Source organism: Achromobacter sp. 1012554356, assembly GCF_059760815.1.
In genome coordinates, this window is the sequence record NZ_JCBANC010000005.1 from 112173 (window position 1) to 159561 (window position 47389).

Consider the following 47389-nt stretch of genomic DNA (forward strand, 5'->3'; position numbering starts at 1 on the left):
CGGTCAGCGTATAGCCGTCGGTGGAGAACTGCAGGCCCTGGAAGCCCTGCGTGCCGGCCAGCGTAACGGTGCCCGCCGTGCCTTCAAACACGCCGAAGCGGCTGCCCCACGTGGCGGCTGTGCCGGTGGCGTCGGCCCAATTCTGCGTGGTGGCGTCCCAGGTGCCCGTGCCGCCTTGCCAGAACTGGATCTCGCCAGCCTGGGACTCGTTCAGCACGTTGACCTGGCCCGCCACATTGGTCTGCAGCGTGATGAAGCCCGGCGGCAGGGTCCCCAGCGCCAGGTTCAGGGAGGTGGCCGCGCCCGAGTAGGCGATGATGCGGTACACACCCACGCCAAAGTCGGGCGTGCCGTCGATGTTCAGCGTGCCGTTCAGGTCCACGTCGCCGTGCACGTTGATGAGGCTGCCGGCATTGGGCGCGCCCAATTGCGCGTCGATGAAGGACGCGTTGTCCAACGTCAGCGAGCCCAGGATCAGCGCGCCGGGTGCGGCGGAACTCACCGCAATCCGGCCGCCGTTGTTCACGTTCACGTTGCCGTTGGCCGTGCCGGTGCCGGTCAGGGTGGCGGCCGGGCCGTTGACGTTGACCGTGTTGCTGGCCAGCGTGCCGCCCAGGTTCACCGTGCCGCTGTTGATGTCGAAGACGCCGGTGTGGGTGCTGGCGCCGTTCAGCGCCAGCGTGCCCGCGCCGGTCTTGGTGATGTTGCCCGCGCCGGCCAGCTCGCCACCGAAGACGCTGTCGGCCGCGCCGCCCAGGCCGAGGCTGCCATCCACCTGCAGCTTGCCCGCGCCGGAAAGCGCGGCGATGAATTCGGCGCCGGTCAGTTGCAGCGTGGCGCCGCCATCGACGCGCACGCCGGAGGCCGATTCCAAGAGGTTGTTGCCCTGCGTGACCAGCGTGCCTTGGGCGACGCCGACGCCGCCCGTCAGCGAATTGCTGCCACCGAGCGTCAAAGTGCCCAAGCCCGCCTTTTCCAAATTACCCGCGCCGGACAGCGCGCCGACGTAAGTGCCCGTCGCGGCTTGATCGAAGGTGAGGGTGGTGCCCGCGCTGGCGACGACTGGACCGGTGATGCTGTCCGTGTCGCCCGTGATGGCGCCGGCCTGCAGCTGCGTGCCGCCGGCGTAGGAGTTGCTGCCGGCCAGCGTCAGCGTGCCCGATCCGGTTTTGACCAACGCGCCGTTGCCGGTGATGTCGCCGCCGAGGGTCCAATTGCCCGCGCCGTCCGCCGTCAGGGAGTTGGTCAGCGACACCGCATTGGCCAGTGTCACGCCATCGGCCGCCGACAGCGTTGCGTTGCCGGTGACATCCAGCGCGCCCGTGCCAAGCGCGGTATCGCTGCCGGCGATCAGCGTGCCGGCCGACAGCGTCGTGCCGCCGGTGTAGCCGTTGTTGCCGGACAGCATGAGCGTCGCGCCGCCGTTCTTGATCAAGGCGTTGCCGCCGGTGATGTCGCCCGTCAGCGTCAGATTCTGGCCGCCGTTCACGGTCAGGTCGCCGCCCGCCAGCGCAATCTGGTTGTTCAGCGTCGTGGCCATTGCCGCGTCAAGCGCCGCATCGCCCGAGACAGTGAGGGCGCCCGTGCCCAGCGCCTGGTCCGAACCGGCCACGATCAGGCCTTGTGCCAGCGTGGTTCCGCCCTGATAGGTGTTCTCGCCCGTCAGCGTCAGCGTGTTGGCGCCCAGTTTGGCCAGGCCGCCCGCGCCGGATACGTCGCCCGTCAGCGTCACGTTCTGCGCGCCCGACACTTCGAGCGGCCCGCCGTTCAGCGCGACGGCGTTGGCCAGTATCACCGGCGTGTTCAGCGCCTGCAGGCCCGCCGCCCCGTCAACCTTCAGCGCGCCGCTGCCCAGCGACGTATCGCCGCCAACCCGTAACGTGCCACCGTCGATCCGCGTGCCGCCCGCGTAGGTGTTGGCGCCAGCAAGCGTCAACGCGCCCGCGCCCGTGGCGGCAAGGCCGCCGGCCCCGGAGATCTCGCCGTCAAAGCGCAATCCGTTCGTCGTGTCCAGGTTCAGCGCCTGACCCAAGACGACGTTGTTGGCCAGCGTCACCGCCTGGGTCGAGCCCAGCGTTGCCGCGCCATTGACCGTGAGATTCCCGGTGCCCAGCGCGGAATCGTCGCCCACGCGCAAGACGCCCGCTGTCAGCGTGGTGCCGCCGGCATAGGTGTTTGCGCCGGCCAGCGTCAGCGTCGATGCGCCGCTCTTGGTCAGCGATCCCGTGCCGTCGACCACGCCGCTCAGCGTGATGTCGCGGTCGCCGGTCACGTTCAATGCTGCATTCAGCGTCGTGTCGTTGATCAGCGTCAGCGCCGGCCCGCCCGTCACACCCGACAGGCTGGCGCCGGCGTTGACGAGGAGGGCGCCCGTGCCGAGCGAACCGCTCTGGCCCAGCCGCAGGTTGCCGCCGTTCAGTTGCGTGCCGCCCGTGTACGTGTTGGCGCCGTTAAGCGTCAGCGTCGTGCCCGTGCCGCCAGCGATCAGGCCACCGTCGCCGCTGACGGTGCCCAGCAGCGTGGCGTCCTGCGATTGCGCCAGAGTCAGATCGGCGCCGGCCGCCACGTTGATCGCGTTGCCCAGCGACAGGGCGGAGGCGCTGTCCACCGCGGCGTCGGCCGTGACGGTCAACGGCCCGGCGCCGATCGCGCCGTCGTTGCCCAGCACCAGACGGCCACCGTCCAGCCGGGTTCCGGCGTACGTGTTCACGCCGTTCAGCGTGAGCGAGCCAGCACCCGACTTGATGAGCGTCCCGCCGCCCGTGATCGTGTTGTTCAGCGTCAGATCGCCGGCCCCGCCCGTCGTCAGGGCAGCGCCCAGCACGATGGCGTTGTTCAGTGCATGCGTGCCGTCGGACAGCAGGCTGGACGCCCCGGCAACGTTCAGCGCGCCAGTGCCCAGCGCAGAGTCGCTGCCCACGCGGATGGCGCCGCCGATCAGCGCCGTGCCGCCGCCATAGGTGTTGTTGCCGGCGAGCGTCAGCGTGCCGCTACCCGCCTTCGCGAGCGAGCCGGTCGCGCCCGACACCGCGCCGTTCAGCGTCAAGTCGTTCGTGCCGGCATTGGTCAACGTCGCGCCCGCGCCGATGGCCACGTCGTTGGCCAGCGTCACGGCGGTTGTCGCGTTGAGCCCGGCACCACCCGTGACATTCAGCACGCCCGAACCCAGCGCCGTGTTGCTGCCCGCGGCAATCGTGCCGTCGGCCAGGGTCACGCCACCGATGCTGCTGTTGTCGCCGCCCAGCGCCAGAGTGCCGGCGCCCAGTTTGGTGATGCGGCCCGCGCCGGACAGGGATTGGTTCAGCGTAAAGACGTTGCCCGCATCGGCAATGTCGAAGCCCGCGCCCGCGCCGATATCGATGGCGCGCGAGGTGCCGGTGTAGCCGGTGCCGGCCACGCGCAGCGTGCCGCCGGCAAAGGTCAGGCCGGTGCCGGCCGCGCCCAGGTTGTTGTCGGCGCTGACCTGCAGCACGCCTTCGCTGATCTGCGTGCCGCCCGTGTATTCGTTCGCGCCGCCTAGCACCAGCGTGCCTTGGTCGCGCTTGTTCAGTCCCCCGGCCCCCCGGATCACGCTGTTCACCGTGCCGGTCAGCGTCGGATCCACGCGGAAATTGTTGGGCCCGGCCGCCAGCCGGATCGCGCCGCCTTGCAGCGTGTACCCATTGGTGAAGAACTGCATGCCGGTCACGGCCTGTTCACCGGCCACGGTGACGGCGCCGCCCGACGTGCCGCCGAACACGGCAAAGTTGCCGGTCCAGCTTTGCGTCAGCGCGCCCGCCTGATTGGTCCAGTTGGTCGAACCCGCCTGCCAGGTGCCCGCGCCGCCCGCCAACGTGCCATCGGCAAGCTGCTTGGCGCCGTTCCAGAACTGCACGCTGCTGCCCGTGGTCTGCACCACCAGGTTCACCTGCTGGTTCACGGCGGTCTGGATCTGCAGATTCGACGGCACGGTGCCCGGGGGCAGGGAGCCCAGCGCCAGCCCGTTGTCCGTAAGCTGTCCGGTGTAAGTGATCAGCCGGTACACGCCTTCGCCAAAGCCGCCCTTATCGGTGACGTTCAGGTCGCCGTCCAGCGTCAGGTTGCCGTTGACCTGCACCAGCGTCTGCGGCGTGGCTTGCGGCGCGCCCAGCGCCACGTTGAACTGCGATCCCTGGTTGAGCGTCAGTCCGCCCAGCGTCAGGGTCTGGCCGGATGTTGCCGACAGCGCACCGCCCGAGGCAATCGTCGTCAGGCCGCTCAGCACGCCCGAACCGGCCAGCGTCGCGCCCGCGCCCACATTGACCTGCGCACTGGCCAGGCTGCCGTTCACGTTCAGCCCACCCGACGCCACATCGAACGTGCCGCTTTGCGTGCTGTTGCCCGCGAGCGTCAGCGTGCCGGTGCCGTTCTTGACGACATTGCCCGCGCCCGTCAGCGCGCCGCCGAAGATCGAGTTGGCGTTGTCCTGTCCCATCTGCACCGTGGCGGCAGCGCCCAGGTCCAGCCGTCCGGTGCCCGCGAGCGAGCCGAACGTTTCGCTGTCCGCCAGCCGCAGCACCGTACCGGCGCCCAGGTTGACGGCAAGGCTGTCCGCCAGCGCCTGCCCGCCACGCGTTTCCACCGTGCCGGACAGCAGGTTCAGTCCGCCCGTGAACGTGTTGGCGCCGCTCAGCACCAACGTCTGCGCATTGGCCGCCACATCCACGCTGCCCGAACCGCTGATCGCGCCGGCGTAGGTCGCGTCCGCGTTCTGACCGATCACCAGCTTTGAATTGTTCAGCACGCTTGCGCCCAGGCTGCCCGCGCCCGCCAGCACCGTGCCGCTGCTGATCGTCGTGCCAGCATGCGTGTTGGCGCCTGACAGCGTCAACGTGCCCGCGCCGTTCATCACCACACGGCCCGGTCCTGCAATGGCGCCGGCCAATCCGATATCGTTTGCGCCGCCCACGGTCAGGTTGCCGTTCAGCGCAACGTTGTTGACGAAGTTGCGCGACGCCGTGCTCTGCAACGTGGCGTCGCCGCCGACGGCAAGCGTGCCGCTACCCAGCGCCGTATCGCTCGCGGCGATCAGCGTGCCCGCGTTCAGCGCGACACCGCCGCCATGCGTGTTGTTGCCCGACAGCGTCAAGGTGCCGGCGTCGTTCAAGGCGATGGCGCCGCCGCCGGACAGGTTGCCCGACAGGTTCAGCGCCTGTCCGCCGGTGGCGATGCCCAGCGTGTTGCCCAGGCGGATGTTGTTGCCAACGGTCAGATTGCCCGCGGCCAGCGTCGCCGGCCCTTGGACGTCGAGCAGGCCGGTGCCCAGCCCTTGCGCGTTCGTCAGCGTCAACTGGCCCGCGTTGAGCAGTACGCCACCGGTGTGCGTGTTGGCGGCCGACAAGGTGAGGTTGGCGTTGCCGTTCTTGACCAGCGTGCCGCCGCCCGACAGCGTGCCGGCCAGCGACAGCGCCTGGCTGCCGCCGACAGTAAGCCGGTCACCCAGCACGAACTGGTTGCCCAGGCTGACGGGCGCGGCGCTATCCACCGTGGCCGCGCCGGTCACGTTGATCACGCCGGTTCCCAGCGCGTTGTTCGCGCCGGCGACGATCGTGCCCGCTGCAAGCGTGCCGCCGCCGAAACTGTTGGTGCCGTTGAGCGTCAAGGCCCCGGTGCCTGTCTTCACCAGCGTGCCGCCGGCTCCCGACAACGTGCCATTGAGCGTGAGGTTGTTGGCGCCGGCCACGGTCAGCGCGTTGTTCAGCGCAAAGTTGTTGCCCAGCGCCACGCCCGAACCGGCGAGGGTGGTGGCGCCGCTGACGGTGACCGCGCCGGTGCCGAGCGCGCCGGACGCGCCCACGTTCACCGTGCCGCCAGCCAGCGTGGTGCCACCCGCATAGGTGTTGGCGCCGTTCAGGTTCAACACCCCCGAACCGGTCTTCACCAGCGATCCGGCGGCACTGATCGGACCATTCAGCGTCAGCGTTTCCGTGCCGTTCAGCGTCAGCGCATTGTTCAGCACGATCGCGTTCTGCAGCGCGACGCTGGTGGAAGAGGCCAGCGTCGCCGCGCCGTTGACCGTAAGCGGTCCCGCGCCCAATGCGGTGTTGTTGCCAACCACCAGTCCGCCGGCACTGATGCGCGTCGCGCCATGCGAATTCGCCCCTGTCAGCGTCAGGACGCCGGCGCCGCTCTTGACCAGCGCGGAGCCGCCCGACAGCGCGCCGGAAAGGGTGAGGGCCGACGCATTGGCCAGCGCAAGATCGGCATTGAGCACGATGTTGTTGGAGAGGCTGGTGGCGCTGCCGGGTTGCAGCGACGACGCGCCGTACACGACCAGATCGCCCAGTCCCAGCGCGCTGTTGCCGCCAAGCGCCAGGCTGCCGCCGCCCAGCCGCACGCCGCCCAGATGCGCATTCGCGCCATTGAGCGTCAGGACGCCCGCGCCGGATTTGTCCAGCGCGCCGGGGCCGGAGATGACGCCCGCCAGCGTCAGATTGTTCGCGCCCTGGACGCCCAGACCGCCCGCATTGAGCTGGATGGCGTTTGCCAGCGACAACCCCGGCGTGGCCGGCGAGATGGCGCCGCCGTTGCCGATCAGGGTCCCGGTGCCGAACGCGGTGTTGCTGTCGAAGTTGACCAGGCCGCCGTTCAACGTGGACTGGCCGCTGACGAGCGGCCCGTTGAGCGTCCAGGTGCCGCCATTCACGCGCAGGTTGTTGAAGTTGCGGTACACCGACGCGCTTGCTGTGCCGGTGCCGGTGGTGCCGGATGCGCCCGGATTCTGCAGCACGAGCGTGTTGTTGCCGTTCGCCCCGCCGTCCACCGTGCCGCCCTGGGCAAAGCCCAGCGCGATGCTGACGTCCAGGCCCGCCACGGCCAGATCGACGCCGACATCCGCGCCGCCCGTGGATATTGTCGATCCCGTCACGGCGGTGAACGTGTTGGTGCTGTTCTGCCCCATGCTCACGCTGCCGTTGATTGCACCCGCGTTGACGAAGCTGTTGCCGGTGGCGGAACGGCCAAGCCCGACGCGCCCGTTGATGACCCCGCCCGCCGCATTGTTCACGGTGACCGGCGCGCCGCCATAGGCGGCAATCACCGGGCTGGCATTGAGGAGCGACAGGGAGAGCAGTCCCGGCTTCAAGCCGATCGTTCCCGAGTTGTCGATGTTGATGCTGCCCGTGGCGTTGCTGCGCAAGGAGAGGGCAGTGCCGTCCAGCGTGCTGAGAACCTGCAGGCCAAGCACCGACAGGCCCGCGCCGTACAGGGTGCCGCTGTTGTTGACACGCACTGCACCGGCATTTGACGCGTTGCCCATGATCGCGCCCGACGTGCCAAGCGCCACCAGGGACAGCGTGGGATCGATGAGTCCCTGGTTGGTGAGCGTGGTATTGCGGCCCGTCAGCTTGACGGCGGCCGAACCCGGCAATCCCAGCAGGGGGCCCGCGGACTGGCCCGTCGGCGTCACCAGCACCGAGACGTCGTTGGCGCTACTGGTGACCGTGTTCCAGTTCAGCACCGACGCCGCGTCATTGCAGATGATGCTGGTGCCGGTTGTCGTGCACGCCAGCGCTGCTGGCATGGGCAACAACAGCATCGCGAGGACGCGCCAGACATAGTTCAGGTGAAGGGGGACGGGGAAATAGCCATGCCGGTGGCCAGGTGTCATTGTCAGCTCCAGGGACAGAAGGAGCCTTACCCGTTTTCGCACGCGTACCATCCGCAAACGGACAAGGCGATGCTGCAACTTCAGGTATCCAATCGGCGGTTGCTGTTGTTGTCCCGTCCGCTGAATAGGGGTCAGTGTTGGGGGCAAACTGGGGCGGGGCTGTAAATAATCTGCGTTAAACGTAACGGATAAATTCGAGAAAACAACGGATCGTCTCTAGTTGAAACGTACGACTAGTTACTACAGTTTCAAATAGAAATTACGGTTGTAGATAATGCTGCAGCGCACTTGTTCGGATTGTTCTTATTCTTGCGGGCAGATTATAAAATTCGACACAATTCATAAATGTATTAAGAAAAGCGTCGTAAGTACTTGATGAAAAATGAACTTTTGTGGCATTTAAAACGATGGTTTGAGATGTTCTTAGCGTATCAAGGACCGGCCGATGGTTTTGGGCGACATGCGTAGCGCTGATAGACAGATTTTCAGCCGCGCCGCACTTGATTATTTCCGGTCAGCGGGCGGCAACAATTCCAAGGTCAAAGCCCCGCGATCCTGGCTGGATCCGGGGCCCGTTTTGCCCGCTGCTCGCGTCAAAACGCAAGCAACCGTAAACGCCATCAGCCGGCCATTTCCTCAGCCACAGCGGCATACGAAATTGCACCGAGCGCGGCGTGTGCGCGCGCCCGCGCCGCCGCCAGCAGCTCAGGGCCACGAGCGGTCCCTTCAACCGCCACGAACGTCACCTGCTTCAACCCGATCGTCGCCAGCACATGCCGCAGGTACGGCGTCAGGAAGTCCGGCTGCCCTGCGTCCTCGCCGCTGAACGTGCCGCCCGACGAAATCGCGACAAACACCGGACGGTCCGCGAGCACACCGACCTTGCCTTGCGCAGTGATGTGGAACGTGTGGCGCACCCGGACCACGTGGTCCAGCCATGCCTTCAGCGCGGACGGCACCGTGAAGTTGTGCATCGGCGTGGCCAGCACGATGTGGCTGGCATCGTCCAGCATTCGGATCAGTCCGCCCGACGCGAGCAGCGAGCCGTTTTCCGATCCGTCGGCCGCGGGCTCCTCTCGCGCCGCCAGGACGGCCGCATAGTCGCCATCCGCATGGGTGAGGGTGGTGGCGTCGAACTCCACGACCTCCAGTCCGCCCGCCGGGCCCGTCTGCGCCAGCCGGTCGATGATCTGCTGCGACAGGCGATAGCTTTCCGATTCGAGCCCCCGCGGGCTGCAGCGGATTCGAAGAATGCTCATTGGGAACTTCCTTTCAAGGGCTTGCTGAACCGGATGGCGCTGGTCAACAGGCCCTGCCGGAAGTAGAAGCGTTGCGCCAGCGCGTTGCCCAGGCCGGTATCGAGCACAAGCTTGTCGCAGTCGGCGCCGCGCGCGAGTTGGTCCAGTTCGGCAATCAGCCGGGCTCCCCAACGGCTGCCGCGCGCCGATGGATCCACCACCAGGTCGTCCACGTACATGAAGCGGCCGTAGATCAGGTTTTCCTGATACCGATATCCGGCCAGCGCGACCGCCTGGCCGTCGCGCATGACGGCGAGCAGCCGGTAGTTTTCCTGGTGCATCCGGGCCAGGCGCTCAGTAAAGTCGTCGGCATGGGCCAGATGGGGACGCAGTTCGCGCATCAGCGGCAGGCAGGCCCGCCATTCTTCAGGCGTCTCCAGATGGCGCAACGCGGGTTCCGTGGAGGATGTGTGCATGGATAAGTACCTCAGAGGTCAGGGCGCTGAACGTACGCCCACCGTGAGTACGAATCTTAAAAACCACATGACATAATTCAAAGGGCCATAAATGCGCTTAAGGACTATGCCATGATTCCCGCAACACCTCACGGGCTGCAAACCGTCACCGACGCCGACGCCAACCCGCTGTATCGGCAGGTCTACGAGCGCTTTCGAAGCGCCATCGCCGAAGGCACCCTTAAACCCGGCGACCGAATCCCCTCAGCGCGCGCGCTCGCCAAGGAAATAGGCGTGGCGCGCGGCACCGTTGAAGTCGCGTACTCGCTGCTGGCCTCGGAAGGGTATATCCAGGCACGCGGGCAGGCCGGCACGGTGGTCGCGCCAAATCTGCAACCCCTCGCGCGCTCGGCGCCGGCGGTGCGGACACCGCCGACCGAGGTGATGGAAGATCGCTGGCCGCGACCTGGCACGCCGCTGCCATTCCAGATGGGGCTGCCTGCGCTTGACGCCTTTCCGCGCAAGATCTGGGCGCGCCTGGGCGCGCGCCATCTGCGCGGCATGCAGCCGCCGGACCTCGGCTATCCCGATCCCGCGGGATTGCTCGGGCTGCGAACCGCCACGGCGGCCTACCTGCAGGTGGCGCGCGGCATTCAGTGCACGCCCAGCCAGGTGTTCATCACGTCCGGCTACAACAACACCCTGCAACTCATCATGCAGGCGCTCTTCAAGCCCGGCGATTCGGTCTGGGTGGAAGATCCCGGCTATCCGCCCACGCGGACGCTGCTTGCGCAGGCCGGCATGCAGGCCGTGCCGGTGCGCGTGGATGCCGAAGGTCTCGTGGTGGAGGCGGGCATTGCGCAAGAGCCGCGGGCCCGGGCCGCCGTCGTGACGCCCGCGCACCATAGTCCGCTCTGCCTGTCGCTGTCGCTGCCCAGGCGCCAGGCCTTGCTGGACTGGGCAGAACGCAGCAGCGCCTGGATCGTGGAAGACGACTACGACGGCGAATACCGCTACGTAGGTCGTCCGCTCCCGGCCCTGAAAAGCCTGGATCAGCAGGGGCGGGTGCTGTATTCGGGCACGTTCAGCAAGGTGCTGTTCCCCGGCATGCGGCTCGCCTATCTGGTCGTGCCCGAAGCGCAGGCGCCGCGCTTCGAGCGCCTGTGCAGCCTGCTGGCGGGCGGCTCGCCGGCGCTGACGCAAGCCGTTCTGACCTCGTTCATCAACGAAGGCCATTTCGCACGCCATATCCAGCGCATGCGCCGCCTGTACAGCGAACGGCGCAACGCCACGGCGGCAGCGTTATCCGATGTGTTGGGTTCTCGCATGCGCATCGATTTGCAGCCGGGCGGCATGCACCTGGTGGCGCACCTGGAAGGCCATCAGACCGACCGCGAGCTGGCGGCGCGCATGCTGCAGCATGGCCTGTATGCGCAGGCCTTGTCGCACTGGTCGGCGGCGCCCGATGCGCGCTCCGGCCTGCTGATGAGCTTCACCAACATCGTGTCGGCCGAGCAGGCGGAGCAACTGGCCCGCCGGCTCCTGCAGCTCATGTGAACCGCGCAAGGGCGAGGCCGTCATTGGCCTGATACTGCGTGTCAGCCACCCGGTTTCCATATGGGCCATGATCCGCGCCGGGACGGGCGCGGCAAGCGCCAATTCCTGACATTTATCCGATTGAATCTCGGCCGTGGCCCGGCTATAAGCTTGAAACCGGGGCCCGAAAAAATCGACGCCCTGACTCCCAAGAAGCCCGAGCCGATGCCGCATCCATCCCCCCACGATGAACACGTCGACAGCAAGCCGGCCACCGGCGCGCGCGCCCAGACCGGCCGCGGATCCTTCCTTGAAGTGTTTCTGGTGTTCCTGCGCCTGGGCCTGACGTCCTTTGGCGGACCGGTGGCGCACCTGGGCTACTTCCGCACCGAATTCGTAGACCGGCGGAGATGGCTCGACGACTACGCCTTTTCCGATCTGGTCGCGTTGTGCCAGTTTCTGCCGGGCCCCGCCAGCAGCCAGGTCGGCATGGCGATCGGCCTGCGCCGGGCCGGCTGGGCCGGCATGCTGGCCGCGTGGATTGCGTTCACGCTGCCGTCGGCGCTTGCCCTGATCGGCTTCGCGCTGGGGCTTGCCCACTATGGCTGGCTGTCTGAGTCGGCGGCCATTCATGGCCTGAAGGTGGCGGCGGTCGCCATTGTGGCCCAGGCGGTCTGGGGCATGGGACGCTCGCTCTGTCCGGACCGGCCACGCGCCGCGCTGGCCGTTGCCGCGGCATTGCTCACCGTCGTGCTGCCCACCGCGCTGGCGCAGATCGGGGCCGTCGTGCTGGGCGCGGTCATCGGCGCTGCCTTCCTGCAACTGCCGCCCCGGCCCGTCCTGTCCAACGCCTCATCGGGCGTGCCTCGCGCGGCGGGTCTGGCGTCACTGGCGCTGTTTGCCGCTTTGATGGCGGGGCTGCCGCTCTGGGCGATGTTCTCGGACGGCGCGCTAGCCAGCCAGATAGCCGGTTTCTACCGTGCCGGGGCGTTGGTGTTTGGCGGCGGGCACGTGGTGTTGCCGCTGCTGGAGACCGCGTCGGTCTCTTCCGGAATGGTGTCCAACGCGGACTTTCTCGCTGGCTATGGCGCGGCGCAGGCGATGCCCGGCCCGTTGTTCACGTTCGCGGCCTTCCTGGGCGCCATGTCGTCCGGCCCCTTGTCCGGCTGGGCGGGCGGGCTGACCCTGCTGTGCGTCATCTTCGTGCCGGGCGCCTTGCTGCTCGCTGCTGCGCTGCCATTCTGGGACACGCTGCGCCGCCGGCCCGGCGTGCGCAACATGGTGGCCGGCGTCAATGCCAGCGTCGTCGGCATCCTGCTCGGCGCGCTGTACGACCCCGTCTGGACCAGTGCGATTCTCGGCAAGGCCGACTTCGGCCTCGCCTTGCTGCTGTTCGCACTGCTGGTCTATGCCCGCTGGTCGCCGGTATGGGTGGTGCTGCTGGCGGCCGTCAGCGGCTGGTCGCTGGGCTGGCTGGTCTAGCCAATGAGCGCGCCCGATCTGATGCGAGGTGTCTGACACCCGCTGAGACGCTGCCACGCGCTGACGGTCGACTGCCCAGGGTGTCAAACACCGGCCCGAATGCGCGTGCGCTCAGGAACCCGGTCCAAGGCGCCGGCCCAGTGCCGGCGACAACAGCAGCAACGGCGCCACAATCACCGCCCCAATCAACGCCATGGCCGCTTGCGGCGCCATTCCGCTATCCAGCAGCACGGTCGCGATCACCGCCGACCCGCTCATCTGGAACAACCCGTAGACTGCCGCGGCGGTGCCCGCCCGGTCCGCAAAAGGCTCCAGCGCCAGACTTAACCCTGACCCCAAAGCCAGCGAGAATCCCACGGTCAGCACCGCCACGGGCAGCATGAAAATCCATGCCGACAGCGGCGCCCACAGCCACGCGCCCAGATGCAGGGCCGACGCAATCAACAGGGCCACCATGCCGACACGCACCATGGTGTAGCGGCCGTACCGCGCGATGAACGCAGGCGCCAGGAAGAACGCCGCGATGTTGATCGCCGCATTGCCACCGAACCAGGCCGAAAACCCCAGCTCCGAATAGCCGAGCTGCTGCACCAGCACGACCGGCGCGGCCGACACGAACACCAGGATCATGGCCATGCCCGCCATGCCGAAGCACGCAAAGTACAGAAACCGGCCGCTCGCAACGATGGGCGCATAGCGGGGCAGGCTGTACAACGCGCCCGGCCGGTGCGCCGGCTTGGCCCGCGTCTCCTCGAAGCGCAGCGCAAGCAGCGCCGCCAACGCCAGCGCAAACACCGCCATGAACACGAACGTGCTGCGCCAGCCGGCATGCAGCGCCAGCACGCCGCCCACCATCGGCGCCAGCGCCGGCACCGTGCACAGCGCGCCGTTCAGATAGCTGTAGACCCGCGCGCCGACGGCCGGACTGAAGCAATCGCGCACGGCGGCAAACGCCACCAGCGACGCCGAACACGCGCCCAAGCCCTGCACGATGCGCGCCGCATAGAACACCTCGAGCGACGTTGCCGCCGCGCCCAGCGCGGAGCCCGCCAGATACGCCATCGCCCCGCACAGCGCCACGGGCCGCCTGCCATAGCGGTCGGCCAGCGGTCCGATCACCACCTGGCCCAGGCCCACCGCGAAGATGAACAGGGTGATGCTGGCCTGCAGCGCGCCAATGGACTCGCCAAGTGCGTGCGCCATGGCGGGCAGGGAGGGCAGGTAGATATCGATGGCCATCGGCGTGAGCGTGACCAGTCCCATCAAAAGACCGATCAGCCAGCGCTGGCCTCGGGGCGTCAAGGCAGACTTCATTGCAGGCTCTGGGCCCATTGCAGACCCGGGAAAACCCGAGATTATCCATGATCGTGCGCGGCCGGGCTGGCGTAGAATGCCTTTCCCATGAATCCGCCCGCCTTGCGCCCTCGCATCGTCATCCTGTACTGCACACAGTGCCAGTGGCTGCTGCGCGCCGGCTGGATGGCGCAGGAACTGCTCTCCACTTTTTCGACCGATCTGGGCGAAGTGGCGCTGCAGCCCGGCACCGGCGGCATCTTCCAGATTACCTACAACGGCGACCTGATCTGGGACCGCAAGCGCGACGGCGGTTTTCCCGAAGCCAAGGTCCTGAAGCAGCGCGTGCGCGACCGGCTGGATCCGGGCCGCCCGCTCGGGCACATCGACGGCCACACCGGCGCCCCGACCGGCCCCGTCTCCACGCCCGATCGCTGACTCCACCCGCGTGCCATGAAGGGCTTTACCCATCTGCAGGCACGGTCGCGGCAATTGCCATCTTGGTCCAGTCAATACGCCAATTCTTGGATCTGTTGCGTGGGCATCCGCAAGGGTAACGTTGCGGTTCTCAACCACAGCAGCAAGGAACTGGAATGACCCGCTTGAACTGGCAAGAAGCCGCACCCGAAGGCGCGAAAGCCCTCTTTGGCATCCACCACTACGTCACGCAGCGCACGGCGCTTCCGGCGGAACTCGTGCATCTCGTGTTTTTGCGCGTCTCGCAGATCAATGGCTGCGCGCACTGCATCGACCTGCACAGCCGTGACCTGCGCAAAACCATGTCGGTCGAGAAGATCACGCTGGTACCCGTGTGGGACGAGGTGCACCACCTGTTCTCCGACCAGGAACGCGCCGCGCTGGCGTGGGCAGAGGAAGTGACCCGCGTCAGCGAAACCCACGCGTCGGACGAAGCCTATGCCGCCGCCTCGGCCGCGTTCGCACCCAAAGATCTGGTCGATCTCACGATCGCGATCGCTGCCATGAATGCCTTCAATCGGCTGGGCGTCCCATTCCGGGTTCCCGTTGCCGCCAAGGCATGACGATCTGAAGCGCGCCAGCCACACCTGAGCAGCGTTCCAATTAAGCCCGCGATAAGCAAAAAAAGGCCGGTCCTTGCGAGACCGGCCAAAGCAGCACTACCCCGAAACTTGCCTTGCGGCTACGCGGAGGACTCCGCGTGCTTGAGCGCTTCGCGCGCCTTGCGCTGGCGCAAGGCCGACACCCCGAGCAACGCGATCAGTCCCACGCATGCCAGGATGAAGCCCAGGCTGATGGGCCGCGTCACAAAGATCGACAGCTCGCCGCGCGACAGCAGCAGGGCGCGGCGGAAGTTCTCTTCCACCATGGGCCCGAGCACGAAGCCCAGCAGCAATGGCGCCGGTTCAAACCGCAGCCGGATCAGCGCATAACCCGCCGCGCCAAACAAGGTCACCATCCCCACATCGAACAGGTTGTTGTTCGTGCTGTAGACCCCCACGCAGACAAAGAACAGCGCGGCAGGGAACAGATAGCGGAAGGGAACGGTCAGCAGGCGCACCCACATGCCGATGAGCGGCAGGTTCAAGAGCAGCAGCAGCACGTTGCCGACCCAGAAGCTGGCGATCAGCCCCCAGAACATGTCGGCGTGCTCGATCATCATCTGCGGACCCGGCTGGATGCCGTGGATGATGAGCGCGCCCAACATCAGCGCCATGACCGGGTCGCCCGGAATGCCCAGGCTCATCGTCGGAATGAAGCTGGTCTGCGTCGAGGCGCTGGTGGCCGCTTCCGGACCGGCGATGCCTTCAATGGCGCCGCGGCCGAAACGGCGCGGTTCCTTTGCAACCTTCTTTTCCGTCGCGTACGAAATGAACGACGCAATGGTCGGACCCGTGCCCGGCAGGATGCCGAATGCCGCGCCGATGGCCGTGCCGCGCACCAGCGCGCCGCGCGACTGCTTGATGTCGCCGGCCTCGGGGCGCATGGACTTCATGCTGATCTTTGCCGACGTGACCTTGCTGTCGCTGCCGATACGGTTGATGTTCTTCAGGAAGTCCGCCACACCGAACAGACCCATGGCCAGCGCCACGATCTGCAGGCCGTCGGACAGTTCCAGGATGCCGAAGTGAAAACGCATCGTGCCCGTGTTGACGTCCGTGCCCACCACGCCCAGCAGCAGGCCGACCACCACCATCGCCACGCCCTTGATCGCCGATCCCTTGGCCAGCGTGGCGCCGGCCAGCAGACCCAGCATCATCATCGAGAAGTATTCGGCCGGACCGAACTTGAACGCGACGTCGACCAGCATTGGCGAGAACAGGATCATGGCCAGGATGCCGACGGACGCGCCGCAGAACGACGAGAACATCAGCATGAAGAGCGCAGAGCCGGCCTTGCCGTTGCGTGCCAGCGGATTGCCGTCCAGACACGCTACCGCATGCGACGCGGTGCCCGGCAGATTCAGCATGATCGACGTGATCCCGCCGCCGTATTGCGAGCCGTAGTAGATGCCGGACAGCATCACCAGCGCCGCGGTCGGCGTCATCGTGTATGTCAGCGGCAGCAGGATAGAAATAGCGGCTAGCACACCCATGCCCGGCAGCACGCCGATCAGGTTGCCCATGAACACGCCAAAGATCGCCCACATCAGGTTGTCCAGCGCGAACGCGACAGAGAACCCGTGCATCAGGTTAGTGAGGATTTCCATGGATCAACCCCAGCGGAACAACGGAAACTGGAGCTGCAACGCCCAGGAGAAAACCGCCACGCCGAGCACCGTGACACCGGCGGCAAGGATGGCTGCGCTGCGCCAGGTGTGCTGGCGATCGCCCATGGCAGAAATGAAGACCAGCACGAAGGTCGCCGGCACCAGGCCGCCGAACTTGCCGACCAGGATGAAGGACAGCAACCCGCCGATGATGCAACCCCAGCCGCGCCATTCGGGCGGCGCCACTTCTTCGGCATCTTCCTCGGCGGCCACGGGCGAGGCCGCCATCTTGGCAATGGCCAGGCCCAAGAGGACCAGCAGCACGCCCAGGATCGCGGGGAACATGCCCGGACCCATGCGGTCCAGGCTTCCCAATGTATAGGTTGACGCCTGCGCGATGGCGCCCAGGCCCAGCACGATCATCGTGCCCGCGGCCCACGCCTCGCGCCGCACGGCGCTGCGTTTTGATTGCATGGTCTTTTCCTCCCGTTGTTGTGCTTATGTCTGACTGCGGTCTGAACAAAAGCTGACACTGCAATGAATGCGGGAGTCTAAAAATCCAAACTTCCGTTCACCTTTCAAGGCTCGCGAAAGTTGCGCAGGGGTGTGCGTATCGCAACAAAACCGGGGGAAATCCCTAGGCTGTTTTCAAACGAAATGCGGTTGTTGCGCGCATGCGGAGCGCATGCGCGCATGGGTTCCGAAGCGCACTACAGGCCCAGTTCCGACAGCCCCGGATGATCGTCGGGACGCCGTCCCAGCGGCCAGTGGAACTTGCGGTCCGCTTCCTTGATCGGCATGTCGTTGATGCACGCATAGCGGTTGAACATCAGCCCGTCTTCGCCAAACTCCCAGTTCTCGTTGCCATACGAACGGAACCAGTTGCCCGAGTCGTCATGCCATTCGTAGGCATAGCGCACCGCGATGCGGTTGCCGGTGTAGGCCCACAGCTCCTTGATGAGGCGGTAGTCCAGCTCGCGCGCCCATTTGCGCGCCAGGAACGCACGCGCTTCCTCGCGGTTCGTGGCGAACTCGGCGCGGTTGCGCCAGCGGGTATCAAGGCTGTAGGCCAGCGAAACCTTCTCGGGATCGCGGCTGTTCCAGCCGTCTTCGGCCAGGCGCACCTTCTGGATGGCGCTCTCGTGCGTGAAGGGAGGAAAGGGCGGGCGGACTTCGGGCGTTGTCGTCATGGCAAGGGCCTCATGGACAGGGGTGGAAAAAACGGGAAAAGGAGCGCGCGGACTCAGCCGTCCGCGTCAAGCAGCGCCTGGGCGGCGCGTTCGGCGCTGTCGGTGATTGACGCGTCGCCCGTGACCATGGCCACGGCAATCGCGCCGTCAATCAGCACCAGCAATTGGCGCGCACGCTCATCGGCGTGCGGCAGGCCCGCGGCCTGCACCAGCGACTGCACGTGGGCAAGCAAGCGCTCTTTGTGGCGCCGGGCGACTGCGCGGATAGGGCTATCAGCGTCGCCGATTTCGCCGGCGGCGTTGATGAACGCGCAACCGCGAAAGCCGTCTGACGCAAACCATTCGCGCAGCGCATCGAAGATGGACAAGAGGCGGGCGCGCGGCGACGGCGCGCGGGTCGTGGCGTCGATGAACCACTGCATCCAACGCTCGTCGCGGGCCGTCAGCGCCGCGGCCACCAGGACTTCCTTCGTGCCGTAGTGCTTGTAGATGCTCTTGCGCGAGACGCCGGAGGTCTTGACGATGAGGTCCATACCGGTGGCATTGATGCCGCCGCCATAGATCAGATGTTCGGTGGCGCGCAGCAGCTTTTCCTGCACGTCGGAAGCGGGGGTAAGGGCGGTGTCGGACATTGGGAGAATGATCGTTCTATCTGCAATGGGCAGATGGTAGAACGATCATTCTCCAAAGTCAATCACCAGTTGTAGCGCAGCGTCGCCAGCACCACGCGGCCCGGACCGTAGAAGCACAAGTTGACGTTGTTGCACGAGGCGACGTAGGCCTTGTCGAACAGGTTCGACGCGTTCAGGCTCAGCGTGGCGCCCTTCATGGCCGAGCTTGCGCGGCCCAGGTCATAACGGATCGCGGCGTCGGCCAATGTCACCGAAGGCACCTTCACGGCGTTGTCAAGGTCGCTGTACGTGGTGCCCAGATAGCGCGCGCCCGCGCCGAATCCCAGTCCGGCCAGCGGCCCCGTGTCGATGGTGTAGTCGACCCACAGCGACGCCATGTGCGCGGGCACGCCGGCAAAGGGCACCTTGCCGATCTGTTCCGGGTAGTTGCTCGACACCGTCGTGATGTCCGTGTAGGTGTAGGACCCGACGATATCCAGGTTGCGGGCCAGCGATGCCTTGCCTTGCAGCTCGAAGCCTTCCGAGCGCACCTTGCCGGTCTGCACCTGCGAATTCGCGTGTTCGGGGTCGCGCGTCAGCACGTTGCGCTGCTCGATCTGGAACACGGACGCCGTGATGAAGCTGTCGAACCCCTTGGGTTGGAACTTCACGCCCGCCTCGTACTGCTCGCCCTTGGTCGGACGGAAGGGCGTGCCGGCGTAGGTGGTGCCCGCTTGCGGGCGGAATGACGTGGCGTAGCTGACATACGGCGCCAGCCCCGTGTCCGACAGGTACACCATGCCGATGCGGCCCGTGAACGCGTTGTCGTTCTGCTGCGTGCGTGTACCGGTCAGGTTGTTGCGCGTACTGGCTTCTGACCAGTCCATGCGGCCGCCCGCCGTCACCACGACCTTGTCCATGATCTTGACTTGATCCTGCGCGTACAGGCCAAGCTGGCGCATGCGCTGGAACGTATCGTTGTAGATGGGCGGCGCGTCGATCTGGTAGCCGTAAACCGGGTTGAACGGATTGATCGGCGGCACGCCATCCATGCCGAATCCCAGTTGAGTGTCGAAGCTCGACTGCTGGTAGTCCAGACCGAGCAGCACGGTGTGCGCGAATGCGCCCGTGCGGCCCTGGTACTGAAGCTGCGTGTCCAACGCAAGCGTGCGCGCCTTCTCGTCCGAGCTGAAGGCGTAGCGTTGCAGGGACTGGTAATCCGGCTCGCCATCGGGCAGGGTGCCCCAGCCCAGTTCCGAGATCAACGCGCGGTAATGCGTGCGGTTCTGGTTGTAGCGGGCGTTCTGGCGCACCGTCCAGCTATCGTTGAACTTGTGCTCGAACAGGTAGCCCAGCATCGCCTGGTCCTTGTCGTAGCGGTCGAAGTCCGGCTCGCCCGAGAAGAAACTGCGCGAGATCCGGCCGTACGGCGTGGGCGTCAACGTGCCCACCGACGGCAGCCACTGATCGGTGGAGCCCGCCCTGATGCGCTGGAAATTTGTCAGCACGGTGAAGTGCGTGGCGGCGCTGGGCTGCCACGTGAACGACGGCGCAATGAACGCGCGTTTGTCGCGCACCGTGTCCACTTCCGTATCGGCGTTGCGGCCCTGGCCGGTCAGGCGGTACAGCCATTGCCCGTCTTCTGTCACCGGACCGCTGAAGTCGAAGCCAAGCTGCGCGCGGCCCGGGTCACCGGTCGTGAACTCCACTTCGCGCAGCGGGGTCTCGGTGGGCCGCTTGCTGACCTGGTTCACGATCCCGCCCGGCTGGTTCTGCCCATACAGCAGGGACGCGGGTCCGCGCAGCACTTCCACACGCTCCAGGGCATACGGATTCACGTCGTACGAGCCGTAGTAGCGGGTCGCGAGCGCCAGGCCGTCCAGGTAGATGCCCTGGTTGGACGCGGCCACGCTGAAGCCCCGCACCGTGATGTTCTGATGGCGCAGGTCGTCCGCCAGTTCGGCGCGAACGCCGGCCTCGTAGCGCAGCGCCTGCTCGGTTTTCTGAATGGCCTGCCACGTCATCTGGTCGCGGGTCACCACGGAAATCGACTGGGGCGTTTCGATCAGCGGCGTATCGGTCTTGGTGCCCGTCATGCTGTACGCCGCCACGAATCCCTCCACGGGGCCCCACGCGCGGCTCGACAACGGATTGGCAGCCACCTCGATCGGCGCCAGCGTGGCAACCGGCGCCTGCGCCGCCGGCCGCAGCGCGTAGCTGCCGTTTGCCAGGCGCTGGGCAGCCAGGCCCGTGCCGGACAGCAGCGCGGCCAGCGCCTCGGCGGGCCGGTAGGCGCCACTGACGCCGGGGCTTTGCCGGCCTTCGACATCCGCAGCCGAGTAGGACAGCATCAGTCCGGAATCACGGCCGAATTGCAGCAGCGCGCCGGCGAGCGGCCCCGCGGGAATGCGGAAGTTCGTGGTGGCGGTCTGCGCTTGCGCCGCACCCGGAAACGCCAGGACGGCGGGCAGGGCGCTCGCGATGCCCAGTGCCAGGACCAGGGCGCGCAGGGCTGGCCGCGGTTGGCGCGGCCTCTTGAAGGCGGGAAGACTCATTGGGTTCTCGATGTCGTTGGGAGTGAAGACAGGGACTTCAGCTCCTATGCCACGCGAGATCGGAAAACCCATCACGGAACCTGAAAATAATTTGCGGGTATGGGAGAGGGGGGAATGCGCCGGCCCGCACGGGCCAGATTCAAACCGCCGACCCGCGCGGTCCGATTGACACCCAATAGCGCGTCATCGAGCGCATCGATACGGGCAGCGTCAGCGCCAGCGTCTCGAGCACCTTGTCGGTATTGCCCAATGGATACACGCCGGATACGCGCAGGTCCGCCACCGCCGGATCGCAGCGGATCACCCCGGGGCGGTATCGCGACAGTTGCGCCAGGAAGGCGTCAAGCTGCATGTCGTGCGCCGCCAGCACGCCATCGGTCCAGCTCAGATCGCCCGCGCGCGCCGGCTCAGGCGTCTGGACCTCGAGCGCGGTAAACGCGGCCTGCAGGCCTGCCGCCAGTTCGCGCCGATGCGCCGGCGCCTGGGCCGGCGTCACGATAAGCGGACCCGTCACGGCGTGGACGAGGCTGCGCGCGGCCTCCAGCCGCAGCGCAAGCCGCGATCCGGGCGTTTCGACCTCGCCGTGGCGGGTCTGCACGATAAACGGCGATGCCAATGCGTCGCGGGCGCGCACCGCGTCCACCAGGATCTCGCCGCGCGTCAAGCGAATGCGCCGCCCATCGCCGGCGCCGATATCGATCGCGCTATCCGTGTTGAGCAGCACGGTGGAGCCGTCGGGCAGCGTAAGCCGCCGCTGCTCGCCCACGCGCGTGCTGGCGTCGGCCAGCAGCGGCTGCCAGGGTTCTGTGCGCACGGCCCACCACGAGGCGCCTGCACCGGCCGCCAGCAGCGCGGCGGACTTCATGAAACGGCGGCGGCCGGTGGCTGCCGGGTGCGCCAGCGTCGCGTGCGCCAATACTGATGGCAATCCCGCCACGTCGCCCGCGCAGTGCTGCAGATGGTTCCATGCGCGCGCGTGCTCGGGGTCGGCCGCCATCCATGCGCGCCACGCGTGTTGCAGTTCGGGCTTGACCGCATCCGCGCGCAGCCGCACGAACCAGTCGACGGCTTGCCGCGCCACGGCGTCGGCAATCGGCGCCGCGGGCGCAAAGCGCGAAGGATCGGAAATGCTCACGTCGTGATCTCCCGGTCCGCGTCAAAAGAAGCACTGCAGCAACGCGCGGGCGACGTAGCGCTGCACCGTCGGCAGGGAGACGCCAAGCGTCGCGGCGATTTCGGAGTGCTTCATGCCGTCCACCTGCGCCAGCAGGAACGCCCGCCGCACCGGCGCGGGCAGCCCACTGAGACGCCGGTCGATCTCGACCAGCGTCTCCAGCACCATGGCGCGAGACTCGGGCGAGGGCGCGAACGTCTCGGGCAGATCCGCCAGACTGCGCAAATAGGCCTGCTCGATGTCGCGGCGCCGGTAAAAGTTGGCCAGAATGCCGCCGGCCACCGTCGACAAGAATGCGCGCGGCTCGCGAATGTCGGCGCGCGCATTCCCGAGCACCCGCAGGAAAGTGTCATGCGCCAGATCGGCGGCATCCGTCGCGCTGCCCAGGCGCCTGCGCAACCATCCCAGCAGCCATCCGTGATGGCTGGCGTACATCGTGGTGATCGAATCCGCTGGTCGGGGAGGAGGGGATTCGATCATGGTTGGCCCGGCGAGATGGGTATGGTCGAGAATGAGAATGGATAGCGATTATAGAGGCGGCATTTGCCGATTGGCACGCACTCGGTACTCCTGCTTGCTATTTCTGTCAACTTCGTGCTAAAATCTTTTATCTATCGGCAAAACCCGCACTATAAGAACAACATTACAAGTGCACCACTAAGATTGCCGATATCTCTTCCCGGCGCCGCCTGCCTTCTGAATGCTCCCCCGCACCCGCGGCATTCATGGCCCGCCAGAATCTGTGCATGGTGCTCGGCGGGGGAAGCCATGTGCCTGTCCAGGAGCATGCTTATGACTCATCAATTGACTGCCAAGAAGGGAAGCTTCGAGATCCCCCCGCTGAATTGGAAAGCGCCCGAATCCAACAAGCAGTCCGACCGTCACGACGCGCCGTCCCGTAGCGCCGAGACCTCCAAGCAGGCCGACGTTTCACGCGTCAAGTCGTAATCCGGCAAGCCTCCGGGCCGCCAAGCCGGTTTCACCCCAGGGTGCGTTGCTGGACCTGATTGCGCCCATTCAACTTCGCCAGATACAAGAGTTCGTCAGCGGCCCGGAAAAGGCCGCTGACGGATTCGGCATGGCTCCACGAAATACACGCCACGCCAAAGCTGGCCGTCAGGCCGAACGTGACGCCGGTCTCTGACGTCACCGTGCTCGCGCCAATGCATGCGCGCATCCGTTCCGCCATCTCCACCGCCTGCTGCGCGCCGCGCGTGCGGCACAGCACCGCGAATTCCTCCCCGCCCACGCGCGCGACCACGTCTGACTGACGCCAGGTTGTGCAGCACAGGTCGGCCACGGCCTTCAGCGCCAGGTCGCCGCTGGCATGTCCGTGCGTGTCGTTGATGGTCTTGAAGTGGTCGATATCGAACAGGATGAAGGCCAGCATCGGCTGGCTTTCATCCCAATGCGCGCGCGCCGCCTCAAACCGCTTTTCAAACGCACGCCGGTTCAACAGTCCCGTCAGGTAGTCCGTCTCGGCGGTGTGCGCCAGATCCGCAATCAGCCTGTCGCGCTCCGCTTCCAGGCGTTTGCGCGCCGCGGCGTTTTCCTTAAGCACGCGCAGCGCATTGAAGACCTCTTGGACTTCGCCGTGGTATTTGCCCGGTGGAATCTTTGCCGGCGTCGACCCGTTGGCGACCGATCCAATGATGCGCGTGGCCAGCGCAAAAGGCTGGATCACGCGCTTTCGGAATTGAACCAGCGCCGCCGCCAGCGCCGCTACGAGCAGGGCGGTCGCCGCCAGGGTCACGGCGAGCAACCGGGCCGCTGACACGCGATGCGCGTCGATGTGGCGTTCCATCTCGTCCAGCAGCACGTCGCGAAATTCCGTGATGGCGCCCATCAACGGCACATACGCCGCAGCCAGCTCGCCGGTCGAGACCGATGCGTCGTCCCATTGCCGCGACGCCTGGTCGCGCACCCGTTCCAGATAGGCGAGGCCTTCCCCGAAATAGCGCTGCTCCATCCGCGCATACATCTTGGACGCCTGCGCATCCGGATGCGTTGCCATCCGCGCCCGGATCAGCGCGTGCAACGCGTCGATCCGGCCCAGCACCCGTTCGATGCGGAACTGTTCCTCGGCGGTCAGCTTCCGATGCCGGCTCAGGGCGGGCGTGTAGGTCGAGCCCAGCAGGCCGGCCTGTTCGCGCAGTTCGCTGGCCAGCAGTGCCAGCGTCAACAGGCTGGGCGCATTGGCTTCGCTGCGCATGACCAGCCCCGCGTTGACGGCCAGGCTCGCCTGCCATTGGGGAATGATGCGCACCATGGCGCTGACGCCGTCCCATAGCATCTGCCCGGATAGCTGATCGCGCGGGATGGCGATCAGCCGGTCCACGTCCTGGCGCGCGTCAGCCAGCGCCTGGCGTATGCGTTGGATCTCACTGCGCTTGGCCTTGCCGTCCGCGCCGGGATGCAGGGCTAGCAGCGCCTCGATCAGGCTGTCCGTGTTGGCGCGCGCGGCGGCCAGGGAGGTCATGACCGCTTGCGGCACGGGCAGGGCAGAACCCAGTGCCGCGTTCATGGGACCGCGCTCGGCAGAGGAATGCTCCAGGACACGGATCGTCGCCCGCACCGAGGCAAATGCCTGCCGCGCGTCCGACGCCGCGCCGTACGACTGCCAATTCTGATAGAGCAGGATGCTGGCCAGCACCGACACCAGCAACAGCACGCCGACAGCCAGTGCAATGAAATGACGTTCCAGCGATTTTGGCGCGACGGCAGGGCGCAACATCTCGGCGTGCAGGTCCAGGCAAAGTCGAAGCTGCGCAGGATACTGTAAATGCCCCTACCCAAAACGTTGTTTTGGCAGATTCCGGTCTATTTCAATTTGTGGTGGCAAGAATATTTCGCTGCAATGCGGTTGATTGCGATTTTCTGCGAAAACTTGCAGGGGAGAGGCGCGCCATGCCTTGCTGCGAAATAGGCGGGTACAGGCCGGCGCACGCCTCGTGCATCAAGCTTCGTGTCTCAAGCTTCGTGCATCACGCTTCGTGCATCAAGCTTCGTGCATCACTACGCGGTTGCGCCCCTGCTGCTTCGCCACGTAAAGCGCGGCATCGGCGGCCCGGAACGCTTCGTCCACGTCCGGCCCGGTCGACGGCCATTGGGCAACGCCAGCAGACACCGTCACACGGTTGGCGCCGTGCAATGGCCGCTGCGCGATGTGCGCCCGCAGCCGTTCGGCGACATTCACCGCCTCCGGCGCAGCCACGCCGGGCAACAGGATCAGGAATTCCTCGCCGCCATTGCGGCAGAGCACGTCCGACGGCCGCGAACATTCGCGCATGATCTGCGCCATGTCGCGGATCACCTCGTCGCCCACGGTGTGGCCGTAGGTATCGTTGATCCGCTTGAAATTGTCGATATCCAGCGCCACCACCGAAAACGGCGTGCTGCCGGCCTGCATCTGATCCACCGCGTCCTGCGTGCCGCGGCGGTTGCGAAGCCCGGTCAGCGGGTCCGTGATGCTGGCCAGGTTCAGCTTGCCGATCTTGTCCTGCAGGCTCGTGAAGCTGGCCATCACGGCACGCTTGAGTCGTTCGGCCTCGAAATACCAGGCTTTCACGGACTGGACCCGCTGCATCGCCACGGCCACGTCCTGATGCTCCACGTTCGTGGCCAGTTGCGACAGCGGTAGCGAAATCATCCGGGCGCACCACCAGATGGCCAGCAGGAAGGCCACCGCCAGTGGCGCGGCGTAGCCCAGCAACGCCCAGATCAGGTCGTGGATCGGTTCCAGCGTGATCTGGGCGGGCCGTTGCGCGACCACGCCCCAGCCGCTGATGGGCACCGGCGCGTATCCGGCCAGCATGTCCACGCCCTTGGTGTTGATGACGCGCATCGCCCCCGTGTTGCCCTTGATCACCGACGTGACCACCGGATTCGTCAATACCGTTTCGCCGACGCGCGTGGGATCCGTGTGATAGAGAAGCTGTCCTTCGCCGTCCACCACATACAGATAGGATCCATCGTGGTAGTGGTGCTTGCCCAGCAGCTCATTCAACGCGCTTTCGTTGCGCAGGTAGATCGTGCCCCCGAGGTACCCCATGTAGGCGCCCTCGTTCGAAAAGATGGGGTGCGTGACATTGATCAGCAGATTGCCCGCGATCGAGACGTACGGCTTGCTGATCATGGGCTGGCGTTTGCTCAGGGCGGCGCGGCTGCCCGGGCTGTCGACCTGTGTGCCCAGAAAACTGCGGAAGGACGCCGTGGTCGCCAGGATGGTGCCGTCCGCGCCCACCACGCCCACAGAGTTGAAGCTGTCCGTCTGTTGTTGCACACGCATCACTTCAGCGGCCAGCCGATCCGGCGACTCCATCAGATCCGGCATGTGCCGGGCGCTGTATCCCAGTTGCTGCTGCGCGGATCTCAGAAAACTGGAGGCCCCTTCCGCCAGTTTCGTGGCGTAGACGCGGTTGGATTCGAGCGTGTTCTCGATCAATTGCTCCCGCTGCACGCGATAGCTTGCATACAGGGCATTGGCCGTGGCGGCGATGGCGCTGAAGACGGTAAGCGCAAGCACAAGCCCGCGAAGATTGATTTGCATGGGATCGGAACGGGCAGGGGACAAGCCGGCGCCCGGTCGCTCATCCTGGATCCGAAGAGAATCGGTCGGGATAAAGGCCGGAGCGCGGTGATTGTAAGGCGACTGCAAGCATTACGGCAGGTTGTGCGGATCCTGTAGGGCTGGCTCCTGCGGGTCGTCCAGCAGGCGTGCGGCGGGTGACTGAGCAGCCGCGCCGGCGCGAAAATACCCCATCACCGTCGCCACGCTGGCATGGCCGGTCATCGCCATCGTGTCGCCCAGCGGCACGTTGCGTCGCCCGGCTTCCGTGACGAATCCCGAACGCAGACTGTGCGCCGAATACGCGCCGTCCAGTCCGGCCAGCCGGCTGCGGTCCAGCACGATGTCGCGCACGGCTGCGGCGGCCAGCGGTTCGCCCACGACATCGCCGCGCCTGACCCGGCGGAAGATCGGCCCTTGCTGGATGCCGCTCGCCGCCAGCCAGTCCGCCAGCGCCTCGGCAGCCTTGCCCAGGATCGGTTTCTGGTCCTGGGCCCGCACGGCGCCCGTCTGGTTGGTCTTGGAATGCGCCATCGTATAGAGATAGCCGTCGCCCGTGCGCCGGGTGTTATCCATCGTGGCACGCACCACCTCCGACCGGCGCCGGCCGCCGCTGGCCCAGGCAAACAGGAGCAGCGCGCGATCGCGCTTGCCGCGCAACGTGTCGTCGCAGGTGTCCAGCATGGCCTCCAGCGGTTCGCGCGTCAGCGCCTCCTTGCGGGCGGGCGCCACGCCGCGGCGGGCATAGGCCCGGCGGGTCTTGGACACCAGCTCCCGCACGGCGGCGGTGCGGCAGGGGTTCGGGTGCCCCAGCAACTCATGCGCCTTCGACAGCACCGACAGACGCTGCAGCAGCGTGTTCAGGCTGGGCGCGCCCAGCCGGCCCTTCGCCTTCAGCCGCACCAGCTCCCGGTCCAGCGCCAGCGGCAACTCCCATTCCAATCCGCTCCCGGAAGACCGTTGCGCGTGGTCCACCACAAACTGAATGACCGCCGCCTCGGACACGGGCAACGCGAAAGCGCGGCCATACCGCAGCCCAAACCAGGCTGACCAGTACCGGATCGCCGCGCGGTAACTGGCTGCCGTATTGGCGGAACTGCCTTCGCGCAGCAAATCGCGCACTGCCGCGTCCGCGTGGCTGTCGAGCGTGTCCGGATCCAGCCGCGTCAAGGCGCCTGTCACCGCCGGCGTCGTGCCTGGCAAATCATTCATGTTTCCGCGCCCATGGCAGATAGCCGTCCCTTTGGTAATAAAACGATCAAATAATCCCGTCATGTTAGCTGGTGGGCATGGCGCGGCCGGGATCCGGCCATTAGGTTTGGCCGTGGGGGGCGGTGCTACGATTTCCGCACGCAAGTCAACTTCCGGCGCTTGGGCCAAACCATAGCGGTAAGTGTCCCGGCGGCGTTCCTTCAAGGAGCATTCCATGGCCGCAACCGTCGCAGATTATCTCGTCAACGTGCTTGCCGAAGTGGGGGTCCGCCGCATCTGGGGCGTGACGGGCGACAGTCTCAATGGACTGAACGACAGCCTACGAAGAATGGACCAGATCGAGTGGATGCACACCCGCCACGAAGAGACCGCCGCATTCGCCGCCGGCGCCGAGGCCGCGATTACCGGCACGCTGGCGGTATGCGCCGGCAGTTGCGGTCCGGGCAATCTGCACCTGATCAACGGCTTGTTCGATTGCCAGCGCAGCCGCGTCCCGGTGCTGGCCATCGCCGCCCACATCCCGTCGTCTGAGATCGGGCTGGGATACTTCCAGGAAACCCATCCCCAGGACCTGTTCAAGGAATGCTCCGAATTCGTCGAACTTGTCTCCAATCCGGCGCAACTTCCCGGGATACTGGCCCGCGCCATCAACACGGCGGTCGGCAGGCAAGGGGTGGCGGTCCTGGTGATACCCGGCGACGTGGCGCTCGCGGCCGCGCCATCGGACGCGCCGGCGTCGTGGCCGTTGCCTCCCGCGCGCCCGCACATCCGCCCGGACGCATCGGCGGTGCAGGAACTGGTCCATCTGCTGTCCGGAGCAGGGAAGGTGTCGATACTGGCCGGCAGCGGCTGCGCCGGCAGCCACGACGCGGTCGTCGCGCTGGCCCAGCGGCTCAAGGCGCCCGTCATCCATGCGCTGCGCGGCAAGGAACACATCGAGTGGGACAACCCCTACGACGTTGGCATGACCGGCTTCATCGGCTTTTCGTCCGGCTACCACGCGATGGAGAACGCCGACCTCCTGCTGATGCTGGGCACGGACTTTCCGTATCGCCCGTTCTATCCCAAGCACGCAAAGATCGTGCAGGTCGATCGCGACCCGAGCGCTCTCGGCAGGCGTGCAGCACTGACGTTGGGCATTGCCGCGGACGTTGGCGAGACCATCGCCGCGTTGCTGGAGCAGCTTGACGAGCGCCAGGACAGCGCCTTTCTCGACGCCGCGCTCCGGCATTACCGGAATTCCCGCAAGGAACTCGACAACCTGGCCGCACCGGCGCCGGCAGGCCGTCCGCTGCATCCGCAGTATCTGGCCCGCCGCATCAACGAACTGGCCAATGACGATGCCATCTTTGCGGCGGACGTCGGCTCGCCAACCGTGTGGGCGGCCAGATACCTCACCATGAACGGCAAACGCCGCCTGCTGGGCTCCTTCAACCACGGCTCGATGGCCAACGCGATGCTCCAGGCGATCGGCGCGCAGGCGGCGGCGCCGGGGCGGCAGGTGATTTCCATGTCCGGCGACGGCGGGTTCACGATGATGATGGGAGATTTTCTGTCCCTGTCCCAATTGCAGCTTCCCGTGAAGATCATCGTCTTCAACAACGGCTCACTTGGCTTTGTCTCCATGGAAATGAAAGCCGCCGGTTTCCTGGATACGGGGACGGACCTGTCAAACCCCAATTTCGCCGCCATGGCAGAAGCCGTCGGCGTCCGAGGCATTCGAGTCGAATCGTCGGAATTTCTGGATGCCGCCCTGCAGGAAGCGCTGGCCCATCCCGGCCCGGTGCTGGTCGACGTGCTGACCTCGGCGCAAGAGCTGATCGTTCCGCCCAAGATCAAGCTTGAACAAGCCAAAGGGTTTGGCCTCTACATGCTGAAGGCCATCATGAACGGCCGGGGCGACGAGGTGATTGAATTGGCCAGGACGAATTTGGGACGGTGAGGGGCGCGTATTAGGCGTCGCGTCCCTTCCGAGTCCCGTCCCAAGTGCTAAAAAAATTCTGCAGAGGTGGCGCAGCGAAACGCGCCGCCACTGCGGTCACTTTTCACGCCAAAGCCCCAGCGGAGCGCCGCCAGATCGTTGTGTATTAAATCATACGTATGCTGTATGATACAAAACATCGTTTCTCAGCAAGTCACGATAAGGTTCCATTATCGTGACTAATCCGTCGCGTTAACCCGACCCAAAATCATCATGGCCACTGGAATCACCGAATCAGACGTCTGGTCCGCCGCGGACGCGCTTTTGCTTGAAGGCGCACGGCCCACCATCGAGCGCGTACGACAGAAGATCGGCCGAGGCTCCCCCAATACGGTCAGTCCGCACCTGGAAACCTGGTTCCGCGCGCTGGGCGCCCGCATCCAGGATCCGCGCGCCTTCGCCGCACCGCCCGCCGTGCCTGATCCGATCGCGCAGGCGGCTACGCATTTCTGGGAAGCGGCGCTGGCCGCGGCTCGGGCAGAACAGGCCCAGGCCTATCAGGAACGCTGGGAAGAGCTCGCCAGTGAAGGGGAACGGTTCGCAGCGCAGGCCGAACAGCTGGAACAGCGCGAAGCGCAATTGCTCGAGCGCGAGCGGGACCTGCAGGAAGCCCTGAAGGTCGCTACGGCCCAACTGGCAACCACGGAGGCCCGCTTGCAGGCAGCAGAAGCGCAATTGCGTCAGCGGGACAAGGCGCTCGCCGCCACGCAGGACAGCCTGGAGGATGCGCGCGGCGCCAACAAGGCGTTGCTGGCAGACGCAGAACAGGATCGCGACCGCCACGCGCAAGCTATTGCCGCTTTGGAATCCCGCCACGCCGCCCACGAGCGGCGGTGGCTCAACGAGCTGGATGTAGAGCGCGGAGCCGTAAAGCGTCTGCAAGCTCGCCTGGACGCGTCCCAGGCTGCCGCCCAGCAGCAGGCAGATCAACTACGAGACGCGCTTGCCGCCGCGCAAGAGCAACTTCGTGCGTCGGACCAGCAGGCGGCAGCCTTGCAGGCGCAAGCGCTGTCAGACCAGCGCCTGCAACACACCGAAGCCGTCGCCGCCGCCAATGCGCTTCAGGCCAGCCAGGCGCGAGAATCCGACATGGCGCATCGCCTGGCCGCCGCGTCCGCGCAGGTAAACGATCTGCTGGCGCAATTGAAGTCGCGGGACGCCCAGTTCAGCGACCTGGCCAATCGCTTGCTGGCGATTCAGGAAACGTCTCGGCCAGCGCCGTCGCCGCATCAACAGGACCCGGCGGAAGCCGAGCGTTCCGAATAACGCGGTAGCCGACGCGCAACTGGCAGTCCGCGACCCCGTACGACGGGATGCGTGACAGCACTGGGAAGTGGCGTAAAAGATGCCCCGAAAGAGGAATCGTCCGGGGCATCTTTGCAGACCCTCAGGAAAAACCTTGCTCGTCGGCGTACCGGAGCAGCTCGGCGTTGGTTTCGATGTTCAGCTTGCGCATGGCCGACTGTTTTTGCGTGCCGATGGTTGCCACCGACCGGTGAAGGCGCCGCGCGATCTCGGTGACGGAAAGCCCCTGCGCAAACATCCGGACCACCTCAAGTTCCTTGGGCGACAGGCCCTTGGCCTTGCTTGCGCGCCCCATCGTTACATCGTTCTGGCTGAGCCGCTGGCTGATGCTGTTTGACAGGATCGGACCGCTTTCGCTCAGCGCGCGGACGCAGATGGACACCAGTTCGTCGATCGGCTCTTCCTTGCTGACGATGCCCGCCACGCCGACCTGGCGCAGCTGGTTCAGAATGCCGCTGTTGGACAGCATCGTGAAGACCACGATGGGAATTTCCGGGAACAGGCGCTGCAGCCGTTCAATCAGGCGCAAGCCGTCTTCGTCCGCGGACCGGGCGGCCATTGAAAAGTCGGTGACGATGAGATGGCAGGGATGATCCTGCACGGCAGTGACGAGTTCGAGGCCCGAGCGCGCCGTGGCGACCACCGTGAACCCCGGCACCTCGTTCAGGGAATCCGCAAGCGCGAGGGAAATGATGGGATGGTCGTCGGCGACGATGATCCGCACATCCTGATCGGACGAAAGCTTCATCATGGTCCCGCCATCGTGTTGATGATCGAATGAGCCTGGTGTACCCGGGTGCCCGGACTGCGACACGGCGCGGGGAAGCCGGTCCATGGCTGGCCCCACCAGGCTGAGAGCGCCACGATTTTCGGTACTTCCGTCGGTGAGCATTTTATGTTCAAACTCCACTGAAAAGGCGAGGAGAAGCGGTTGGGCTGCAGGCAGAAAAACGCGCCAAACGGGCTGCCAGGGCTATTGCGAAAGCCGCAGAATCTACCGTCGGCAACACACCTGATACATAGACAAGCTTCGAAAGCCCGTCGCCGCCATCCCAACAAGCGGACTGATCGAAGGCTAAATTTTGTAGGCTAGAGCTTCGCCAGCGTGTCGCGCAGCAGTCTCACAACCGCGTGGCCCTCCGCCTGGGCCGCTGAGCCCAGGCCCGCGTTGCGCAACTGGTCTTCCAACGCCTCCAGACGTTCGGTAATGGCTGTCATCTGCATGACGCTCAACGCGCCGCGCATCCGATGCAGCGTGCGGCCGAGCAGGCGCTGGTCGTTCATCTCCAGAGCCCGGACCATCTGCGCGATGTCGGTTTCCATCGTGCTGACGAACAGTGCGCGGTATTTTTCCGGGACGGCCGGCGCGGGATCGGGTTGCCGGGATGCCCGCGGCTGCGCCGCGGCTTCGGCAATGTCGGCCGATGGCGTGCCGGTTCCCTGCAGATGCCGGCGCAACGTGGATAGACTGATCGGCTTGACCAGCCACGACGTCATGCCCGCAGCCAGGCAACGCTCTTCTTCTTCGCGCATGGCATTGGCGGTGAAACCGATGACGGGAATGGTGGCGCCCTGGGCCCGCAACGCTTTCACGAGTTCATAGCCGTTCATGCGTGGCATGTTCACGTCGGTCAGAACCACGTCGTAACGCGTAAGCCCCCACAGCATCAGCGCTTCCGAGCCGTCTGACGCCACGGTGACCTCGCACCCGAGTTGTTCAAGCTGGTGCTGCAAGGTCGCTTGATTGATCGGGTTATCTTCGGCGACCAGGATCGACAGGCCCAGCGGGGCAAAGGCGCCGATGTCGGTTTCCGGGGTCAATGCATGTTCTCCGCGAATCGCGGCCAGCATGCCGGCGGCAATGTGCTCGACGCTGGTGATGACCCGCACGGTACGGGCGGTGGGCGGCTTGGCGCTAGCGCTGGCCAGCACATGGTGGCCGGGCCAGTCGTGGAGGTTGCCGCTGCCGGGATACAGCACGTCCACCAGGATGTCGTCGGGCGCGCCAGCGGGCAGGGGAGAGGGCGCGGGAACCGCCTTGGCGCCCCAGCGCTTGAGCCATTGGCAGACGTTGTCGGATAGTTCGTGGTGCGGGCTTCGGACATGGACGCACAGGTTGCTCAGATCGGGCGGACTGGCAGGCTGGCCCGTCGCCACTTGCAGCGGCAGATCCAGCGAGAAGCTGCTGCCCAGCCCAAGCTCGCTGGTGACATGGATGCTGGTGCCCATCAGCCCGGCCAGGCGCGCGCAGATGGATAGGCCGATGCCGGCGCCGCGCACCGTATGCGAGCCGCTGTCGATCTGATAGAAGGGAACAAAGAGCTGCGCCTGTCCTTCCTTGGGAATGCCTATGCCCGTGTCGACCACCTGCAGCCGTAGATGCGTTTTGTCGGCCAACGTTTGCGCCACCGTCAGCCGCACGATCACGTGCCCGGAATCGCTGAACTTGATGGCGTTGCTGAGCAGGTTGCTGAGGATCTGGCGGATGCGCACCGCGTCGCCCGTCATCCATTCGGGCACGGCGACGTCCACGCAGCAAAAGAGCAGCAGCCCCTTCTGTTCGGCCATCGCCGCGTAGGAGTTGGTGCATTCTTCCACCAGCTCGCGCGGATTGAAATCCGAAAATTCCAGCGCGAGCTGTCCGGCTTCGATCTTGGTGATGTCCAGGACATCGCTGATGAGCTGCAACAGGATCGCCGACGAGCTTTGCATGCGATCCAGGTGCTGGCGCTGTACCTCGTCCAGCGTGGTGAGGCTCAGTAGTTGCAACGTGCCCAGCACCCCATAGAGCGGCGTCCGGATTTCGTGGCTCATCGTGGCCAGGAAGGTGGACTTGGCTTCGCTGGCCTTGTCCGCTTCGCGCTTGGCGTCTGTCAGCGCCTGCTCGATCACGGCGCGGGCGCTGATGTCGGAAAAAGCACACAGCACGACGTCCTGGTGGTTGTAGCGGGTGGGCGCATAAGCCACGTACAACGGACGTCCATCCGTGGACTGGAAGCTTGCAATCGTGCCCGGGCCGGCCGCCCCGAGCACCTGCCGCAGGAACAGGTTGGTCTGCGGCGAATTGTCCAGTTCCCGGCCGGCCTCGGCGCCCAGCCATTGCAGCGCCAGGCTGTTGCCAAAAACGACTTCACCCCCGGGTCGCGCCAGCACACACAGCGCCACGGGCGCGGTCTCGATTAACGTGCGGCTGAATTCTTCCTTTTCGACGATGTCGCGTTGGGCGTTTGACGCCGGGGCAATGACGTGGCGGCTGTACCAGCGCGAGGACACGATGCCGGTGCCAAGACTGAGCAACAGCAGCAGGCCGGCGATGGCCGGCAGCCAGAGGTTGTCCTGGAAGAAAGCGCCATAACTGACGCGATAGGTGCCGGTCCACACGCCCGACGGGTCCGTGATGCGCAGCACGATGCCTTCTGCCGTGTATTCAAGGCCGTCCTTGGACGCGGCCGGGCCAGGAGGCTCGCCCAGCAGCAGCCCTTCGCTGCGGTGGGTCAGCCAGAATCCGCCATGCAGCGGCTTGCGCAGCGTCTTTTCAAAGATGTTGATCCGCTGGTGATTGAATTGCGTGGTCGCGTAGACGGCGGACGTTCCGTCCTGTCCCGTGGACCAGACCGACTGCGGCATGTCGGCGTAGATGATGCCCAGCATGCTGCCGGCAAGCGCCTCCGACCGGAACCAATGCACGCGCTTGGATCCCGGCGTTTCGCGATTTCCGGGAAGATCTTGCTCGATGAGACGTTGGCGCACCGTCTGCAGACGGCGCAATTCCGTTCTGACCGCGTCCGTGACGGCCAGGAAAGCGGCGGGGCTCAGGCGCTCATACCCCGACACCGCGCCGACGGCAGGCACGCTCATGCTGATGCTGTCAGCCTGGTTGACCAGGAAGATCGTGGAGGCGGGGTAGTACGACGCCGCCCAGAAGCTTGAATAGAAGTCGGCCACGAAACCGCCCAGGTTTGCTAGCCGGCGTCCGGCGGTAGGGCAGTCCGACGCCTGCTCGCACGCCAGCGAGAACGCCATTTCCGCATAGGTGTGCTGTCCTTCGAAGAGCTGCATGCCGAAGCGCTCCGGCACATCGGTCGCATGCAGGTTGATCGTCGTAGACAGGCTTTCGGCGGGGAGCGACGCGTTGTGGGCCCGAAGCTTGCCCAGGAATTGCTCCTGCGCCTGGATGTAGCCGACCAGGATGGAGAAATCGAGCTTGAGGCGATCGCGCTCCTGATCGACGATGCGGTTCAGTCCCCAATAAAGCGCGCCAATCAGGACCAGCGCAAAGGGCAGGATGCCGAACAGGGCAAAATTCAGCCAGCGAGACGTGCGGGTGATCCGGGCAAACGGAGTATCGGGCTTTCGCATGGCCGGCTCTTACCGTTGCACAGGGTTCGTGGCCTGCCGCGCGCTGGCGAGAAGCTGGCTGAAGCGATCGGGGCCGACGGCGGCCGAAATGAAATACCCTTGTGCGCAGTCGCAACCGATGCGCCCAAGAAAAGCAAGGTCGTGGGCCGTCTCGACGCCTTCGGCGGTCACCTGCAAGCCCAGTTGCCGGCCAAGCTGCACGGACGACACGAGCGCTGCCGCCTGGCTTTCGTCATGGGCCGCGCCGCTGACAAAGGCGCGATCGATCTTCAGTTCGGTGAATGGCGTCGAAATCAGGCTGTACATGGAGCTGTAACCTCGGCCAAAGTCGTCCTGCGCCAACCCGAAACCCTTCAATCGCAACCGGCTGGCCCCCATATAGTATTGGCCTTGTATGGCCGGTGTCTCGTCCTCGAGTAGCTCGAAGGTGATTTCGGGCGCCGCCACCCCCTTATTTACCACCAGGTCCTCGAGTTCGTCAGGCAGATCCGGGTCGTCCAGAAACTGAGTGGGCAGGTTGACGGAAACGGGTACTCGAAAGCCCATCCGGCGCCAGTTCAGGTGCGCGTTCAGGGCGTCTTCAAGGATGCACCGCAGCAACGCCTTGTCCAGCCCGTGCCCGCGCACGGCGGCGAGAAACGTATCGGGCGACAGGCAGCCTAATGCTGGGTGCAGCCACCGCGCAAGCGCTTCGGCGCCGACGATTCGCCCGCTGGTGAGCGATTGCTTGGGTTGGAACCAGGCTTGCAGGTGCCCTTGTTGCAGCGCGTCCTCGATCGAGGCTCGGTCCAGCGCGGGGCTCGTCAGGCGCCGGACGCGCGGTGGCGCCAACTGGTCGCGGCAAAGCAGGCTGGCCAGTTGGGAGGCGTGGTGCGGGGTAAAGGGCTTGGAAAATGAGCCCAGCACGGCAAGCCCCTTTTCCTTGGCCATCATGGCGACGCTGTTGATGATGCGGGGTAGACAGGCCGACACGATTGCCAGCCTGGGAGGGCGTTGCTGCCGGGCGAGCCGGTCGATGAACTGCACGCCATCCATGCCGGCCATGTTCAGGTCGATCAGCACCAGGTGATACGGCTGCCGCGCGATCTTGGCCAGGGCGGTCTCGGCGGATGGCGCCACGTCTGCCGGGCCAAATCCGGCCGACGCGAGCTGATCGGCGAGGTGAACGCATTGAAACGGATGATCGTCCACGATCAGGACCCGGTACTCCGAGAGCTTTCTCGTCATGCGGCTTCCTTAAAGGGCATTAGCGCCTGGCACAACGCGGCGATTGGCAACGGTTTGAGCAGCACGGTGTTCATACCGGCATCCTTGCTGCGCTGCAAGTCCTCGGTGAATGCACTGGCGGTGATGCCCACGATCGGGCGGGTGTAGCCCTGCCGTCGCAGTGCGCGGGTGAGCGCGTAGCCATCCAGCTCGGGCATGTGCAGGTCAGTCAGGATGGCGTCGAAATCAGGAAGTTCGGGCAGGGCCAACGCGTCGTTGCCGTCTGCCGCCATGACCACCGTGCAGCCCAGGTGTTCAAGCTGTTCTCTCAAGATCTGCCGGCTGACCGGGTTGTCCTCGACGACGAGCAGGTGCATGTCGAGCGCGTCGCGCGACGGCTCCAGCGCGGCTGGCGCCTTGGTGGCGACGCTGTCCTGCGCCAGGCGGACTGCCGCGATGATGCTGGCCAGGCTATGGCTGTCGGCCGTCCAGGTGTTTCGAGTAGGCCGCGGCTGGACGCCCGGCGGTTGTGCAAACACCCGGGCGCCGCTCCAGGCGGCCGGCGTCAGATCGCGTGACCAGGTTTCCACCAGGACGCCGCCTTGGCGCCGGCCATGCAAGGTGGCCTTGTAGGGCATTGCCCACGCGCCGCAGTGACGCAACCATTGGCACAGATTGGCGACCAGCTCGTTGTTGGCGCCCCGCACGAAGACCGGCCTGGGATCCAGCCGTACGCCCAGGTCCGCATGTGCGCCGTTGACCCGCGGCAGGGTCAGGATGAGCGACATGCTGGTGCCCAGGCCGGGTTCGCTGACGGCGCTGAGTGTTCCGCTCATCATCTCTGACAGCCGCCGGCATATGGCAAGCCCGAGACCGGTGCCATGGACATTCTGGTTGGAACCGGTTTCAGCACGGTAGTAGGGCTCGAAGAGGCGCGCGTGGTGCTTCGCCGAGATGCCCATGCCGGTATCCGCCACCTGGAACTTCAAGGTGGCGAAATGCGCATCCTGGCCGAGTGTTTGCAGGCGCAACACCACCTGGCCCGAACCGGTGTACTTGATGGCGTTGTTGACGAGGTTGTTGAGGATCTGGCGAACGCGGGTGGCGTCGCCCAGGACCCGCGCCGGTGCTGCCACGTCGGCCAGGGCGTGCAGGAGCAGTCCCTTGGCGTCGGCGCGTGCCGCATAGGTTCCGATCACGCTATCCAGCAACTGAACCGGCGAAAACTCCGAGGTTTCGAGCTTCAGGTAGCCGGCCTCGATGCGCGACAGGTCGAGCGTGTCGTTGATGGAGCTGAGCAAGGTTGCCGAAGACTGCTGCATCGTTTGCAGGTATTGCTGCTGCTGGCTGTCCATGGCGGTAAGGCCAAGCAACTCGAGCGTGCCAAGAATGCCGAACAGCGGCGTCCGGATCTCGTGGCTCATGGTGGTCAGGAACACCGTCTTTGCGTGGTTCGCGGCGTCGGCGTGCAGCTTTGCCTGGGTAATGGAATGCTCGACCCGCTTGAACGCGGTGATGTCGTTGATGCCGCAGAGGATGACGTCCTCGGCGCGGTAGGTGATCGGGGCGAACGTCAGGTAGAGGCACCGGCCGTCGTCCAGGGCGTACTCGCGTTCGGTGCAATGGCCGTCTTCGGACAGCAGCCGGGCCAACAGCGACGGATCTTCCAGCAGCCAATCCCGCGCGAGTTCGTTTGACAGCAGCGGCATGCCGTCGGCACGGCGCAAGAGGCACAGACCCACGGGCGCGACTTCGACCAGTCTTCGATTCAGCGAAACGCTTTCGGCCAGGGCTTCGTATTGGCGCAAGGCGGGGGCGACGAGTTTCTTGCGGATGTACCGTATGCCGAAGATGACGGCCGCGCAAAGCAGGAGCGCACCGCCCAGCGTGGCCTGGATGGCGTAGGCGGCGTCGCCCAGGATCCGGCTGACCGGCGTGTAGTAGACAAGCCGCCAGCCGTCTTCGCCGACCGATTTGCTGAGAACGACGTAGCGGGGCAAGAGGCCCGGGCCCCACCAGCCGAACGCGTCCTCGCGTCCGGCGTGCCGGCTCAAGCCCGCCAGGATTTGCGGGTCGTCCGGGCTGTGCAGCACGGGCGCACCATCCTGATCATGCAGGATGTAGCTGCCGCCACGCAGGGAAGACAGGTCGATGGCCGCGTTGATGTCGCCGAGTTCGAGGCCGATCCACCCCGCGCGGGGCGCGGAGGAATCGACGGGCGTGTACAGGTACAGCGGATTGGCGTTGTGCAGGGGCGGCTTGAGCCAGGTGATGGCATTTTGCCCGCCGTGCGCCGCGTTGGGATCCGCCATGGCGAGCTCGCGTGCGATCCAGGATTGCGCGGCGTCGTCCAGACTTGCGCGTTGACCGGGGCGCGGCGCGACGTACGTGGTCTGGCCATTGCGGATGGAACTGAACAGCAGTTGGGTGTGCGCGAACGCAATGTCGTTGAGGTCGCGCGGGGTGAGAATCAATGCCCAGTCGTAGGCGTTTGGTTCTTCGTGCAGGGGAAAGACGTTGATCTGCCCGGTGTTGCCGAAGTGCCGTGGGGTTTCGGAGGCGGGCGCGGCATCGGTATTGCGGACCAGGCTGGACGCCAGCGAGCGAAGCAGCGACTCGCGCTGATCGAAGAAGATCTGCGCGTTGTACGCGGCGGCGTTCATTTGCCGGCGGTAAGTGGAAACCGAGCTGGTAAACGACCAGTAAAGCAGAAATGCAGCGGCCGCCGCGATGCAGGCAAGCAACGCGGCGGCGAAAAGATGCAGGAGCAGCGTGGGGGCTCGGGGGACTGGCTGGACGTCTGGCGCGAGGGTGTTGGATTCCTTGACAGGCATGCGCCCATCGTAGGTAGGGCCCAACTCGGCGGATATAAGAATATTTTGAAAATACGCCAATGACGGGGCAAACGACCAAGCAAATCGTACTTTTACGATTGGTTTGTGTAATGGCGATCCATAAACTCGTCCGCTTATGAACGCTATCAACCAGGCCGAATCCGCCTCACTCGTCAGCGAGCCGTTACGAATCCAACCCGTGCTGGACGCCAAAGGTGTCGTCCGCGAAATGGCGCTGGTCGGCGGCCGCAGCGGTCACATCCCCGCGCTGCTTGCCAATGCCGCCTCGGCAGACGCCTTGCGCCGCGCAGGACGTGTTTTCCGCGCCGCAGGCTGCTTGGCAACGCTGTCCATGGATCATCCGCTCAACGTCAACGCCGACATTCTGCTTCCGCAGCAGCTATGCCAGGATCTTCGCATTGGCGCCGTGGCAGGCGACCAACTGCGCGAAACGCCGCAAGAAGCGCATCCCAGCCAGCCCATCTATCCGTGCGCCAAGGTTACGTACAACGTCCCCCTCAGCGATCGTCTTGCGCAAGGCGCCACGCTTTTTAACGGCTACCAGGAACTGCGGCCCGCGTTACGCGTGCGGCTGCTGCCTTCGCCACAAGTCCAGTTCGGCACGCTTCGCGCCATCGGGCTGCGGGTCGGCATTCCAGAAGGCATCTGCACCCGCCGCCCATTGCAGGAACGCTTTTTCAGCCTGCTCGGGCAGGCCTCCCGTCAAGGGCTGAAGGTATTGGCGCAGGACATCCGCAGAATCGATGACTTCAACTGGCTCCGCGCGCAGCCGGATGTGCTGTTTCAGGGCGAGGCCCTGTCCATCGCCTTGAGCCTGCAATACGTGCAGGAATGGCTGACCAGCGCGGGCTCCGGCTGGCGGGCCTTTCAGTTGGGGACGTAGGCCAAGGCGGCATAGATCAAGGTAGCGTAGACCAGCCGTCACGGCGGATCCGATTAAAATCCGCGCATGCTTCCTACTCAAGTCATTCTGGCGCTGCTGGTGCTACAGCTTGCGCTCCTTATTCCCCTGATCGCCGTGGGCATCCAACTTGTGCGCTGGTTACATTGGCGCTTTCTCGCCAATCCCCAGACGCGGGGAGAGCGCCCTCGATTCACCGGCCCGGTGCTGGCCCTGATTTTCAGCACATTGGCGGCCACCGACTTCATCGGCTTCGAACCCTTCCTGACCCTGTCGCAGATGAATCCTGTGCCGGAGGGCGCACGCGCCTACTTCACCGTGGCGATGCTGGCCCTCGCGGTCTGGTGCTGGGCTTATGCCGGCGCGATCCGCAGCCGGTTCCGCACGATGCTGGGCGTCTCGTAGCCCCTGCGCCCTGTTCTCGTCACGGTTGGCCCTTGGGCGGACCTAGTGGCCCGGATAGACACCCTGGAACGGTTCATTGTCGGGCTCGCCAAAATTGGACCGATGGTAATTGGCGGGGTCGGAATGGGTCGCGCGCGTGGCGCGCGATCCGTCGGCGCGTTGAGAATCCATGTAACTGCAGCCGCTCAACACGAGTGCCAGCAAAGCGCCAGCGAAAGCCATGTTTTTCATGGCACACCTCCACAGTTTTTACCTGCGCCCCGGACCGGCGAACCCGGCCGGTCGCAGCGGCAAGCCGAGCAAGTAACGTTCCCATTCAAGTTCACGCCGATTTCGGATACATTCGACTGATTGCGATGGCTGGCAGGACGGGCGCCGCTCGGTCCGCATCCACCGCAATTCGGGGCGGCAGCCCCGCCAGGAGCCGCGTGTGATACCACGCCAGTCTGTCGACATCGCCCGGGTTCTTCTTGTCATCGTCATGCTGTTGGCCTTGATGGTCGGCAGCCTGTACGTCCTGCGTCCCTTTCTTCCTGGGCTGATCTGGGCCACGACCATCGTGGTCGCCACTTGGCCGGTGCTGCTTTCGATTCAGCGGCATTGCGGCGGGCGGCGCTGGTTGGCCACCGTGGCAATGCTCTTCATCCTGTTGTTCGTGATCGTGCTGCCGTTGTATCAAGCGATCTCGACGCTGGCGTTGCATGGCGGCGCCATCATGGCGGCGGTCAAGAGCCTGCCCGACTATGCGCTGCTGGCGCCTCCCGCGTGGATTGGCAACATTCCGCTGGCCGGCCCTCGCATCGCCCAGGAGTGGCAGACGCTGTCCGACGCCGGCGCGGGCGGGCTGCTGGCGCGCATTGAACCGTACCTGACCACCGCCGCGCACTGGCTGCTGGGTCACGCCGCGATCGTTGGCGTGTTCGTGATGCACATGCTGATCACCGTGATCATTGCCGGCATCCTATACAGCAAGGGCGACGCCGCGGCGGATCTTGCGCGGCGGTTTGCCAACCGGCTTGCCGGCCAGCGGGGCGTGGCCGCGATCAGGCTGGCCGCCTCTGCGATCCGTGCGGTGGCACTGGGCATCGTCGTCACCGCAGTGGTGCAATCGGCGTTGGGCGGTATCGGGCTGTGGATTGCGGGCGTGCCGGCCGCGGGGGTGCTGACTGCGCTCATGGTGATGCTGTGCTTGGCGCAGCTTGGCCCGTTCCTGCCGATGCTGGGCGGGGTTGCCTGGCTGTTCCAGAACGATATGAAGCTTGCGGCCGCCGTGCTGCTGGTCTGGGCCATCGTGGTTGGCACCTTGGACAACCTGCTGCGGCCGATGCTGATCAAGCGGGGCGTGAACCTGTCGATGCTGCTGATCCTGTCAGGCGTGCTGGGCGGCATGTTCGCCTTCGGCATCGTCGGATTGTTCATCGGCCCGGTGATTCTGGCGGTGACGTCGACGCTGCTCAAGGCCTGGATCGATGAGGTGCCGCCACCGGCGGACGTCTATCCGGACGAGGCGGCCTTGGACGCAGACCATCCCGACGGATCGCAGCAGAAAAGGGCGTAACATCCGTCTCAAGGTGCGGGCCATGTGGCCCGCTTTTCGCAATACCCGGCAACACCGATGACAAAGCTTTTAACCGAGGCGCCCGCAGGCGCGCCTGACCTTTTCCTTTATCGCTTCAATCCGATGCACCAGGAGGGGGGACGATGAGCAACACCATGCGGCCCACCAAGCCCGGCACGCTCAGCCTGACCTCTCGCCCCGCGAAGCGCGCTACGGCAAACCGCAGCGGACGTCCGACGAGATCGGACGGGTCCGCTGCGACGAGCAAGCCGTACCAGCGAGACCCGGCAGGCTCCAACCCGCGCGGGTCCGACGCGGACCGGCCCGCGCGAAATGCGACTTCCGGACGCCCCGAGCGCTCTGGCAGTGAAGGCACCGGCCGTCCCGCCAGAGGCCCCGGCGCTGGCCGAGCCAATCAACCGGCCAAGCCCGGCATGAAACCCCGCGGCGCAAAGCCTGGCAACGTCAGCAGGGGCGAGAAGGGCGACAACGCCGGCAGCGCGGCCAGCCCGCGCAGCACCGGCTTCCGATCGGGTGGCCCGGTCAAAGACGTTGCATCGCCAGCCCGCGCCGCCCGCCCCGCGAGAACCCCGGCCGCCCCAAACACCGATCGCCTGGCCAAGCGGCTCGCGGCCGAGCTGCCGTGTTCCCGAGGCGATGCCGAACGCTACATCGAAGGCGGTTGGGTGACCGTCGACGGCAAGGTGCAGGAAGAGCCGGGTTTGCGGGTCGGACCGTCGCAAGCGGTCAGCCTGATGCCCGGCGCGCGGCTCGAAGAAGGCCGTCCGGTCACCGTGCTGGTCCACAAGCCGGCCGGCATGTACGCCGACGACCAGCGGGGTTCCGCGCTGGACCTTATCCTGCCCGAGAACCTGATGCCCGGCGACCGATCCGGCCAGCGCTACCTGAAGCGCATGTTCAACGGCCTCAAGCTGGTGACGCCCCTGGAGCGCGCTGCCAGCGGTCTGGTCGTCTACACCCAGGAGTACGCGGTAGCTCGCAAGCTGGTGGAGGAGGGCCGCCATGTGGAGCAGGAATACATCGCGCATGTCGAAGGCCAGTTGAGCGAGGCGGACCTCGCCCGCATGCAGCGCGGCATGGCGTACGAAGGCCGCGCCGCCACGCCGATGAAAGTGAGCTGGCAGAACGAAAGCCACCTGCGTTTTGCGCTGAAGTCGCCGATGCCGGGTTTCATTGAAGCCGTATGCGAGGCCGCGGGTCTGCGCTTGCTGGCGTTGCGGCGTCTGCGGATCGGGCGCTTGCCGATGGCCGGCCTGGCTGCCGGGCAATGGCGCTACCGGCTGGAGTACGAGCGATTCTGATGCGTCGACCCACCAGCTTCCAGATGGCCGATCCCGTGGTCGGACCGAATCCTCAAATGGGGCCGCGGGGTGATGCCGGGTATGCGGATATCGGGCGCCCGGACGCCGGACGCCGGCGGATGTTGTTGAACGCGGGCGCGCTGTGCCTGGCCGGCTTGGGGCTGGCGGGATGCGCAGGGGGGCGGCGAGGCTCGCCGAACGCCTCGCCGAATGCCGCAGCACGGCGCGACACTGCGCCCCCGCCTTCGCACGCGAAACCGGCAGCCGCGCCTGTGCCCGCACTGCGGCCCGGCGCCAAGGTCGCCATCGTGGCGCCGGCGTCGGCGGCCCCAAACGCCAGCGACCTTGCCGCCGAGTGGCTGGAAGACCGCGGTTTCGTTCCGTTGATCATGCCGGCATCGCGTACGCGGCTCGACGCCCCCTATGAATACCTGGCCGGTACCGACGCGCAGCGTCTGGACGACCTGCATGCCGCGTTTGCCGCGCCGGATATCGGCGCGGTGTGGTGCCTGCAGGGCGGTTTTGGCTCATGGCGGCTGTTGGATAAGCTCAACTTCGATTTGCTGCGCCAGAATCCCAAGCCCTTCATCGGCTATAGCGACATCACGGCCCTGCATCTGGCCATGCAGCGCCACGCCGGTTTTGTGACGTTTCATGGGCCGATGCTGGCGCAGGATCTGGTCGCGGGCAAGCGCGAGCCCACTGAATCCCATCTGCTGGCCATGCTTTCCGGGCAGATTGGGCAGGGGGCCTGGATTCAACCTCCGCCGGACACGCGTGCGGTGGAGCTGGTCGCAGGCACGGCCAGCGGGCGGCTGATCGGCGGCAACCTGGCCCTCATCGCCGCGCTGATCGGCTCCCGCCATGAGATCGACACCCGCGACGCGATCCTGTTTTTCGAGGACGTCAACGAGGCGCTGCCACGCGTGGACCGGCTATTGAGCCAGGTGGCGGCCGCGGGCAAGTTCGACGGCGTCAAGGGCGTGGTCGTGGGCAGTTTCACCCGCATCGCCGGGACGAACCTGGACGACGCGCAGGCGCAAAGCCTGTTGTATCCGCTATTGCTCGAGCAGTTTGGCGCACGCGGCATTCCTGTTCTGGCCGGCTGGCCAAGCGGACACGGCGAGCCCAACCTGACGCTGCCGCTCGGAGCGCGCGTCACCCTGGACACTGCGCGGGCGGCCTTACGGCTGGATCAGGCCGTGATACGGTAAAAGTCAAACCTGAATACATTATTTGCCTCATTAATGGCGCATAATTTGCATCTATGTACCATTAATGAGGCAATTTACATCGATAGCTTGACTCATTAATGATGCATTAACGCGTTTACAGCGCTATTATTGCGTCATGAAAAAGAAGATCGAGCCCAGTTTCGAGGCGGCCGAGGCCTTGGTTCGCCTTGGCGCGCACATCCGCACCGCGCGTTTGCGCCGCAACGAAACCGAAGCCACATTGGCCAGCCGCATGGGGGTGTCGCGCGCGACCATCAACCGGCTTGAAAGCGGCGATGGCGGCGTGTCCCTGGCGCTCGCGTTAGAGGCCTTGCTGCAGTACGGCTTTGGTGACCAGGTATTCGCGCTGGGCGAACCCGACCTCGATGGCGTCGGCAAGCGTCTGGACGCCATGCGCCGGCCTGCCCGGGGCAGCGGCAAGGCGCGGCATTCGCATCGCGCCGATCCTTCCAGCCTGTAGCGCGGCGGTCGACATCGTGCCAGCCAAAAAGCATAAAACCGTCGAAAGCGAGCTCTTCGTCTACGTGGATATCCGCGGTGAGGCCGTGCTGGCCGGGATCCTGACTCTGGACGACACCGACGAAAACCACTTCTTCGCCGAATTCACGTACGTGCAGTCCTACGTGAACGATCCGCGCGCGTTTTCGCTGGATCCGCTCAATCTGCCCCTGACTGACGCCACGACCACTTTCCGGACCGAAAGCCGCTATCAAACGCTAGGGGCCATTTTCGACGCGGCGCCGGATGCCTGGGGCCGCAATGTGATGCGCGTCGACAATGCGGGCGCCCGCGTGACGGAGAACGAGGTCTTGCTCAAAGGCCGCGGCATGGGCGTGGGGGCGCTCTTTTTCAGCGCCCGCCAGTTGACGCCCAACATGCGCAAGACCTACCGGCTGCCTGAAGTCAGCCAGTTGGAGTCGCTGGCGGACCTGCTGACGGACATCGATCAGGGCATTAAGCCCAAGGGGCTGTACCGAGACATCCTGGGCAGTTCGTGGGATATCGGCGGCGCGCGTCCCAAGACGATCGTGCGGGACGCGGAAGGCGAGATGTGGATTGCCAAGTTTCCCCGCAGGGGCGAGTCCTATGATCGCCAGCGCGTGGAGTACGCCAACCTGCAAATGGCCCGCGCCATCGGGCTGAACGTTCCGGAGATCCGCCTGGCGCAAACCCACCTGGGCGCCGTGCTGCTGACGCACCGGTTCGACCGCGAGCTATTGCCGGTTCAACACGGCGCGGACCCGGTCATCGCTCGGCGGCACTTCCTGAGCGGCGCCTCCCTGATCAGCCCGTCCGTGCACATCGGCAAGCGCGAACTGGACGGGCCGCGCGGCAAGGCCACGTATTCCTACGCGCGCCTGGCCGACGTGGCGCGCCGCATCTCGTCGAATCCCGTGCAGGACCTGCTGGAACTATATGCGCGGATGGTTCTGAACGTTGCCGTCCACAACACGGACGATCACCTGAAGAACGTGGGCTTCCTGAAAGACGACGGGGCGCTCACCTACCGGATGTCGCCGCTGTTTGATGTGGTGACCCAGGAAGGGTCGGCCCGCCATTACCTGCATATCGGCGCCGACGGCCGCGACAGCACCTTTGCCAATTGCCTGACCGAGTACCGGCGTTTCGGACTCCGGTCGGAAGCCGCCGCCAGATCGATTATCGGCCGCGTCCTGGACGTGGTGCGCGAGCGCCAGCGGTTCTACGAAGAAGCCGGCATGTCGCCGGCCGAGATCGCGCACGTCGAGGCCGCATTGATGGCGTGGCGCCAGCCGTGGGAGTAGGGGGCGATCACGCCTCGTGCACGGCCTGCGGGTCGAAAGCCTGCCCACGTTCGACCATGCGCGCGTGAAAGTCGCGGCTGAGTGCGGCCAGCGTAACCTGGCCGAGGCGTTGCAGAAGCAGTCGTTGTGCCTCTTCGAATGCGCCGTCCAGTGACGCATTCACCGCCTCTTCGACGAGGCAGCCGGGGGACTCGCTGCGGTTGCCCATCGCGAAGATCTCGGGCGCGCCCAGGGCGTCGTAGATGTCGCGCAGCGTGACGTCGTTGAAATCGCACGAGATCGACCATCCGCCGCCATGGCCTTTTTCGGAGCGGACCAGACTCTGCTCGCGCAGGCCGGCCATGATGCGGCGGATCACCACGGGGTTGGTCTGCATCACGCGGCCCAGGTCGTCGGAGGTCATGGGACCGGGGTGCTCGGCCATATGCAGCAGAACGTGCAGGACGCCGGAAAGCTTGCTGTCTCTTCTCATGCAACAGATGCTATTGCATGACGCCGCACACGGTCAACGCCGCGTGGCTGTCAAAATAATTACATTTCGTGATAGATTGCAAGGTTGATCCCATGTCGACAGATTGCAAAGCGGCGAACTAGATCCGACGTTTGACGACGGGCTTACCGCCGAGACGATCAGGTTTGGCTCCTCCAACTCAGATAAAGATCACCATGACCTTCCGTTACTCGACACACGGTGCATCGCGCTTTCCCCGGCGGCCCTTGGCGCTCGCCGTTGCCTCCGCGATCAACCTGATGGCCGGTTCGAGCGTGGCGCTGGCCGCCAGTGTGCTGGTCGGCATCGGCGGTGATGGTGGTGAGGCGGACCTCTCCCAAGTGGTGGGTGGCGGTGGGGGT

The 47389-nt window shown here is 65.6% G+C and carries 35 protein-coding genes (1 of these 35 running past the window's edge); 15 read left to right on the plus strand and 20 right to left on the minus strand.

Annotated features, from left to right (window positions below; translation table 11 throughout):
- The 3 genes from AC6LJW_RS03895 to AC6LJW_RS03905 form a co-directional block, all read right to left on the minus strand.
- Positions 1-7627 carry the 5' portion of an autotransporter-associated beta strand repeat-containing protein gene (locus AC6LJW_RS03895; protein WP_498086543.1) on the minus strand. The gene continues 5270 nt to the left of window position 1, outside the view, so only the first 7627 of its 12897 coding nucleotides appear in the window; it begins with the start codon at positions 7625-7627; its stop codon lies off the left edge, out of view.
- A gap of 620 nt (positions 7628-8247) precedes the next feature.
- Positions 8248-8886 carry an FMN-dependent NADH-azoreductase gene (locus AC6LJW_RS03900; protein ID WP_498086544.1) on the minus strand — a complete coding sequence of 213 codons (639 nt, stop codon included), beginning with the start codon at positions 8884-8886 and terminating at the stop codon, positions 8248-8250.
- Positions 8883-9341 carry a GNAT family N-acetyltransferase gene (locus AC6LJW_RS03905; protein ID WP_056561263.1) on the minus strand — a complete coding sequence of 153 codons (459 nt, stop codon included), beginning with the start codon at positions 9339-9341 and terminating at the stop codon, positions 8883-8885. The genes AC6LJW_RS03900 and AC6LJW_RS03905 overlap by 4 nt, the downstream gene beginning before the upstream one ends.
- A 111-nt stretch (positions 9342-9452) precedes the next feature.
- Between AC6LJW_RS03905 and pdxR the strand changes: the two genes are divergently transcribed.
- Together pdxR and chrA are read left to right on the plus strand one after the other, a co-directional pair.
- Positions 9453-10877 carry a MocR-like pyridoxine biosynthesis transcription factor PdxR gene (pdxR, locus tag AC6LJW_RS03910; RefSeq protein ID WP_056561264.1) on the plus strand — a complete coding sequence of 475 codons (1425 nt, stop codon included), beginning with the start codon at positions 9453-9455 and terminating at the stop codon, positions 10875-10877.
- Between the two features lie 204 nt (positions 10878-11081).
- Positions 11082-12338, plus strand: a complete 1257-nt coding sequence (chrA, locus tag AC6LJW_RS03915; RefSeq protein ID WP_056566483.1) for a chromate efflux transporter — start codon at positions 11082-11084, stop codon at positions 12336-12338.
- 111 nt (positions 12339-12449) lie between these two features.
- On the opposite strand, the gene AC6LJW_RS03920 is transcribed toward chrA, so the two are convergent.
- On the minus strand, positions 12450-13652 hold the full coding sequence (locus AC6LJW_RS03920; RefSeq protein WP_056561266.1) for a multidrug effflux MFS transporter: 1203 nt from the start codon (positions 13650-13652) through the stop codon (positions 12450-12452).
- An 87-nt stretch (positions 13653-13739) separates the two neighbouring features.
- On the opposite strand from AC6LJW_RS03920, the gene AC6LJW_RS03925 reads away from it, so the two are divergent.
- Positions 13740-14069 (plus strand): Rdx family protein, encoded by a 330-nt coding sequence (locus AC6LJW_RS03925; protein WP_056561268.1) that lies wholly within the window; start codon positions 13740-13742, stop codon positions 14067-14069.
- Positions 14070-14224: 155 nt separating this feature from the next.
- Positions 14225-14671 (plus strand): carboxymuconolactone decarboxylase family protein, encoded by a 447-nt coding sequence (locus tag AC6LJW_RS03930; protein WP_105238913.1) that lies wholly within the window; start codon positions 14225-14227, stop codon positions 14669-14671.
- A gap of 119 nt (positions 14672-14790) precedes the next feature.
- Here AC6LJW_RS03930 and AC6LJW_RS03935 read toward each other — a convergent pair whose 3' ends face one another.
- The 7 genes from AC6LJW_RS03935 to AC6LJW_RS03965 form a co-directional block, all read right to left on the minus strand.
- Positions 14791-16317 carry a tripartite tricarboxylate transporter permease gene (locus tag AC6LJW_RS03935; protein ID WP_056561272.1) on the minus strand — a complete coding sequence of 509 codons (1527 nt, stop codon included), beginning with the start codon at positions 16315-16317 and terminating at the stop codon, positions 14791-14793.
- Positions 16318-16320: 3 nt separating this feature from the next.
- On the minus strand, positions 16321-16791 hold the full coding sequence (locus tag AC6LJW_RS03940; RefSeq protein WP_056561274.1) for a tripartite tricarboxylate transporter TctB family protein: 471 nt from the start codon (positions 16789-16791) through the stop codon (positions 16321-16323).
- A 236-nt stretch (positions 16792-17027) separates the two neighbouring features.
- Complete coding sequence (locus AC6LJW_RS03945) at positions 17028-17507, minus strand: nuclear transport factor 2 family protein (protein ID WP_056561276.1); 480 nt, start codon at positions 17505-17507, stop codon at positions 17028-17030.
- 53 nt (positions 17508-17560) lie between these two features.
- A complete protein-coding gene (locus tag AC6LJW_RS03950) occupies positions 17561-18139 on the minus strand; it encodes a TetR/AcrR family transcriptional regulator (RefSeq protein ID WP_056561278.1) in 579 nt (192 codons plus the stop codon).
- A gap of 62 nt (positions 18140-18201) precedes the next feature.
- Positions 18202-20673, minus strand: a complete 2472-nt coding sequence (locus AC6LJW_RS03955) for a TonB-dependent siderophore receptor (protein ID WP_498086545.1) — start codon at positions 20671-20673, stop codon at positions 18202-18204.
- Positions 20674-20812: 139 nt separating this feature from the next.
- Entirely contained in the window at positions 20813-21808 is a 996-nt protein-coding gene (locus AC6LJW_RS03960; RefSeq protein ID WP_056561281.1) for a FecR domain-containing protein, read from the minus strand.
- A gap of 21 nt (positions 21809-21829) precedes the next feature.
- Complete coding sequence (locus AC6LJW_RS03965; protein ID WP_498086546.1) at positions 21830-22327, minus strand: sigma-70 family RNA polymerase sigma factor; 498 nt, start codon at positions 22325-22327, stop codon at positions 21830-21832.
- Positions 22328-22639: 312 nt separating this feature from the next.
- Between AC6LJW_RS03965 and AC6LJW_RS03970 the strand changes: the two genes are divergently transcribed.
- Positions 22640-22795, plus strand: a complete 156-nt coding sequence (locus AC6LJW_RS03970) for a hypothetical protein (protein ID WP_175121543.1) — start codon at positions 22640-22642, stop codon at positions 22793-22795.
- A 31-nt stretch (positions 22796-22826) separates the two neighbouring features.
- Here the strand turns inward: AC6LJW_RS03970 and AC6LJW_RS03975 are convergent, their stop codons facing one another.
- From AC6LJW_RS03975 to AC6LJW_RS03985, 3 genes are all read right to left on the minus strand, one after another.
- A complete protein-coding gene (locus tag AC6LJW_RS03975) occupies positions 22827-24581 on the minus strand; it encodes a GGDEF domain-containing protein (protein ID WP_427986358.1) in 1755 nt (584 codons plus the stop codon).
- Between the two features lie 264 nt (positions 24582-24845).
- Entirely contained in the window at positions 24846-26396 is a 1551-nt protein-coding gene (locus AC6LJW_RS03980) for a sensor domain-containing diguanylate cyclase (RefSeq protein ID WP_427986360.1), read from the minus strand.
- 111 nt (positions 26397-26507) lie between these two features.
- Positions 26508-27626, minus strand: a complete 1119-nt coding sequence (locus AC6LJW_RS03985) for a site-specific integrase (RefSeq protein WP_498086547.1) — start codon at positions 27624-27626, stop codon at positions 26508-26510.
- A gap of 214 nt (positions 27627-27840) precedes the next feature.
- Here AC6LJW_RS03985 and poxB point away from each other — a divergent pair, with 214 nt between their 5' ends.
- A complete protein-coding gene (gene poxB / locus AC6LJW_RS03990; protein WP_498086548.1) occupies positions 27841-29568 on the plus strand; it encodes a ubiquinone-dependent pyruvate dehydrogenase in 1728 nt (575 codons plus the stop codon).
- A gap of 252 nt (positions 29569-29820) precedes the next feature.
- Positions 29821-30873 (plus strand): DNA-binding protein, encoded by a 1053-nt coding sequence (locus tag AC6LJW_RS03995; protein ID WP_498086549.1) that lies wholly within the window; start codon positions 29821-29823, stop codon positions 30871-30873.
- Between the two features lie 121 nt (positions 30874-30994).
- Here the strand turns inward: AC6LJW_RS03995 and AC6LJW_RS04000 are convergent, their stop codons facing one another.
- From AC6LJW_RS04000 to AC6LJW_RS04015, 4 genes are all read right to left on the minus strand, one after another.
- Positions 30995-31663: a response regulator gene (locus AC6LJW_RS04000; protein WP_498086550.1), complete on the minus strand. Its 669-nt coding sequence runs from the start codon at positions 31661-31663 to the stop codon at positions 30995-30997.
- Positions 31664-32001: 338 nt separating this feature from the next.
- Positions 32002-35271 carry a hybrid sensor histidine kinase/response regulator gene (locus AC6LJW_RS04005; protein ID WP_498086551.1) on the minus strand — a complete coding sequence of 1090 codons (3270 nt, stop codon included), beginning with the start codon at positions 35269-35271 and terminating at the stop codon, positions 32002-32004.
- 9 nt (positions 35272-35280) lie between these two features.
- Positions 35281-36498 (minus strand): EAL domain-containing response regulator, encoded by a 1218-nt coding sequence (locus tag AC6LJW_RS04010; RefSeq protein WP_498086552.1) that lies wholly within the window; start codon positions 36496-36498, stop codon positions 35281-35283.
- Positions 36495-39311 (minus strand): ATP-binding protein, encoded by a 2817-nt coding sequence (locus AC6LJW_RS04015; RefSeq protein ID WP_498086553.1) that lies wholly within the window; start codon positions 39309-39311, stop codon positions 36495-36497. The genes AC6LJW_RS04010 and AC6LJW_RS04015 overlap by 4 nt, the downstream gene beginning before the upstream one ends.
- A gap of 136 nt (positions 39312-39447) precedes the next feature.
- On the opposite strand from AC6LJW_RS04015, the gene AC6LJW_RS04020 reads away from it, so the two are divergent.
- Positions 39448-40215, plus strand: coding sequence for a hypothetical protein (locus tag AC6LJW_RS04020; RefSeq protein WP_056561301.1), 768 nt, complete (start codon positions 39448-39450; stop codon positions 40213-40215).
- Positions 40216-40281: 66 nt separating this feature from the next.
- Complete coding sequence (locus tag AC6LJW_RS04025; RefSeq protein ID WP_056561304.1) at positions 40282-40638, plus strand: hypothetical protein; 357 nt, start codon at positions 40282-40284, stop codon at positions 40636-40638.
- Positions 40639-40680: 42 nt separating this feature from the next.
- Here AC6LJW_RS04025 and AC6LJW_RS04030 read toward each other — a convergent pair whose 3' ends face one another.
- A complete protein-coding gene (locus AC6LJW_RS04030; RefSeq protein WP_056561306.1) occupies positions 40681-40869 on the minus strand; it encodes a hypothetical protein in 189 nt (62 codons plus the stop codon).
- 199 nt (positions 40870-41068) lie between these two features.
- Between AC6LJW_RS04030 and ydiK the strand changes: the two genes are divergently transcribed.
- The 5 genes from ydiK (at position 41069) to AC6LJW_RS04055 (ending at position 46537) form a co-directional block, all read left to right on the plus strand.
- The gene (gene ydiK, locus AC6LJW_RS04035; protein WP_255357166.1) at positions 41069-42196 is read left to right on the plus strand and encodes an AI-2E family transporter YdiK; all 1128 of its coding nucleotides are present in this window, start codon (positions 41069-41071) and stop codon (positions 42194-42196) included.
- 434 nt (positions 42197-42630) lie between these two features.
- Positions 42631-43518: an RNA pseudouridine synthase gene (locus tag AC6LJW_RS04040; RefSeq protein WP_498086554.1), complete on the plus strand. Its 888-nt coding sequence runs from the start codon at positions 42631-42633 to the stop codon at positions 43516-43518.
- A gap of 272 nt (positions 43519-43790) precedes the next feature.
- The gene (locus AC6LJW_RS04045) at positions 43791-44732 is read left to right on the plus strand and encodes a S66 peptidase family protein (protein ID WP_498086555.1); all 942 of its coding nucleotides are present in this window, start codon (positions 43791-43793) and stop codon (positions 44730-44732) included.
- Between the two features lie 136 nt (positions 44733-44868).
- Complete coding sequence (locus AC6LJW_RS04050) at positions 44869-45213, plus strand: helix-turn-helix transcriptional regulator (protein WP_498086556.1); 345 nt, start codon at positions 44869-44871, stop codon at positions 45211-45213.
- A gap of 16 nt (positions 45214-45229) precedes the next feature.
- Complete coding sequence (locus tag AC6LJW_RS04055; RefSeq protein ID WP_498086557.1) at positions 45230-46537, plus strand: type II toxin-antitoxin system HipA family toxin; 1308 nt, start codon at positions 45230-45232, stop codon at positions 46535-46537.
- Between the two features lie 7 nt (positions 46538-46544).
- On the opposite strand, the gene AC6LJW_RS04060 is transcribed toward AC6LJW_RS04055, so the two are convergent.
- Positions 46545-47009 carry an Rrf2 family transcriptional regulator gene (locus AC6LJW_RS04060; RefSeq protein ID WP_498086558.1) on the minus strand — a complete coding sequence of 155 codons (465 nt, stop codon included), beginning with the start codon at positions 47007-47009 and terminating at the stop codon, positions 46545-46547.
- 194 nt (positions 47010-47203) lie between these two features.
- On the opposite strand from AC6LJW_RS04060, the gene AC6LJW_RS04065 reads away from it, so the two are divergent.
- A partial coding sequence (locus AC6LJW_RS04065) for a hypothetical protein (protein ID WP_498086559.1) occupies positions 47204-47389 on the plus strand: 186 nt, incomplete at its 3' end.

Coding starts and splice junctions, on each gene's coding strand:
- AC6LJW_RS03950 (WP_056561278.1), bottom strand. CDS start 18,139: ATGTCCGACACCGCCCTTACCCCCGCTTCCGACGTGCAGGAAAAGCTG.
- AC6LJW_RS03905 (WP_056561263.1), bottom strand. CDS start 9,341: ATGCACACATCCTCCACGGAACCCGCGTTGCGCCATCTGGAGACGCCT.
- AC6LJW_RS03980 (WP_427986360.1), bottom strand. CDS start 26,396: ATGCAAATCAATCTTCGCGGGCTTGTGCTTGCGCTTACCGTCTTCAGC.
- AC6LJW_RS04060 (WP_498086558.1), bottom strand. CDS start 47,009: ATGAGAAGAGACAGCAAGCTTTCCGGCGTCCTGCACGTTCTGCTGCAT.
- AC6LJW_RS03965 (WP_498086546.1), bottom strand. CDS start 22,327: ATGATCGAATCCCCTCCTCCCCGACCAGCGGATTCGATCACCACGATG.
- AC6LJW_RS04015 (WP_498086553.1), bottom strand. CDS start 39,311: ATGCCTGTCAAGGAATCCAACACCCTCGCGCCAGACGTCCAGCCAGTC.
- AC6LJW_RS03935 (WP_056561272.1), bottom strand. CDS start 16,317: ATGGAAATCCTCACTAACCTGATGCACGGGTTCTCTGTCGCGTTCGCG.
- AC6LJW_RS03995 (WP_498086549.1), top strand. CDS start 29,821: ATGGCCACTGGAATCACCGAATCAGACGTCTGGTCCGCCGCGGACGCG.
- AC6LJW_RS04020 (WP_056561301.1), top strand. CDS start 39,448: ATGAACGCTATCAACCAGGCCGAATCCGCCTCACTCGTCAGCGAGCCG.
- AC6LJW_RS03945 (WP_056561276.1), bottom strand. CDS start 17,507: ATGACGACAACGCCCGAAGTCCGCCCGCCCTTTCCTCCCTTCACGCAC.
- AC6LJW_RS04030 (WP_056561306.1), bottom strand. CDS start 40,869: ATGAAAAACATGGCTTTCGCTGGCGCTTTGCTGGCACTCGTGTTGAGC.
- AC6LJW_RS03930 (WP_105238913.1), top strand. CDS start 14,225: ATGACCCGCTTGAACTGGCAAGAAGCCGCACCCGAAGGCGCGAAAGCC.
- AC6LJW_RS04040 (WP_498086554.1), top strand. CDS start 42,631: ATGAAACCCCGCGGCGCAAAGCCTGGCAACGTCAGCAGGGGCGAGAAG.
- AC6LJW_RS03970 (WP_175121543.1), top strand. CDS start 22,640: ATGACTCATCAATTGACTGCCAAGAAGGGAAGCTTCGAGATCCCCCCG.
- AC6LJW_RS04000 (WP_498086550.1), bottom strand. CDS start 31,663: ATGATGAAGCTTTCGTCCGATCAGGATGTGCGGATCATCGTCGCCGAC.
- AC6LJW_RS03940 (WP_056561274.1), bottom strand. CDS start 16,791: ATGCAATCAAAACGCAGCGCCGTGCGGCGCGAGGCGTGGGCCGCGGGC.
- poxB (WP_498086548.1), top strand. CDS start 27,841: ATGGCCGCAACCGTCGCAGATTATCTCGTCAACGTGCTTGCCGAAGTG.
- AC6LJW_RS04025 (WP_056561304.1), top strand. CDS start 40,282: ATGCTTCCTACTCAAGTCATTCTGGCGCTGCTGGTGCTACAGCTTGCG.
- AC6LJW_RS03975 (WP_427986358.1), bottom strand. CDS start 24,581: ATGTTGCGCCCTGCCGTCGCGCCAAAATCGCTGGAACGTCATTTCATT.
- pdxR (WP_056561264.1), top strand. CDS start 9,453: ATGATTCCCGCAACACCTCACGGGCTGCAAACCGTCACCGACGCCGAC.
- AC6LJW_RS04050 (WP_498086556.1), top strand. CDS start 44,869: ATGAAAAAGAAGATCGAGCCCAGTTTCGAGGCGGCCGAGGCCTTGGTT.
- chrA (WP_056566483.1), top strand. CDS start 11,082: ATGCCGCATCCATCCCCCCACGATGAACACGTCGACAGCAAGCCGGCC.
- AC6LJW_RS04010 (WP_498086552.1), bottom strand. CDS start 36,498: ATGACGAGAAAGCTCTCGGAGTACCGGGTCCTGATCGTGGACGATCAT.
- AC6LJW_RS03985 (WP_498086547.1), bottom strand. CDS start 27,626: ATGAATGATTTGCCAGGCACGACGCCGGCGGTGACAGGCGCCTTGACG.
- AC6LJW_RS03900 (WP_498086544.1), bottom strand. CDS start 8,886: ATGAGCATTCTTCGAATCCGCTGCAGCCCGCGGGGGCTCGAATCGGAA.
- AC6LJW_RS04005 (WP_498086551.1), bottom strand. CDS start 35,271: ATGCGAAAGCCCGATACTCCGTTTGCCCGGATCACCCGCACGTCTCGC.
- AC6LJW_RS03920 (WP_056561266.1), bottom strand. CDS start 13,652: ATGAAGTCTGCCTTGACGCCCCGAGGCCAGCGCTGGCTGATCGGTCTT.
- AC6LJW_RS03955 (WP_498086545.1), bottom strand. CDS start 20,673: ATGAGTCTTCCCGCCTTCAAGAGGCCGCGCCAACCGCGGCCAGCCCTG.
- AC6LJW_RS03925 (WP_056561268.1), top strand. CDS start 13,740: ATGAATCCGCCCGCCTTGCGCCCTCGCATCGTCATCCTGTACTGCACA.